This is a genomic window from Microbacterium sp. Yaish 1 (assembly GCF_002245215.1).
Classification (GTDB): Bacteria; Actinomycetota; Actinomycetes; order Actinomycetales; family Microbacteriaceae; genus Microbacterium.
In genome coordinates, this window is the sequence record NZ_NPMR01000001.1 from 446,612 (window position 1) to 503,137 (window position 56,526).

The following is a 56,526-nucleotide window of genomic DNA, read 5'->3' on the forward strand; positions in this document are numbered from 1 at the left end:
GCGCGTCCGTCCGATCTCTCCGGTCGATCGCAGCTGCGGCTCTCCGTCGAACCGGGCGGCACGCTCGTCGCCGAGCGCATCGCCGCCGCCGACCGAGCGGTGTCCGACGCGCAGGGCCGCGAAGAGCTCCCGGGCGTCCTCGTCCGTCGTGAGGACGATCCGCCCACGGGCGATCGTGCGGCGGACGAGGCGTTCGACGGACTCGGCGCGACGTTCTCGTTCTTCCTCGACGCCTACGGCCGCGATTCGATCGACGGTCGGGGTGGTGTGCTCGCCGCCACCGTCCATTACGGCGAGGCCTACGACAACGCGTTCTGGAACGGCGAGCGCATGGTTTTCGGCGACGGCGACGGCGAGGTGTTCACCGGATTCACCGGGTCGCTGACCGTCATCGCCCACGAGCTGGCTCACGGCGTCACCGAGTTCTCGGGAGGCCTGACCTACGCCGGCCAGTCCGGTGCTCTCAACGAGTCGCTGTCCGACGTCTTCGGCGCGCTCGCCGAACAGCACCATCTCGGCCAGAACGCCGAGCGGGCATCGTGGCTCATCGGTGCGGGCATCTTCACGGATGCCGTCCAGGGGCGCGCCCTCCGGTCCCTGGCCGAGCCCGGGTCGGCGTACGACGACGACGTGCTCGGCCGCGACCCGCAACCCGGACACATGCGGGACTACGTGGTGACGACCAGTGACAACGGCGGGGTCCACATCAACTCGGGCATCCCGAATCGGGCGTTCCACCTCGTCGCGACGCGGCTGGGCGGCTACGCCTGGGAACGCGCGGGACTCATCTGGTACCGCACGCTCACCTCGGGGGCACTCTCCCCCGACGCCGACTTCGCCGCCTTCGCCGCTGCCACGATCGACCAGGCCGTCGACGAGTACGGTGAGGAGACGGAGGAGGTCGCCGCCGTGCGTGCCGGATGGCAGGGCGTCGGCGTGCTGGAGGATGCCCGACACCCGTGACGACGGTTCCGCGGCCGAGCTGCGGATCGTTGTGGAGCGCAGCGGCGGTTTCGCCGGCCTGACGCGGACGTGGCGAATCGAGCCCACGCCGGCCGAACGCGAAGGCTGGCGCGAGCTGGTGCAGCGGTGTCCGTGGCAGGAGATCGACGCGTCGGCACCGGCCGGCAGAACCGGATCGAGCGGGGCCGACCGCTTCCACTGGCGGATCGTGGTCACCGACAGCGAGACGACGCGTCAGGCCGAGTTGAACGACGACCTCGTCGAACCGTGGCGTTCGCTCGTCGAGGCCGTCCGGACCGGACGCTCGGCGAAGCCGGGGGCCGTTGCCGAGGAGTGACGCCTCAGCCGGACTTCTGCGCGAAGAGTCCGCGCAGTCCCTTCTTCGGCTGCTCGAGCGACTTCTGCAGGTAGATCGTGCCCAGCCACCGGCCGAACTTGTGACCCACGCGCCCCATCCGGCCGACCTCGACGAACCCGAAACGCTCGTGCAGGGCGATCGATGCCTCCGCGCCCTTGTCGCTCACGACAGCGACGATCTCGCGGAGTCCGAGCTGCTGACAGGCCTCGATGAGGGCTTCGAGGAGCGCGCGTCCGAGGCCCTTCCCCGTCGCCGCCTGACCGAGGTAGATCGAGGTCTCGGCGGTGTAGCGGAATCCGGTCTTGCCGTTCCACGGCGATGCGAGGGCGTATCCGAGGATCTGCCCGGTCGGCGAGACCGCGACGAGGAACGGCAGCTTGAGCTTGGCGAGGTAGTCGTACTTCTCGCGCCACTGCGCGAGCGACCACTTCTTCTCGTCGAAGGTCACGACGGAGTTGGTCACGTAGTAGTTGTAGATCTCGCGGATGTCGGGGAGATCATCCGGGCGCGCCGGCCGGATCTCGTAGGAGAAGGGCCGCTCGGGTTCGGCCGGGCGACGCAGGTGCCGCGGAAGGCGTCGACGGTCGCGGTTGGAGTCCTCCTCGAGCATGCAGCAACTCTACGGGGCGCACGTTTCACGCCGATGACGACAGCCGGTCAGAGCGCCGGGATGCGCCAGTCGATCGGCTCGCCACCACGCTCGGCGAGCAGCTCGTTGGCGCGCGAGAACGGCCGCGACCCGAAGAAGCCGCGGCTCGCGGACAGCGGCGACGGATGCGGCGACGCGATGATCGCAGCATCGCCGAGGAGCGGCCGCAGGGTTGCGGCATCCTTCCCCCAGAGGATCGCGACGAGCGGACACCGGCGAGCCACGAGCGCCCGGATGGCGTGCTCGGTGACGCGCTCCCAGCCCCACCCCCGGTGCGAGGCGGGAGCGCCGGGGGCGACGGTCAGCACGCGGTTCAGCAGCAGAACGCCCTGATCGCTCCACGCGGACAGGTCGCCGTGCGGCACGGGGGCGATGCCGAGGTCCGATTCGAGCTCTCGGTAGATGTTCCCGAGGCTCCGGGGCAATGGCCGCACGTGGGCGTCGACCGCGAAGGAGAGTCCGATCGGATGTCCCGGGGTCGGGTAGGGATCCTGACCGACGATCAGGACGCGGACGTCGGCCATCGGCCGCTGGAACGCTCGCAGCACGCGGTCCCCCGCGGGCAGGTAGCCCCGGCCCGCGGCGGTCTCTGCACGCAGCCGGTCGCCGAGCGCGGCTATGTCGGCCGCGACGGGCTGCAGCGCCTCGGCCCAATCGGGTGCCACCAGTCCGTCGGCGGCCAGGTCGGTGAGGGAGCGCGGCGTCACTCTCCCAGGGTAGGCCGGTCGCGGCGGTATGCTCGCCCCGTGTCGACGACGCTGCGCACCTCCGCCTTGGGCGTCACCGCGGGTCTGATCGGGTGGTTCGTCCTGGTCGAGATCGTCAGCGGCATCCTGCAGGGCTACTACGTCCCGCTCTTCAGCGACATCGTCGCCGAGCTCGGGATCCACGACTCCGACGTGAACTGGTTCGAGGCGGCGCAGCTCCTGCTCTCAGCCCTCGTCGTGCCGGTGCTCGCGAAGCTCGGCGACATGTACGGGCACAAGCGGATCCTGCTCGTCGCGGCCGTCCTCACCGCCGCAGCGACCTGGTGGCTCGCGTTCGCGGCATCCTTCTGGACCTTCCTCATCGCGTGGGCGCTGCAGGGCTTCTACGTCGTCTGGCTCCCCCTCGAGATCGCCCTCATCTTCGAGCGCGGCAGACGGCAGAGCCGCGGGGTCTCGCTCACCCGCCGCGCGGCGGGGCTGCTGGTCGTGGGGCTCCAGGCGGGCGCCATCCTGGGGGCCCTCGCGGCCGGCCGGATCTACGCCGCCACGGCCGGCGACATGACCCTCACCCTCATCGTCCCCGCCGTGGCGGTATCGATCGTCGCCGTCGTCATCTGGCTCTGGGTGCCTGAGTCGAAGCCCGAGCCCGGCAAACGCAGCCTGGATTCGCGCGGCTTCATTCTCCTCGCCTTCGCCCTGCTGCTCGTCACCAGCGCGCTGACCTTCCTTCGCTTGAACGGCCCCTCGGCCTTCTGGGTGTGGGCGCTGCTCCTGGCGGGGATCGTCGGCTTCGTGGTGTTCGGCCGGTTCGAGCTGCGTCAGCCCGACCCCGCGGTCGATGTGCGGATGCTCGCGCGGCCGGAGATGTGGCCGGTGCAGGCCACCGCGTTCCTCGTCGGCATCAGTCTGCTCGGAGCCCAGGGCCCGCTGTCGACCTACGCGGGCACGGACCCCGCCCTCGGGTACGGTCTCGGGCTCGACGCCACCGACAGATCGAACATCATCGGGGTCTACCTGGTGTCGCTCATCGTGGGCGCCGTGCTGTTCGCGGTCACCTCGCGCCGGGCGAGTCCGCGGATCGTGCTCATCGTCGCGGCGCTGCTCGTCGGCGTCGGCTACGCGCTCTTCCTGCCGTTCCACCGAGAGCTGTGGCAGGTGCTGCTCAACCTCTGCATCGCGGGCCTGGGCTGCGGCGCGCTGGTCGGGGCCATGCCGGCGGCTGCCGCTGCCGCCGCCCCTCGCGGGCAGACCGGCGTGGCGTCGGCCATGACGAACACCACGAAGACCATCGGCGGAACGTTCTCGTCGGCGATCTTCGGCGTCGTCCTCGCCGCCGGAGCGGGCGTCGTCGCGAGCGAGACCGCTGCTTCCCTCGGCGGTTACCTCACGGTATGGGCGATCTGCGCCGCCGGCGGCTTCATCGCGGCGGTCCTGCTGTTCGTCGTGCCGCGCGTGGCGTTCGCCGACGCCGACGAAGCGCCGGCTGCGCGAGCCGGAGACGGGACGGGCGAGGCGGTCGCTCAGCCCCGCGGCTGAGCCGGGCCGGGCTCTCAGGCCTCGGTGGATCGAGGACGCAACGGTCCCCGCGCCAGCAGGTGCTGCGCGGACTGCGCGACGGGACGCATCGTCACCAGGTCGAGGTTCACGTGTCCCGGCGCGTTCAGCGCGTAGGAGACGACATCCGCCACATCTTCGGCGACGAGCGGCTGCTCGACGCCCTCGTACAGGCGGTCGGCCGCTTCCCGGTCGCCGCCGAGACGATTGAGCGTGAACTCCTCCGTGCGCACCATGCCGGGGGCGATCTCGACCACGCGGATGGGCTCGCCGTTCAGCTCGAGCCGGAGCGCGTGGACGAGCATCGACTCGCCCGCCTTCGCCGCGTTGTAGCCGGCTCCGCCCGGGTACGCCGCCTGAGCTGCGGTCGAGGTGACGTAGAGGGTGTCGGCATGGCCGGCGCCTGCTGCGACAGCGCGTCGCAGCAGCGGGAGCAGAGCCGCGGTCAGCCGCTGCGCCGACAGGACGTTCGCCTCGAACATCCACTGCCAGTCCTCGGGCGTACCGTCTTCGACGCGGTCGGTGCCGCGGGCCCCGCCCGCGACGTGCACGAGGGCGTGGACATCGCCGGAGGCGGCGAGGTGCTCGGTGAGTGCGACGACATCCGCCTCGCGGGTCAGATCCGCGGCGAATGAGGCGGAGCCGACCTCGGCGTCGAGGGCCTCGAGCCGCTCGGCCCGCCGGGCGACGCCGACGACCTCCCATCCCGATGCCCGCAGCGCGCGGACGACCGCCTCGCCGATTCCCGAACTCGCCCCGGTGACCACCGCACGTCGCGTCATCCCTCCACCGTAGCCGTCAGGTTACGCAGCGTGTCCCGCGCATTGTCGGGCACACCCGGTTTCCGTACGCTCGACCCAGGCCGGCGACCGTCGCCGCTTCCCGACCCGATGGAGCCACGCATGTCCGCATCCGAGAACTGGCGCTTCGAGACGAAGCAGATCCACACCGGAGCCGCACCGGACCCGGTCACCAAGGCACGCGCGACGCCGATCTACCAGACGACCTCGTACGTGTTCGACAACTCCGACCACGCCGCGAACCTGTTCTCGCTCGCGGAGTTCGGCAACATCTACACGCGCATCCAGAACCCCACGCAGGATGTCGTCGAGCAGCGCCTCGCCGCGCTCGAGGGCGGCACCGGCGCTCTCCTCGTCGCGTCGGGTCAGGCCGCCGAGACCTTCGCGATCCTCAACATCGCCGAAGCCGGAGACCACTTCGTCGCCTCGAGCTCGATCTACGGCGGCACCTACAACCTGTTCAAGTACACGCTCGCCAAGCTCGGCATCGAGGTCACGTTCGTCGAGAACCAGGACGACCTCGAGGAGTGGCGCCGCGCGGTGCGCCCCAACACCAAGCTGTTCTTCGCCGAGACGATCGGCAACCCGCAGATCAACGTCCTCGACATCCGCGGCGTCTCCGACGTCGCTCACGAGGCCGGCGTGCCGCTCATCGTCGACAACACGATCGCCACGCCCTACCTCATCCGTCCGTTCGAGCACGGCGCCGACATCGTCGTGCACTCCGCGACGAAGTTCCTCGGCGGCCACGGCACGGTCATCGGCGGCGTCATCGTCGACGGCGGCAGCTTCCCGTGGTCCGAGCACTCGGAGCGCTTCCCGGGGCTCACGACGCCCGACCCCTCGTACCACGGCGCCGTCTACACCCAGGCTGTCGGCGACGGCCTCGCCTACGTCATCAAGGCGCGCGTGCAGCTGCTGCGCGACCTCGGCGCGGCGATCTCGCCCCAGAGCGCATGGCTGCTCATCCAGGGCATCGAGACGCTCTCGCTGCGCATCGAGCGCCACGTGCAGAACGCGCAGGAGATCGCGGAGTGGCTCGAGAACCACGACGACATCGCGTCGGTGAACTACTCGGGGCTGCCGACCTCGCCGTGGTACGCCGCCGCCAACCGCTACGCGCCGAAGGGCGTCGGGGCGGTGCTGTCGTTCGAGCTGAAGGGCGGCGTCGCCGCGGGACGGGCGTTCGTCGACTCGTTGCAGCTGTTCAGCCACCTGGCGAACATCGGCGACGTGCGCTCGCTCGTCATCCACCCGGCGTCGACGACGCACTCGCAGCTGACTCCCGAGCAGCAGCTCACGACGGGCGTCACCCCCGGGCTCGTGCGACTGTCGGTCGGGCTGGAGAACATCGACGACCTCAAGGCCGACCTCGAGCAGGCCCTCGCGGCCGCGCGCAACGTCGCCGAAGCGGCGCGCGCCTGATCGTTCCTCCTCAGAACGACCGGATGCCCCGGCCCACCGTGAGCGGTGGGGCCGGGGCATCCGTCGTTCGCGGGGCGTCAGTCGGCGTCGGTGGCCGTCGTGATCTGCTCGCCCTGAACCTGCTCGCGGTCGTTCTTCGCCTTGTCGCCGCGCGTCTTGGCGAGGCTCGCGACGGTGGCGACCGCGACGGTGGCGGCGATGAACAGCAGCGAGAACCAGATCGGGATCTCGGGAACCCACAGCAGGGGCTCGCCGCCGTTGATGAAGGGCAGCTCATTGACGTGGAGGGCGTGGAAGACGAGCTTCACACCGATGAAGGCGAGGATGACCGCGAGGCCCTGCGCGAGGTAGACCAGACGCTCCAGCAGGCCGCCGATGAGGAAGAACAGCTGGCGCAGGCCCATCAGGGCGAAGGCGTTCGCCGTGAAGACGATGTAGGCCTCGTTGGTCAGACCGTAGATCGCGGGGATCGAGTCGACCGCGAAGACGAGGTCGATGAAGCCGATCGCGATGATCACCAGCAGCATCGGCGTGACGAAGCGCTTGCCGTCCTTCTGCACCGTGAGCTTGTCGCCGTTGTATTCGTTGCTCACCGGCAGGTGGCGGCGGACGAACGTCATGAACTTGCCGTTGGCCGGGTCGGAGTCGCCGTGCGAGAAGGCCTGACGGTAGGCGAGGAACAGCAGCAGCGCGCCGAAGATGTAGAAGATCCACGAGAAGTTGTCGATGAGGGCCGCGCCGATGGCGATGAACGCGCCGCGCATGATGAGCGCGATCACGATGCCGATCATGAGCACCTTCTGCTGGTACTTCTTGGGCACCGCGAAGCCCGTCATGATGATGAGGAAGACGAAGAGGTTGTCGATCGACAGCGCCTTCTCGGTCAGGTAGCCGGCGAAGTACTCGCCCGCGAACACCCAGCCCCAGCCCGGCACGAAGCCGATGACCACGCCGAAGATGAGCGCGAGGCCGATGTAGAACGCCGACCAGCGCGCCGATTCGGCGATCGTCGGCTCGTGCGGGGTGCGCACGTGCGCGAAGAACTCGTACACGAAGAAGGCGATGGTCACCGCGATGGTGATGATCCACACGAGCGGAGTGATGTCCACGAAGGCTCCAAGGGGTCGACAGTAGCGAACGGCCAGGTCTCCTTCATCCCCGGAGGGACCGGCGTCCCGGAATCCGACGTCGGATCCGTAATGACGAGAGCGCCGCAGGCGGAAGTACTCCCCTTGCTTCGCGGTATCTTACGCGACGATCGTGACGTTCAGCGCATCTACTCTGATCCGATGGACGCCGTCACCTCCCGCCGTTACCATGCGTTCGCCGACTGGGCCCGGGACAGTTCGCCGCTCTACGCCGAATGGGCCACCGGGATCGCCGGCGACGACGAGCTGACCGAGCTCATCGCCCGGCTCGGCGAGCGGCGGGGCCAGCCGAACCTCGTCTTCGCGGCCGCGCGCTGGGCCGGCTGCGGGCTCGAGCCGTTCGCCGACTGGCGCGAACGCCTGGTCTCGGCGTGGGACGAGGTCGCCGCCATCACCGCCGAGCGCCGCACGCAGACCAACGAGGTCGGACGCTGCGCGACCCTCCTGCCTCCCCTCTCCCGCATCGACGGCCCGATCGCCCTGCTCGAGACCGGCACAGCCGCGGGCCTCTGCCTCTACCCCGACCGGTACGCGTACGAGTACTCGTCGCCCGGCGGCGAGCCGCTGCCGGCGATCGTCCCTGAGAGGCCGGATGCCGCCCGGCGCCCGCTGCTGCGCTGCCGGATCGACGATCCCGACGCCGCGCCCGGCTCCCTCCCCGACGTCGTCTGGCGCACCGGCATCGACCTCGCGCCGATCGACGTATGGGACGCCGACGCCGTCGCCTGGCTCGAGACGCTCATCTGGCCCGGCCGCGTCCACGACGAGCGCGTCGAACGGCTGCGCACCGCCGTCGACGTGGCCCGGGCCGATCCGCCGCGCATCGTTCCCGGCGACATCCTCGACCTCCTTCCCGAGGTCGCAGCCGAGAGCCCGCCCGAGGCGACGCTCGTGGTCTTCCACAGCGCGGTGCTCCTGTACCTCGACGCCGACGAACGACGTCGCTTCGCCGACCTCGTCAGCACCCTCGGGCAACGGGTGAACCGCCGCGTCGTCTGGATCTCGAACGAGACGGCGGGCACCCTTCCCGAGATCGACGGACGGATGCCGCGTCGCGTCGACACCACCGGCCGCTTCGTGCAGACGGTCGACGGGGTGCCCGTCGCGCTCGCAGGCCAGCACGGCGCGACCTATGAGGTGTCGCCGTTCCGGCCGTGACGTAACACGCGAGCAGCGCGCGCCCGCACCCGGGAGAATGGCTGGCATGGACTGGCAGACCTCCGAGGACACGGTGCCGAGCGCGCCGATCACGGAGGCCGATGCGCGCCTGCTGCGCGGACGCCCGCCCGCCACGGGGGCCTGGCGCGACGGCGACCCCGTCGGACATCGGAGCTTCGGCGCGTTCGGTCCGCTCATCACCGAGAGCGGCGAGCAGCTGCCGAGCTTCCGCCTCGCCTACGAGACGTGGGGCGAGCTCTCACCCGAACGCGACAACGCGGTGCTCGTGCTGCACGCCCTCACCGGCGACAGCCACCTGCGCGGCGAGGCGGGCCCGGGTCATCCGACGGCCGGCTGGTGGGAGGACATCGTCGGTCCGGGTCTGGCCATCGACACCGACCGCTGGTTCGTGGTCGCCCCGAACATGCTGGGCGGGTGCCAGGGCTCGACGGGCCCCTCGTCGATCTCGTCCGACGGCTACGAATGGGCGGCTCGGTTCCCCTACCTCACGATCCGCGATCAGGTCGCCGCGCAGGTCCGGCTGGCCGACGCCCTCGGGATCGAGGTGTGGGCCGCGGTCGTCGGCGGATCGATGGGCGGCATGCACGCGCTCGAATGGGGTGTCGGGCACCCCGAGCGCTTGGAGCGACTCGCGATCCTCGCCGCCCCGCCCGTCAACACCGCCGACCAGATCGCGCTGAACTCCGTGCAGCTCGAGGCCATCCGCATCGACCCGCGGTTCCAGGACGGCGAGTACTACGACGCGGCCGACGGCGACGGCCCGCACCGCGGCCTCGCACTCGCGCGCCGCATGGCTCTGCTCAACTACCGCAGTCCGACGGAGCTGAACCTGCGCTTCCAGCGCACGTGGCAGTCGGGCAAGAGCCCGCTCGGCCTCGGCGGACGCTTCGCGGTGGAGAGCTACCTCGACTTCCACGGCAACAAGTTCACGCGACGCTTCGACGCGAACAGCTACATCACGCTCGTCGAGGCGATGAACTCGCACGACGTCGGTCGTGATCGCGGCGGGATCGAAGACGCGCTGGCACGCGTCACCGCGCGCACCCTCGTACTGGGCATCGACTCGGACCGACTGTTCCCCGTCGAGGGACAGCACCGCATCGCCCGCGGCATCCGATCGACGATCGACGAGGCAGCGGTGGTGATCTCGAGCGACTTCGGGCACGACGCATTCCTCATCGAGACACCGACCGTCGGCGCCCACCTGCGGCGACTGCTCGAGGGCTGACGCCTCAGCGCGTCGGTGCGGGCGCGTCGGAGGGCTGTGCGCGGGACGACGTCCGCCGCGCACGAGCCTCGACGGCGAAGCTCGCACACGCGACCCCGAATCCGGCGAGAGCGAGGACGACCCCCACCCACACCGGCGCGACGTACCCGAGCCCGGCGGCGATGACGGCCCCACCGAGCGCCGCGCCCAGCGCGTTGCCCATGTTGAGGGCCGAGTGGTTCAGCGCCGCCGCGATGGACTGGTTGTCGCCCGCGACGTCCATCAGGCGCGTCTGGATCGTCGGACTCAGCGCCGCGGAGAAGAACCCCACGAGGAAGACGAACAGGCCCACGGTCACGATCCAGCCGGCCGTCAGGGCGAGCAGCGTCTGGATCGCCGCGAGCGCGAGGAGACCGCCCAGAAGGCTCTGCCGCAGGTCACGGTCGGCGAGCCGGCCGCCGACGAGATTGCCGATCGTCATGCCGACTCCGGCCACGACGAGCACGATCGGCACCGCCCACTGCGGCGAGCCGGCCGCCTCGGTGACGAGGGTCGCGACGTAGCTGTACACCGCGAAGAAGCCGCCGAAGCCGATCGCACCGATGCCGAGGGCGAACCACACCTGGCCGATGCCGAAGACTCGCAGCTCGGCGCGCAGGGTGCGCGACGGCTCCCCCGCGTGACGCGGGACGGTCAGAGCGATCGCCACCGTGGCCAGCGCGAAGATCGCCGCGACCACGAGGAACGCGGCACGCCATCCGAACTGCTGGCCGAGGAAGGTACCGAGCGGAACGCCCACGACGTTGGCGATGGTCAGGCCCGTCAGCACGAACGCCACGCCCTGAGCACGCTTGCCCGGACCCAGGACGTCGGCGGCGACGAGCGCGCCGATGCCGAAGTACGCGCCGTGCGGCAGGGCCGCGAGGAACCGGGATGCCGCGACGAGCTCGAACGTCGGCAGCACGAGCGTCAGCGCGTTGCCGAGGGTGAGGGCGAGCGCGAGGAAGACCATGACCCGGTGCCGCGGGTACTTCGCCACGACTCCTGCGATGGTCGGAGCCCCCACGACGACGCCGGCGGCATAGAGCGTGATGAGCCACCCCGCCTGGGCGATCGCGGCTTCCGGATCGCTCGCGTAGACGGCGGGCAGCAGCTCGCCGGCGATCTCGGGCAGGAGTCCCATGACGACGAACTCCGTCATCCCGATGCCGAAGCTGCCGATGGCCAGCGAGAGCAGGGCCCGGCGGGCGGTCGGGCGGGAGATGGCGGACGTCGTCACTCCGGGAGCGTAGCGCCGCCCTCCCCCTCGTGTCGAATCGATTCGAGCGCGCCCTCCAGGCGCTCGATCTTGCCGTCGAGCTCGCCGCTGTAGCCCGGCCGGATATCGGCCTTGAGCACGAGCGATACGCGCGACCCGAACGGGAGCACCGCCTCGGTGGCCCGCTTGACGACATCCATCACGTCGTCCCACTCCCCCTCGACCTCGGTGAACATCGAGGTGGTGCGGTGCGGCAGGCCGGATGCCCGCACGACGGCCACGGCTGCGGCGACGGCATCGTGCACCGAGCCGTCGGGATTGCTGCCGGTGCCGCTGGGGGCGACGGAGAAAGCGATGAGCATGATGGACCTCCGGTTCAGGCGGGGACGGACGAAAGCGTTCGGACGGGAACGCGGGCGAGGCGCACCACCATCCAGACACCGAGGACGACGAGGAGGGCGTTGCGCACGGTGAGGATGCCGACGCCCAGGGGATGCGCCACGAGGACCTCGCCGTAGAACACCGGGTAGACCAGCTGCGTGAGCGCGCTGAGCACGAGCACGAGGATCGCCGGCCGCACCCAGGCGCGGCGGGAGACGACGAGCCCGAGCACGACGGGAGGGACGAGCCAGCACAGGTACTGCGGCGACCCGACCTTGTTCAGCACGATGAACACCGTGACGATCGCGAGCGCCGCCACGGGCAGAAGATCCTTCACCGCGGCGCCACGACGCACCTTGAGCGCGGCGACGACCGCCACGGCGCCGACGCCGATCATGAGGATCGGAGTCATGGCCGCGATGACCGGATCGATCTCGGTGCCGGTCACCTGGAACGTCAGGATCTCCGTCGAGTAGTAGACGAAGAAGCCCGGGATGCCGAGCATCTGCCCCCACAGGTAGAACATGCTCACGGGCGCCTCAACCTGCAGTCCGCGCCCGGTCTGGTCGCCGATGAACCCCAGGGCGTGCTCGAGGCCGCCGGCGGCGACGATGGCCGCGAGCGTCGCGACCGAGACGACGAGCCCGGCACCGACGAGCGCCCACCGCTGCCGGAGGGCGATGACCGCGGCGGCGATGATCGCCGCCGGCCACACCTTGATCCACGTCGCCACCGCCAGCAGCATGCCGGCCAGCCACGGCCGTCCGCGGAGCCACAGGCACCCCATGACGGCGAGCGCGACGGTCACGGCGTCGAGCCGGTAGAGGCCGACCGGGCCGAGGAGCAGGATGGCGGCGAGCCAGAACCACGCCGCCGTCACGCGTCCGCGCGACCGCGCGCGCCCCACGAGAAGTGCGAAAGCGAGGGCGTCCAGCGCCGTGACGAAGATCGCCCAGCCGACCGTGTAACCGGCGATCCAGGCGAACCCGTGGGCCAGGACGAGCGGGATGAGCGCGAGCTGGGGATAGACCCAGTCATCGTCGATCCCGACGATGCCCTCACCGGAGAGCGCCCGCTGCGACCAGGGTTCGTAGACGAGGTAGACATCCCCCATCGGCTGGTTCGGCAGCACGAACCCGAGCACCGAGACGACGAAGTGGACGAGCGCGAACGCGACCCACAGCGTTCCCCGTCTCGACACCGTCACATCCTACGGTGAGCCCATCGCAGCCCGCCGGCGGCGTCAGCGGGCGGCGGGGTCGCCGCCGGAGAGCAGCACGTCGATCACGGCCGGTACGGCCTCGGCGACGTCCAGCGCCGTGATGGGGCCGGGACCGGCACCGCGGCCGGCATGCCCGTGGATGTAGGCCGCCGCGGCGGCCAGCGGTGCCAGGGTCGCAGCATCCAGATCGTGCTGCGCGCCCCGGGCCGCCACGACCGCGCCCAGGATGCCGCCGAGCACATCTCCCGTGCCGGCGGTGGCGAGCCATCCGGTTCCGGCCCGGACGACGGTGCACCATCCGTCGGGAGCCGCGACGACGGTCTCGGCGCCCTTGAGCAGCACGGCGATGCCCGCCGCAGCCGCGGTCTCGCGGGCGGCCGAGATGCGGTCGGTCAGTGACGTCGGTGCCACCTCGTCGAGGCCGAGCAGTCCGCGCAGGCGCGCGTGCTCGCTCTGGTGAGGTGTGACCACGAGCGGGGCGGTCGCATCGGGGACCATGTCGAGGGCCCCGGCGTCGACGACGACGGGGAGGTCGCCCTGGAGGAGCTCGCCGAGGCGTGCGGTCTCGGCGGCGGGCCGGGTCGCGGCATCCGTCCCCGATCCGATCAGCCACGCCTGCACGCGTCCGGGCGCGGTCACGGTCTCGGGTCGGCGCTGCAGCACGAGGTCGGCGGGACGCTCGGGGCCCAGGTAGCGGACCATCCCGATGCCGGTCCGCCACGCGGCCTCGACACCGAGCACGGCGGCACCGGGATACTCCTGCGATCCGGTTCGCACACCGAGCACCCCGCGGGAATACTTGTGGTCGTCGGCAGTTGGCTTGCGCAGGAGCGCGACCGTGTCGCGCGCATCCCATTCGTGGATCTCGACCATGGCGCCACCCTATCGGCGCCCCGAAGGAGCCCGGCGTGAGCCAGCTGTTCAGCCCCCTGACCATCCGAACCGTCCAGGTGCGCAACCGCCTCTGGGTCGCCCCCATGTGCCAGTATTCGGCGCAGGACGGCATCCCGAACGACTGGCATCACGTCCACCTCGCGCAGTTCGCCTCGGGCGGCGCCGGACTCGTCATGGCCGAGGCCACCGCGGTCGTGCCCGAGGGGCGCATCACCCCGGAAGACACCGGCATCTGGAACGACGCGCAGCGCGACGCCTGGCGCCCGATCGTGACGGCGATCCACGACCGCGGCGCGGTGGCCGCGATCCAGCTCGCGCACGCGGGTCGCAAGGCGTCGACGTACTCGCCGTTCGCCGCCGAGCGCGGATCGGTGCCCGAAGCGGACGGCGGCTGGCAGACGCTCGCCCCTTCGGCTGTCGCCTTCGACGGCTACGCCCGTCCCGACGAGCTCGACCCCGCCGAGATCGACGCCCTCGTGGCCGCGTTCGCCGACGGAGCGCGCCGTTCGCTCGAGGCCGGCTTCGACATACTCGAGATCCACGCCGCGCACGGATATCTGCTGCACGAGTTCCTCTCGCCGCTGTCGAACCAGCGCACCGACGAGTACGGCGGCTCGCTCGAGAACCGCGCGCGGCTCCTGTTGCGCATCGTCGAGGCGGTCCGTGCCGCGGCACCCGAGGCTCCGCTGTTCGTGCGCTTCTCGGCGACCGACTGGGCCGAGGGCGGCTGGGATGTCGCCGACACCGCGACGGTCTCGGCCTGGGCTCACGAGCGAGGCGCCGACCTCGTCGACGTCTCGAGCGGCGGCCTCGTCGCCCACCAGCGCATCACGACGGGGCCCGGCTACCAGGTGCCGTTCGCTCGCGAGATCCGCAAGACGACCGGCCTGCCCGTCAGCGCGGTCGGCGAGATCACGACGGGGACCCAGGCCGAGGAGATCCTCTCCGCCGGAGACGCCGACGCGATCATGGCCGGCCGCGAGTGGCTGCGCGATCCGCACTTCGGGCTCCGCGCGGCCGACGAGTTGGGCGAGGACGCCGCGATCTGGCCGCCGCAGTACGTCCGCGCACGGCGCCGCTGAGTTCGCGTCATCCTTCCGGGCTCAGGCCCAGCGAGGTGCGCGGCGCGTGGCGTCGTGCACCTCGCCGATGAGCTCCTCGATGATGTCCTCGAGGAACAGCACCGCGGTCGTCCGCCCCTCGGCATCCCGAACCTGCGCGAGGTGGCGGCTCGACCGGCGCATCAGGGCCAGTGCGTCCTCGAGGTCGGTCGTCTCGGCGACGGGCACCATGAGGTGGATGCGCTTGGACTTGATCGGCCGCGACGCCGCTCCGTCGGCATCCTCCGCCTCGCGCAGCACGTCCTTCAGGTGCACGTAGCCGACGGGCTGGTCGGCGTCATCGACGATGACGTAGCGCGAGAAGCCGTGGCGCGCGACGGCACGCTCGACGTCCTCGGGGGTCGCTGTCTCGGGCAGCGTGACCAGCTCGCTGAACGGCACGGCGACATCCGCCGCCTTCTTGTCGGTGAACTCCACGACGGCTGCGACCGTTCCCGACGCATCGTCGAGCACGCCTTCGATACGGGATGTCGCGACGATGGTGGCGACTTCGTCGAGCGTGTAGGTCGAGGTCGCCTCGTCCTTCGGCTCGACCCGGAACAGGCGCACCGCGTGGTTCGCGATCCAGTTCAAGGCGACGATGATCGGGTAGAAGAGCCGTGAGACCCACCGCAGCGGCGTCGCGAGCAGCAGCACGGCACGGTCGGGCAGCGAGAACGCCAGGTTCTTCGGAACCATCTCGCCGAACACGACGTGCAGGTACGACACGACGATGAGGGCCACGGCGAAGGCGACGACGTCGACGACGGCCTCGCCCCACCCGGTGAGCCCGAGCGGCACGGCCAGCAGGTGATGGATCGCCGGCTCGGAGACATTGAGGATCACCAGCGAACAGATCGTGATGCCCAGCTGACACGTCGCGAGCATGAGGGTCGCGTGCTCCATCGCCCACAGCGCCGTCTTCGCCGAGCGCGACCCCTTGTCGGCGAGCGGCTCGATCTGCGAGCGGCGCGCCGAGATGACGGCGAACTCGCTTGCGACGAAGAACGCGTTGAAGGCCAGCAGCACGACGAGCCAGGCCAGTCCCGCCCAGTCGTTCATCGACGATCACCGTCCTCGCGGCGCGGGGCCGGTCGCATCGGCTCGACCGCGGACTCGGTCGGCGCTTCCTCGGGCACCGGGGTGGGCTCGAAACGCACGCGGTCGACCCGCCTGCCGTCCATCCGCTGCACGGTGAGCGTGCCGTCTTCGATCTCGACGGTGTCGCCGACGACCGGGATCCGCTCGAGCACGCTCATGACGAAACCGCCGACGGTGTCGTAGACGTCACCCTCGGGAACCCGGATGCCGGTGCGGTCGAGTACTTCGTCGGGACGCAGCTCCGCGGGGAAGACGATGCCGCCGGCGACTCTGAGCACCCCGGCGCGGTTGCGATCATGCTCGTCGAGCACCTCGCCGACGATCTCCTCCACGAGATCCTCGAGCGTCACGACACCGGCCGTTCCGCCGTACTCATCCACGACGATCGCCATCTGGTAGCCCCGGGCGCGCAGTTCGCCGAGCACGGCGTCGAGGTGCACGGCCTCGGGCACCCGCAGCGGCTCCTCCGCGATGGCCGCGGCGGGGACGTCCGCGCGGCGCTCGCGCGGGACGCTGACCGCCTGCTTGACGTGGACGATGCCGGTGATGTCGTCCATCGAGTCGCCGAACACCGGGAACCGGCTGTGGCCCGTACGCCGCGCGAGCTGGATGACGTCCTCGACGCTGTCGCCCGCCGCAACCGCATGCAGGCTCGGGCGCGGCGTCATCACGTCGGCGGTCGTCAGCCGGGCGAAGGTGAGCGAACGGTCCAGCAGCGAGGCGGTGTCCTTCTCGAGGACGCCCGCACTCGCCGACCGGCGCACGAGGCTCGACAGCTCCTCCGCCGAACGGGCACCCGACAACTCCTCCTTGGGCTCGACGCCCATCGAGCGGAGCACGCCGTTCGCGCTGCCGTTGAGCACCGTGACCGCCGGCCGGAACACGGTCGTGAAAAGGGTCTGGAAGGGGATGACGAGCTTCGCCGTCTGCCGCGGGATCGCCAGGGCGAAGTTCTTCGGGACGAGCTCGCCGAGGATCATCGAGAAGATCGTCGCGATCGAGACACCGACGACCGCGGCGACGGGGCGCGACACGGTCTCGGGCCAGCCCCACGCCTCGAAGACCGGTGACAGCAGGTTCGAGATCGCCGGTTCCATCGTGTAACCGGTGAGCAGCGTCGTCAGGGTGATGCCCAGCTGCGCGCTCGACAGGTGCGTCGAGGTGATCCGCAGCGCCGCGATCGTCATCGACAGGCGCGATTCACCTGCCGCCTGGCGCGCCTCGAGATCAGCTCGATCGAGGTTGACGAGCGCGAACTCGCTCGCGACGAACAGACCGGTGCCGACGGTCAGCAGGAGCCCCACGCCCAGCATGACGAAATCCATCAGGCGTCACCCCCGATCGGTCGGGGTCGGCGGGGCGAGGGTCGGCAACTGGGAGGGTCGTCCATCGTGCGCCCGATCTTACGCCTGTCGGTTGTGCCCCGGGGCGGCATCCGCTTCGCTCTCCCTCAGCTCGCGTGGGTCGCACTTCCGAGCATCGGGCGTGGTTTGAGCCGCGCATGATCCCGCGAAGTGCGCGAGACATCGGCTCCTCCCCCGGACCTGAAGGGATGCCGGAGTGCACAGACACGGATGCGGGCGCGCGGCGCCTCCGAGCCCGGGGCAGGCTCCCCGCATGAGCTGGATGATTCGACCACCGTTGGATGTCGTCGTCCGGCGACGCGAGGCTGATGAGGCCACGGCTCGGCTGCTCGATCGGGCACGCCGAACCGGCGCCGCGACTCCCATCGCACGTGGGGCGTACGCCGCGTCCGAGGCCTGGGCAAGGCTGAACCCGCGGGATGCCCACGCGCAACGTGTGTGGGAGGCTGCGGCTCGCCTGCGACCCGGCGCGGTCTTCTCGCATTACGCGGCCGCTGCTGTGCTCGGCATCGATCTGATCGGCTCGTGGCCGCGGTCGATCGACGTGACCACGGGTACCTCTGCGGGCTCGTCCGGCGTCATCCGCCGCCACCATCGCGCCCTGGAGGCCGACGAGGTGATGCCGTGGGGCGATCATTTCCTCACGACACCCGCGCGCACGGTCGTCGATCTCGCCTCGATCCTGCCCTTCGTCGGCGGTGTGGTCGCCGCTGACCAGGCCCTTTGGCAGCGGCGGCCGAGCGGTGCGCTGTGCTCCCGACACGAGCTCGAGGCCGCAGCATCCCGATACGGAGGTCGCACCCACGCTCGGGTCGCGGCCGTGGCTGCGTTCGCCACCGACCTCTCCGACAGCGTTCGCGAATCGGAGAGCCGCGTTCTCATCGAGCGGCTGGGCTTTCCCGTACCGACCCTGCAGCAACGTTTCGTCCTGCCCGACGGACGCCATGCGTTCGCCGACTTCTGGTGGCCCGACCACGACCACATCGGCGAGTTCGACGGCACCGGAAAGTACCTCGATCCGCGGATACGGCGGGGCCGCACGCCCGAGCAGGCGCTGATCGCCGAGAAGGATCGGGGCGACGCACTCCGACGCCAGGTGCGAGCGCTCTCACGATGGCGGACCCCGCACCTCCGGAGCCCGCGGCTGCTCTACGACATCCTGCGCGCCGACGGCCTTCCCGCGACCCGCCCTCGCCCCGGGCGCTGACCCGCGCCGCAGCCCACCCCGCCTCACCCATCGGGCGCACTTTCTGTCTTCGCCCGCAGGAGAAACTGCGAGTTATCCGGCGAACTGCGCCTTAAGCACAGCAGTCGCCGGCGGCGGCGAGCCCTACCAGCTGACGGGGAGCGCCTTGCCCTCTTCGTAGCCGGCGGCCGACTGAAGACCGACCGTCGCGCGCTCGTGGAACTCCGCGACCGTCGCGGCTCCCGCGTAGGTGAACGACGAGCGCACGCCCGAGGTGATCATGTCGAGCAGATCCTCGACGCCCGGGCGCAGCGGGTCGAGGTAGATGCGCGACGACGAGATGCCCTCGGCGAACAGCTCCTTGCGGGCTCGCTCGTAGGCGTCGAGGCGTCCGAACCGGCCGACGACGGCTTTCGTGGAGGCCATGCCCCACGATTCCTTGAACGCGCGCCCCTCCTCGTCGAGCTGCACCTCGCCGGGCGACTCGATCGTGCCGGCGAACCACGAGCCGATCATGACGGATGCTGCTCCCGCGGCGAGCGCCAGCGCCACGTCTCGGGGATAGCGGACTCCCCCGTCGGCCCAGACGTGGGCCCCGCGCTCCGCCGCAGCCTGCGCGGTCTCGAGGACGGCGGAGAACTGCGGCCGCCCGACAGCCGTCATCATGCGCGTCGTGCACATCGCCCCGGGCCCGACGCCGACCTTGAGGATCGTGGCTCCCGCCTCGACGAGGTCGGCGACGCCGTCGGCCGTGACGATGTTGCCCGCGACGATCGGCAGGCCGAGGTCGAGCGCCGCGACCTCGCGCAGTGCGCGCAGCATCCCCTCCTGGTGCCCGTGGGCAGTGTCGACCACGAGCACGTCCACGCCCGCGGCGGCGAGCGCCTCTGCCTTGGCCGCCGCGTTGCCGTTGATCCCGATCGCCGCCGCGACGATGAGACGCCCGTCGCCGTCGACGGCGGGGCGGTAGATCGCGGTGCGCAGTGCGCTGCGGCGCGACAGCGTGCCCACGAGTGCTCCCTGGTGGAGCATCGCGACGACGGGGACGTCGGCCGCGTCGATGAGGTCGAAGGCGGCGCGAGGATCGGAGACGTCGTCGGCATCGATCGCGGTGGCGCGCCCGCGAACGAGGTCGCCCAGGCGGGCGTCCGGCAGCGCGGTGGCGAGGCGGGCGGCGGGGACGATCCCGGTGATGTCGTCGATGCGCAGCGTCGGAGCCGACGGGTCCGCGACGACGATCCCGTGCCCGTCCAGCGCGGGAAGGATGCGGGATGCCTCGGCGACCGTGGCATCCGGTGAGAGCACGATCGGAGTGTCCCAGGCGACCGGCTGGTCCTTGACCCAGCGGATGGCGGCGTCGAGGTCCTGCAGCGGCATGTCCTGCGGCAGGACGCCGAGTCCGCCCCGGCGCGCGAGCGTGGCGGCCAGGCGGGGACCGGTGACGGAGTTCATGTTCGCCGACACGATCGGCAGCGTGGCGGTGGTGCCGTCGCCGGGAGCGAGGTCGACGTCGAGCCGACTCGTGATCGCCGATCGGCGGGGCACGAGGAAGACGTCGGAGTACGTCAGGTCGACCGTGGGCTCAGCACCGGAGAAACGCATGCTCCATACGCTACGCCGCCGACCCGACAGACAGCCGGGCGTGGGCCGGGGCGGCCGAGGCCGATCGTCCCGGGGCTCGATCACGATGCGATACCACGGGCGCCGTCGCGGCATCCGGTCCGTTGATCTGGGCTACCCTAGGAGACTGTGCGCGGCGGCGGACCACCGCCGTGAGAACTGATCTTCACCGATGAAAGCAGGCGATCTGCCGTGTCCAGCCAGGCGACCGGAATCGGAACCTCGAACGACGGAGAGTTCGGGGCGAACGAATGGCTCGTCGCGGAACTGTACGAACAGTTCCGCGAAGACAAGAACTCGGTGGACAAGGAGTGGTGGCCGACGCTCGAGGCCTACGCGGCTCACGTGAACGGCGGCGCCTCCCGACCCGCCGGGTCCGCACCGGCGCAGCCCACCGGTGCCGCTCCCGCACAATCCGCCCCCGCGCAGCCCGCCGCGGCCTCGCACCCCGTGACGGCGCCCGTGCCGACGGTGGGATCGCAGCCGGTCGCCCGCACGACGGCCCGTCCTGCCGCCGCCCAGCCGGTGCCCGCGCAGGCTCCCACGACTCCCGCCGCCGAGGTCGAGCAGCGCGAGGATGTCGTCACCCCGCTGCGCGGCATGCCGAAGACGCTCGCGGCCAACATGGACGACTCGCTCACGGTCCCCACCGCGACGAGTGTGCGCACGATCCCCGCGAAGCTGATGATCGACAACCGCATCGTCATCAACAACCACATGGCGCGCACCCGCGGCGGGAAGATCAGCTTCACCCACCTCATCGGCTGGGCGCTGATCCAGGCGCTCAAGGCTTTCCCGAGCCAGAACGTCTCCTACGCCGAGGTCGACGGCAAGCCGTCCGTCATCGCGCACGCGCACGTCGGTCTCGGCATCGCGATCGACCTCCCCAAGCCCGACGGCACCCGCGCGCTCATGGTGCCGAGCATCAAGCGCGCCGAGTCGCTCAGCTTCGGCGAGTACCTGGCCGCCTACGAAGACCTCGTCAGCCGTGCTCGCAAGAACAAGCTGACCGCGGCCGACTTCCAGGGCACCACGATCTCGCTGACCAACCCCGGCGGCATCGGGACGGTGCACTCGGTTCCGCGGCTCATGCGCGGCCAGGGCAGCATCATCGGCGCGGGCGCCCTCGACTACCCCGCCGAGTTCCAGGGCTCGAGCGAGAAGACGCTCGTCAACCTCGGCATCGGCAAGACGATCACGCTGACCAGCACGTACGACCACCGCGTCATCCAGGGTGCCGGCTCGGGTGAGTTCCTCAAGACCGTCCACGAGCTGCTGATCGGCAAGAACGGCTTCTACGACGAGATCTTCGCCGCGCTGCGCATCCCCTACGCGCCCATCCAGTGGTCGACCGACATCAACGTCGACCTCGCCGAGCGCGTCGACAAGACCGCTCGCGTGCAGGAGCTCATCAACTCCTACCGCGTGCGGGGCCACCTCATGGCCGACATCGACCCGCTCGAGTACCGCCAGCGCACGCACCCCGACCTCGAGATCGAGCAGCATGGGCTGACCTTCTGGGACCTCGACCGCGAGTTCGTCACCGGCGGGTTCGGCAGCAAGCGCGTCATGAAGCTCCGTGAGATCCTGGGCGTCCTGCGCGACTCGTACTGCCGCACGATCGGCATCGAATACATGCACATCCAGGACCCCGAGCAGCGCAAGTGGTTCCAGGACAACGTCGAGGTCAAGTACCAGAAGCCCGGTCACGACGAGCAGCTGCGCATCCTCGGCAAGCTCAACCAGGCCGAAGCGTTCGAGACGTTCCTGCAGACCAAGTACGTCGGTCAGAAGCGCTTCAGCCTCGAAGGCGGCGAGTCGCTCATCCCGCTGCTCGACGAGATCCTCCAGGGCGCGGCGCGCACCGGGCTCGAAGGAGCCGCGATCGGCATGGCCCACCGCGGCCGCCTCAACGTCCTGACGAACATCGCCGGCAAGACGTACGGACAGGTCTTCCGCGAGTTCGAGGGCTCCGTCGCGATCGGGTCGAAGAGCGGCTCGGGCGACGTCAAGTACCACCTCGGCACCGAGGGCACCTTCGTCGGCGACGAGGGCGACGAGCTGCCGGTGTATCTCGCCGCGAACCCGTCGCACCTCGAGACCGTCGACGGCGTCCTCGAGGGCATCGTCCGCGCCAAGCAGGACCGCGGGCCGATCGGGTCGTTCTCGTGGCTCCCGATCCTCGTGCACGGCGACGCGGCGTTCGCCGGCCAGGGCGTCGTCGTCGAGACCCTGCAGATGTCGCAGCTGCGGGGCTACCGCACCGGCGGCACCGTCCACGTCGTGGTCAACAACCAGGTCGGCTTCACGACGCTCCCTCTCGACGCCCGCAGCTCGGTGTACGCGACCGACGTGGCGAAGACCATCCAGGCGCCGATCTTCCATGTCAACGGCGACGACCCCGAGGCCGTCGTCCACGTCGCCCAGCTGGCGTTCCGCTACCGCCAGGAGTTCAAGCGCGACGTCGTGATCGACCTCGTCTGCTACCGCCGCCGCGGTCACAACGAGGGCGACGACCCCTCGATGACCCAGCCCCTCATGACGAACCTCATCGAGGCGAAGCGATCCGTCCGCCGGCTCTACACCGAGTCGCTCGTCGGACGCGGCGACATCACCGAGGAGGAGTACGAGCAGGCCAAGCGCGACTTCCAGGATCGCCTCGAGGTCGCCTTCGCCGAGACGCACGCCGCCGAGACCGGCGCCTCCGGCCCGGTGGGACTGTCGGGCCCGATCGACCAGGCCGTCGGCGCCCCCGAGACGACGGGTGTCGGCGAAGACGTCATCCGGCAGATCGGCGACGCGTTCGTCAACGCCCCCGAGAACTTCACCGTTCACGGCAAGCTCAAGCAGCTGCTCGACAAGCGCCACGACATGAGCCGCAACGGCAACATCGACTGGGCGATGGGTGAGCTCTTCGCGTTCGGATCGCTGCTGATGGAGGGCACCAACGTCCGCCTCGCCGGACAGGATGCGCGTCGCGGCACATTCGTGCAGCGCCACGCTGTCCTGCACGACCGTGCGAACGGCCAGGAGTGGCTCCCGCTCGCGAACCTGTCCGAGAACCAAGGCCGCTTCTACGTCTACGACTCGCTCCTGAGCGAGTACGCGGCTATGGCGTTCGAGTACGGCTACTCGGTCGAGCGCGCGGATTCGCTCGTGCTGTGGGAGGCGCAGTTCGGCGACTTCGCCAACGGCGCGCAGTCGGTCATCGACGAGTTCATCTCCTCGGCCGAGCAGAAGTGGGCACAGCAGTCGGGCGTCGTCCTGCTGCTCCCCCACGGCTACGAGGGCCAGGGACCGGACCACTCGTCCGCTCGCATCGAGCGCTACCTGCAGATGTGCGCGCAGGACAACATGACGGTCGCTCGCCCCTCGACGCCGGCGTCGTACTTCCACCTCCTGCGCCGGCAGGCGTACGCACGTCCGCGCCGGCCGCTCGTCGTCTTCACCCCGAAGGCGATGCTGCGCCTGCGCGGCGCCACGAGCCCCGTCGAGGACTTCCAGAAGGGCAAGTTCGAGCCCGTGATCGACGACACCGCGATCTCCGACAAGAGCGCGGTGAAGCGTGTGCTGCTGCACTCGGGCAAGATCCACTGGGACCTGAAGTCCGAGCTCGACAAGAAGCCGAACCCCGCCATCGCCCTGGTGCGTCTCGAGCAGTTCTACCCCGCGCCGATCGACGAGCTGAAGGCGGTCCTCGCGGGCTACCCGAACGCCGAGGTCGTGTGGGTTCAGGACGAGCCCGAGAACCAGGGAGCGTGGCCCTTCATCGCACTCGAGGCCGCCGCGAAGCTCGACGGCCGCGCGGTGCGCGGCATCACCCGGCCCGCAGCGGCATCGACGGCGACCGGTTCGCCCAAGGTGCACGCGGTCGAGCAGGCCAAGCTCATCGAGCAGGCGCTCACCCTCTGACTCAGGGGTTGACGAAAGGGGCGGACGTGCGAAACGTCCGCCCCTTTCGCGTTGCCCGTGGCGGCGTCATCCGCCGATCGGGCCGCGTCAGCGCCGCTCAGGCGTGCGCGGCCTCCTGAGCCTGCCGGAGGCGTGCCAGCACCTGGTCGCGGAGCTCCTCGGGGGCCGATTCCCGGCAGGCGCGGGCAACGACCTCGGTGAGCGTGCGCGAGACCAGGGCCTCGTCACGACATGCCGGGCACGACTCGAGGTGCTCACGGATGTCGGCATGCTCGGTCTTGCAGACCTCGTTGCGCAGGTACTCTTCCAGGTCGCGTCGCGCCTTCTCGCAGCCGCAGTCACTCATTTCTTGCTCCTCGTGGGGGGCGTCGCGATGCCCCGCTCCTTCGCGTAGTCGGCCAGCAGGTCACGCAGGAGGCGTCTGCCACGGTGCAGACGGCTCATGACCGTGCCGATCGGTGTTTTCATGATGTCGGCGATCTCCTGGTAGGCGAAGCCCTCGACGTCGGCGAGGTACACCGCCAGCCGGAAATCCTCGGGGATCGACTGCAGGGCATCCTTCACCGCGGATGCGGGCATGTGGTCGATCGCTTCGGCCTCGGCGGAGCGACTGCTGGATGCGGTGGTCGATTCCGCACCGCCCAGCTGCCAGTCCTCGAGGTCGTCGATGGTGCCCTGGTAGGGCTCCCGCTGCTTCTTGCGGTAGGTGTTGATATAGGTGTTCGTCAGGATCCGGTACAGCCACGCCTTGAGGTTCGTTCCCTGCGTGAAGGACGACCACGAGGCGAAGGCCTTCACGAACGTCTCCTGGACGAGGTCTGCCGCGTCAGCCGGATTGCGGGTCATCCGCATGGCCGCCGCATACAGCTGGTCCATGAACGGGAGCGCCTGCTCCTCGAATTGGGCGCTCGGATCCGTGACCGCTTGCTCTTCCATCAGCGGCCAGTCTACGTGGGCGTCCCACGGCACGACTGTGGGATCGGCGAGTGCGATCATGGACTCCCTTCCTCCGTGTTTCGAACATCCTCGACAGGACGAACGGGTTCGATACTGTGGAAACCCATGACCCCCGCCGCGTATTCCCCCCGCCCCGCCGACATCGGCGCGCCGTGGCGCGCTCCCGTCGCCGATGCCCCCGTCCGAGCCGAGGTCGCCGTCCCCGGGTCCAAGTCGATCACCAACCGCGAGCTGGTGCTCTCCGCCCTCGCCGAGACGCCCTCCCGCCTGATCGCGCCGCTGCACTCCGATGACTCCGCACGCATGATCGACGCCCTGCGGGCTCTCGGAGCCCATATCGAGGCCGTGCCCGGCGAGGGCCGGTTCGGCCCGGACCTCGTCGTGACGCCGTTCGGCACGGAGGTCACCGACGCCGTCGTCGACTGCGGCCAGGCCGGCACCGTCATGCGCTTCGTCACTCCCCTGGCGGGCCTCGCCCGCGGTGAGGTCACCGTCACCGCGCACGAGAGCGCGCTGCACCGTCCGATGGCCGAGATGATCCGCAGCCTTCGCGAGCTCGGCGTCGACATCGACGACGGCGGCCGGTGGACGCTGCCCTTCCTGGTCCACGGTCACGGTCACGTCCGCGGCGGCGAGGTCACGATCGACGCGAGCGGGTCGAGCCAGTTCGTCTCGGGCCTCCTGCTGGCCGCACCCCGCTTCGACGTCGGCCTGCGCCTCGTGCACGACGGCCACCGTCTGCCGAGCCTTCCCCACATCGACATGACGGTCGAAGCACTCGGCCATCGCGGGGTCGTCGTCGAGCGTCCGAGCGAGCGGGAGTGGCTCGTCCCGGCCGGTCCGCTGCGCGGCAAAGAGCTCACGATCGAGCCCGACCTGTCCAATGCGGCTCCGTTCCTGGCCGCGGCCGTCCTCACCGGCGGACGTGTCACCGTGCCGCACTGGCCCGTGCACTCGACCCAGCCGGGTGCCCTCCTGGCCGACATCCTCACCGAGATGGGGGCGCGCGTCACGCGGCGCAGCGGCGTGCTCGCCGTCACCGGAACCGGCGAGATCCGAGGGGTCGATCTCGACCTGTCCGCCGCGAGCGAGCTGACCCCGTCGCTGTTCGCCTTGGCCGCGTTCGCGGATTCGCCGAGCACACTGCACGGCATCGGCCACATCCGCGGCCACGAGACGGACCGCATCGCTGCCCTTGTCGGCAATCTGCGTGCGCTCGGCGGTTCGGCGGAGGAGCTCGAGGACGGCATCCGGATCACTCCGGCGCCCCTGCGCGGCGGACTCTGGCGGGCTCACCACGACCACCGGATGGCGACCGCCGGCGCCATCATCGGGCTGCGCGTGCCGGGGGTCGAGGTCGACGACATCGGCACGACCGCCAAGACGATGCCAGAGTTCCCCGAGCTGTGGGCCGAGATGCTCGCGGACGACGTGCGGGTCGACGGGTGAGCTGGCTCGGCGGCGACGACGACCTCGACGAGGAGTACGACGAGTCCGACATCCGGATGCGTCCGAATCCGAAAGCGAACCGCCCCCGCACGAAGCGGCGCCCTGCTCACAGCGACGCGCAGGTGGCCCGCGTCGTGGGCGTCGATCGCGGCCGCTACACCGTGCTCATCGACGAAGACGGCGACGACGAGCACACCGCCCTCGCGGTGCGCGCGCGTGAGCTGCGCAAGCAGCCGATCGTCAGCGGCGACCGGGCCCGAGTCGTCGGCGACGTCTCGGGAGACGAAGGCACCCTGGGCCGCATCGTCGGCATCGAACCACGCACGACGCTGCTGCGGCGCAGCGCCGACGACACCGACCAGGTCGAGCGGATCGTCGTGGCCAACGCCGACCAGATGGTCATCGTCGTGGCCGCGGCCGACCCCGAGCCGCGCCCGCGACTGGTCGACCGCTACCTCATCGCCGCGCTCGATGCCGGCATCCACCCCCTGCTCGTGGTGACGAAGACCGACCTCGCCGACCCCTCGACGTTCCTCGCGCACTTCGAGGGCGTCGACGACCTCGAGGTCCTCACGAGCGGACGGGATCGGATGCCGGTGGCCGAGCTCGGCGCCAAGCTCGTGGGCCACGCCACGGTGTTCGTCGGTCACTCGGGCGTCGGCAAGTCCACGCTCGTCAATGCGCTGGTGCCGACCGCGGCTCGGGCGACCGGGCACGTCAACGAGGTCACCGGGCGCGGCCGGCACACGTCGAGTTCGACGGTGTCGCTGCGCTACCGCGGGCCGGAAGGACGCGGGTGGGTCATCGACACACCGGGCGTGCGCTCGTTCGGCCTCGGACACGTCGATCCGGCCAACATCCTCGCCGCCTTCACCGACCTCGCCGCCGTCGCCGAGGAGTGTCCCCGCGGATGCACCCACCTTCCCGACGCACCCGACTGCGCGATCATCGAGGCGGTCGCGGCGGGTCGGCTCGGGGAACGCGGAGCCGCCCGCCTCGATTCGCTGCAGCGTCTGCTCGGCACCTTCTCGGCCGGCGTCGATCCGGCCGTACGTCGTTCTAGGCTGGAATCATGACGCGTCTGGAACCGGGCGACCTCGCCCCCGAATTCACCCTCGACGACCAGGACGGCTCGGCGCTGTCGCTGTCGGACCTGCGCGGACGGCGCACGGTCGTCTTCTTCTACCCCGCGGCCATGACCCCCGGCTGCACGCGCGAGGCGTGCGACTTCCGCGACAGCGTCGAATCACTGCGAGCCGCGGGTATCGAGGTCATCGGGATCTCGCGCGACGACGAGGCGAAGCTGCGCCGCTTCCGCGAGCAGGAGCAGCTGACCTACCCGCTGCTGAGCGACCCCGACCACGCCGTCCACGAGGCGTACGGCGCGTGGGGCGAGAAGATGAACTACGGCAAGACCGTCGAAGGCGTGATCCGTTCGACCTTCGTCATCGACGCCGAGGGCCGCATCGAGCACGCGCTCTACAACGTCAAGGCGACGGGCCACGTCGCCCGCGTCCGGACCCTGCTCGGCCTGGGCTGACGGAGGCGGGCCGGCTTCAGGCTTCGCCGCGGTCCCGCGCCGCGCGCCGCGTGGCGGCCACGAGCAGCACGAAACCGGCGACGCCCGGTACCGCGATGAGCACAGCGGTGCCGGCGTCGGCGTACTGGCCCGTGGCAGCTCCGAGGGCGACGGCCAGGATGAGCAGCTGCGCCACGATGCCTCCCGAGCGACCCCACGAGACCCGGCGCCAGACCGAGACGGCGAAGGCAGCGAGGGCGACCGCACCGATCGCCGTCAGGACGATGAGCGCCACCGAGCTCGGGACGTCGATCGTGTCGCCGCCGACGAGAGCGACGATCTCCCATCCGACGACCGCCAGCAGCGCGACGGCTTCGGCGGCGAGCACAGCTCCCGCGATGCGTTCGACAGCAGAAGGAGCCATGGCATCCGACCTTCGGTCCGGGCCGCACGAAACCGATATTCACGGCCCGGCGGCGAGCAAATACGCAGTTCACCCTTGATTCATCTGTCCGGGCTATGGGACGATAGACCAAGCCGTGTGCTCCCACAGCGAAGTGGGGCGAGCATCCGCTCGCACACTTAACCAGGGTACCGGACTACCCGAGTCCGGCCTGACAGAATCACCACCCCAAGGAGCACCACATGGATTGGCGCGATAAGTCTGCCTGCCTGACCGTCGACCCCGAACTCTTCTTCCCCGTGGGCAACACGGGCCCCGCCGTCGACCAGATCGAGAAGGCGAAGGCCGTCTGCGCCCGTTGCACCGTCACGGAGATCTGCCTGCAGTACGCCCTCGAGACCGGCCAGGACTCGGGCGTCTGGGGAGGCCTCTCCGAGGACGAGCGCCGCGCACTGAAGCGCCGCGCCGCACGCGCACGCCGCGCCTCCTGAGGCACTCTCCGCGCTCGGCGTCGCTGATGCGGCGCCGAAGCACCGCGGCCGGCCAGACCGACCGCCGCGCTCAGCTCGCGTCGCGTTCGATGTAACGCAGCGGGATGTCGATGGTCACCTCGGTGCCGCTCCCGACGAGCGTATGCCAGTCGATCGTCCCGCTGAGCTCACCCTGGATCAGCGTTCGAACGATCTGCGTTCCGAGGCCCCGCCCGACCTGACCCTCCGGCAGCCCGCTCCCCGAGTCGCGCACCTTGACCTCGAGGCGCTCCGCCGAACGTTCCGCGACGATCTCGACGTCGCCCTCGGTGCCGGCGAGCCCGTGCTCGACGGCGTTCGTCACGAGCTCGGTGAGCGCAAGAGCGAGAGGCGTGGCGTACTCGCTGGGCAGGGTCCCGAAGCGGCCGGTCGACCGGGTCCGGGCGCGGGTGTTGGGGGCTGCGGCCACTTCGGCCACGAGCTTGAGCACCCGTGCGAAGACCTCGTCGAAATCGACGTTCTGCGCGAGCCCCTCCGAGAGGGTGTCGTGCACGACGGCGATGGCCGAGACGCGACGCATGGCCTGTGTCAGCGCGTCGCGCGCCTCCTCCGAATGCGTCCGGCGGGCCTGGATGCGCAGCAACGACGCGACGGTCTGCAGGTTGTTCTTCACCCGGTGGTGGATCTCGCGGATCGTCGCGTCCTTGGTGATGAGCTCCTGCTCCTGGTGGCGGATCTCGCTGACGTCACGGCACAGGACGATCGCACCGATGCGGGTCCCGTGATCGCGCAGCGGGATGGTCCGCAGCGAGACGGTCACTCCGCGCGCCTCGATGTCCGCGCGCCACGGTGCACGGCCGGCCATCACGATCGGCAGCGACTCGTCGAACTCGCGCTTGCTGGGGAGGATGGCCGTCGCGACCTCGATGAGGGGCTCCCCCTCGAGCTCGTCCTCGAAGCCCAGCCGATTGAAGGCCGACAGCGCGTTCGGGCTCGCGAAGGTCGTCATGCCGTCGACGTCGAGGCGGATGAGTCCGTCGGACGCGCGCGGGGCACCGCGACGCGGGGCGGTGGGAGCGTTGAGGTCGGGGAAATCGGACGAGGCGACCATGCCGAACAGGTCGTCGGCGCAGTCGTTGAACGTGATCTGCTGACGCGACGGCGTCCGCGCCTCACCGAGGTTCGTATGCCGCGTGAGCACGCCGACGACGTGCGCGGGGCGGCCCTCGGCCGCCCGTTCCCGGACGATGGGCACCGCTCGCACGCGCGTGGGGGTCTCTTCGAACCAGTCAGGCGAGGCGGAGTCGACGATGCGCGCCTGGGTGAAGGCGTCCTTCACCTGCGTGCGCCACTGCGGCCGCACCCGATCGCCGACGATGTCACGGTAGAACAGCGTCGCCGCTCCCCCCGGCCGGGTGTGCGCGACCGCGATGAACGAGTCGTCTGCCGTGGGCACCCAGATGACGATGTCCGCGAACGCGAGATCGGCCAACAGCTGACCGTCACCGGCGAGGCGGTGGAGCCACTCGACATCGGCGTCGGTGGACAGTCCTTGAGCATGGACGAGATCGCTGAGGGTCGACACCATCCCAGACTAGGGGGCCGACCCTGCCGCCGCGGCGCGTGCCGTCACACGCCGCCGTCGACGGGCCTCCGCGGCCGGGCGCACGGGTGGTGAGATCACCTCGCCGACGAAGCGGCGAACGGCAGCCGGGATCGATCCCCGCCCGTTGCCTTCGCCGACGGGCCGGGCCGCGAGGAGCGCGGCGTCGGTGGCGCGCGGATCCCAGGGGACGAACCAGCATCGCTCGATCCCCGCGTAGCGCTCGAAGCTGCGACGGATCTGACTTCGCGGGTCGATCCCGAGCGGGCCCCCGCGGAGCTTGTTGACCACGACGTGCACGGGCACCGCGCCCACGATCGACCGCAGATCCGGATACACCCGCAGGAAGCGCGAGAGCCCCACCGGGTCGGCGGCAGCGACGGCAACGACCGCGTCGGCCGCTTCGAACGCGGCGAGCGTGGCCCCGTTACGGCGAGGTCCGTCGAGATCGCTCACGATCTCCTCGTCGCGCTCGAGCGAAGCGGAGACATCGACGAAGACGTCATCGACCCAGTCACGGCACGTCTCGAGCACCCGGGCCACCCGGTCGAGCCCGAGTTCCGGCCACCGTGTCGGGCGGTTGATCCCGGCGAGCACCTCGACGGCGCCGGCAGGCTCGGCGATGCGCGTCAACTCGCCGGGCGTCAGCTCTCCCCGCGACGCCCGACGGCACGCGGCCGCGAGGCCGGGTCCCTCGTCGGGTATGCCGAGCGCGATGGCGATCGCGGGCGCGTGCGTGTCGGCATCGGCGAGCGCGACGCGGCGACCGTCGCGTGCCGTCTCGCGAGCGAGCTCGATCGCCAGCGTCGTCCGCCCCGGGGCGCCGGACGCACCCCACACCACGATCACGCGACCGCGCGACGGGCCGGCCTGCCCCGCGGCAGGGACCGCGGTCACGGCATCCAGAGCATCCGTCCCCGCATCGACGACCGCGATCCCGAGGATCTCCGCGGCGCGGCGCTCGGCGGGACCTCGCGCCCAGGCGACGATCCGGGTCGTCGTTCGGTCGCACAGCTCCACGACCTCTCGCGTGAGCCACGAGCGGGATGCGGCGAGGATCAGCACGTCGGCACCAGCCACGGTGTCCGCCGCGCCCGGTCGATGGTCCGTCCCGCTGACCGCCCCGGCGCCCGAGAGGTCGCGCGCCGCGGAGGCCACGTCGTCGGCGGCCAGCACCGCCACGTCCGTGAGGCCGCCCGCGCGCAGTCGCTCGACGAACGGCGCGTGGTCCGGGATCGCCACCACGACGCGCATCAGCGTCCGCCGCCTGTGGCGGGGATCACGGAGACGGCATCCCCCGCGCCGATCGCGGCGAGCAGGGCGGCGACGTCATCATGCGGGACCACCAGCTCGACCGCAGCGGAGCGCTGCTGCGCGACGAGCCCTTCGCTGCTCTGCAGCGCTCGCACCGTCGCGTCCGGGACGAGGATGCGGGGGTCGGCGAACACGCCGCGTTCGCGCTGAGGGGCGCTCCAGACCTCGACGCGGGTACCCGCCGTCACCGAACCGGGCACGGCATTCGTCGTCTGCACGACGACCGTCGTGGCGTCCACCTCCGCGGGAGGCGCCACCGCGTCCCGCGGCACCAGCTCACCGGCGGGTATCGTCCGCGACGCGACGCCGCCCGGCTCGAGCGTCCCCGGCGCCGCGTAGAGATCGTCTGCCGGCCCCAGCACCACCTCGACGACCCGCAGATCCGCGGCGTCGACCGGTTCGCCGACGACGATCGTCCGGGCCGCGCTGAGAACGGTCGACGTCTGCCGCGCCGCTGACACGACGGACCAGACGCCTGCGATGGAGACCAGCACGAGAACGATGCCGATGATGACGCGTGCGTCGGCCCGACGGATGCGGCTGCGGAGGGAGGTGCGTGCTACGGCCATTCCCCCATCGTGGGCGAGCGGACGGGACGACGTCTGCCGTTGTCCACAGGGGTGTCAAGGGCGGGGCAGGGGAACGAGCGCCCGCGGATAATGGAGGCATGCCCGCCACCCCCGACAGCGCGCGCTTCCTGACCCCGTCCCAGGTCGCCGAGATGCTGCAGATCGAGGTCGATGAGGTGATCGCGCTCGTCCACGAAGGCCGCCTCGTCGGGGCGAAGGTGGGAACGCCTTCCCGCTGGCGCATCGAATCGGCGAGCGTCGAAGATTACCTCGACGCTCAGGTCGAGGATGCTCGTCGCGCCGCGCTGTGGCAGCAATCGCAGGTCGCCAGCTTCCCGGAGCTCTGGGGGCGGCAGCGACGGTCGGAGTGATCCCTCACCCCACCGAACCGTCGAGGTGCACGGTCCGCAGGGCCCGATAGCCGATCATCCGATGCCCCGTGACGGCGCTCGCGCGCCGGGGCTCCCCCGCGTCGTGGAGCGCGAGATCGACGTGGTCCGCGCCCGCACGGTCGATCGTGCCCGTCCAGCTCGTGCCCCCGGCCACCACGATGCGGACGCCGACGCGACGACGCGCGAGATCGCGGAGCACGAAACCGAGGGTCATGCGTTCGGCGAGCGCCGGCCGGCTCCGGGTGGGGCGAGCGCTGCGGAGCAGGTCGGGTTCTGCAGCGGCGATCGAGGCCGCGGCGTCGAGGGGAACCACCGCGGCGCGGGGGCCGGCGGTGCTCTCGAGGCCGATCCAGTCCGAACCGACGCCGGTCAGGCGCCCCCGAACGGCATCCGCGGCGATCACGTCGATCGCGATCTCGGCGCCGACCAGCTCCACGAGGCGCTCGCGGAGCGTGAGCCGCGAGAGGCGCAAGCGCTCGGCCTCGGTGTCGAGCGCGGCACGCTCGGCCTCCCACTCGGAGTCGAGCTGGTGTTCGAGATCTTCGAAGAACCGCTGCCATCGCACCCCGCGAGGTTATCGACCGTGCCCCTGCCCCGGGCGCCCTGTCCACAGGTTGGAGGATTCTCATCCGGCCGGATTCGGCAGTGTGCTGTACTCATCGGCGTTGACAGAGCCGATGGAAGGAGGTGCGCGCGATGACGTCGATGAGCGCTGGTGAACCCCGCCGCTACCCCCGCATCGGGTCCTCGCTCGACATCGCAGAGTACTTCGCCGCGCAACCGACGTCGACGGCCGACCTCCCGGATCCCGAGCCGTTGGTGCGCAACCTGACCCGCGGTGTCCTCGAGGTTCTCGCCGGAGTCCGCGAGGTCGAGCAGCTCGCCCGGTGGCTGAGCGAGGATGCCTTCCGGGTGCTGGTGACGCGCGCGAACCTCGCGGCGCGCGCACGCAGCGCCCGGCAGATCGCCCCGGCACGACCGGTCTACTCGATCGTCAGGGTCCGGATGTGCGAACCGGCCGACGGTGTCGTCGAAGGAACGGTGGTCGTCACCACCCCGCACCGGACGCGCGCGGTGGCGCTCCGGCTCGAGGGCCTCGACGGCCGATGGCGGGCGACCTCGCTCGCCCTGCTGTGACCGGCCCCTACTGCTTGTACGACGACAGGAAGTTGCCCAGCCGCTCGATCGCCTCGGTCAGCACGCGGGCCTCGGGCAGCGTGACGATGCGCAGGTGATCCGGATCCGGCCAGTTGAAGCCGGTTCCCTGCACCAGCAGCACGTGCTCGGCGACGAGGAAGTCGTAGACGAGCTTGCCGTCGTCGTGGATGTCGTAGACCTCGGGGTCGAGGCGCGGGAAGGCGTACAGCGCACCCTCGGGCTTGTGGCACGTCACGCCCGGGATGCTCTCGAGCCCCTGCCACGCGGCATCCCGCTGTTCGTGCAGCCGCCCCGTCGGCGCGATCAGCGCTTCGATCGACTGCACGCCCGACAGCGCTGCCTGCACCGCGAACTGCGCTGGCACGTTCGGGCACAGGCGCGTCGAGGCGAGCAGCTGGATGCCCTCGAGGAAGCCCCTCGCATGCGCCTTCGGCCCCGTGATGACGAGCCAGCCCGAGCGGTACCCCGCGACGCGGTACGTCTTGGAGAGCCCGTTGAACGTCAGGCAGAGGAGGTCGGGCGCGAGGGTCGCCAGCGGGATGTGGGTCGCCTCGTCGTAGAGGATCCGGTCGTAGATCTCGTCCGAGAGCAGGAGGAGCGAGTTCTCGCGGGCGATCTGCACGATGCCCTCGAGAACCTCGCGGCTGTACACCGCGCCCGTGGGATTGTTCGGGTTGATGACGACGATGGCCTTCGTCTGCGGCGTCACCTTCGAGCGGACGTCTTCGAGGTCGGGCTCCCAGCCCTGCGTCGCATCGCACAGGTAGTGAACGGGCTTGCCGCCGCCGAGGCTCGTCATCGCCGTCCACAGCGGATAGTCGGGCGCGGGGATCAGCACCTCGTCGCCCTCGTCGAGGAGGGCCTGCATCGTCATCGTGATCAGCTCGGAGACGCCGTTTCCGAGGTAGACGTCGTCGGGGTCGACGTGCGGGAACCCCGGAACCTCCTCGTAACGCGACACGACGGCGCGCCGTGCGGAGAGGATGCCGCGGCTGTCGCTGTAGCCGTGCGCGTTCGGCACCGATTCGATCATGTCGCGCACGATCTGGAAGGGCGCCTCGAACCCGAAGATCGCGGGGTTGCCGGTGTTGAGCTTGAGCACCCGATGTCCGTCGGCCTCGAGTCGGTCGGCCTCGGCCAAGGCGCTGCCGCGAATCTCGTACAGGACGTCCTTGAGCTTCGATGACTGATCGAGGGTTCGACGGTTCATCCGATCAGGATATCCACGCCTCCTGCGTGCCAATCATCCTCCGGTGGCCCGCAGCGTCGAGCCGTTCAGCAAGGCGGCCAACTGCCGGCCCACGCTCACGGTGGCCGGCTCCCGGGAACTCCGCCCGAACCGCAGTTCCGGATCGTACGGGAGGGCGAGCGTACGGGGATCGGACGCCGCCTGCTGCAGGCGGATGCGAGCACGTCGTTGCTCGCCGCGAGAGCGCGCCGTGATGACGAGCGCCGCGAAGACCCGCCCTCCGCCGCCCTGGCCCTCCGCGGACATCAGCGCCCGGGCACGTTCGATCGCTCCCGTGTTGGCCGCGCAGACGAGGATCGCCACATCACCGGGCCGCCCCGTGCCGTCCGCGCCGTGCGGGCCGGCATCGACGACGAGGTGCGAACCGGCCACACCGCCCTCCGTCGGCGCGGGCCCGGGATCGTCCGGACGCGTGAGGACACCGCCGGCCCGTCCGCTCGCGAACGCTGCGTGAGCCGCGACGCGCGCCACGGTGGAGGCCCCGTCACCGCCCGCGGCCCCGACCACGACGAGCCGGCGCACTGCGCCGGTCACGCGAGAGTCCCATCGGCACGCACGCAGACACCGTCGCATCGCTCGGCGATCGCCAGCGCCACGGCGCCCGCCGTCGCCCCGTCGCGGTCGAGGCGCGCCCACGCTTCCGTCCAGTACACCGGGCCGGGCAGCGCTTCCGCGGCCGAGGGCGAGAGGCGCCGTACCTCGGCTGCGACCGCGATCAGCCGGGTGTAGCCGAGGGTGAGGACGGGCCGACCCTCGGCGTCGCGGATGATCTCCATCGCACCGTCGCGCGCGCACACGACCGTGGCGGCGGCGATCCCCGCGGCAGCAGCTGCCGCGCGCAGGTCGGCGACGGCCGGCGCTCTCCGACTGATGATCGTCAGCTCACGAGGCATCCCGGGCTCCTTCCTCGTCGTATGCCGGCGTGTAGGCGAGATGGACGAGGGTCGGTGCACCGCCGCGCCGGATGATGCGTCCCCGCCCGGGGATCATCTGCTCCGCGTACAGGCGCGGGAAGATCGGCCCCTCGGCACGCTCCCCCGACAGCACCAGGCCGGTGCCGCCCGTCTCGCGCAACGACTGCAGACCGAGATCGAACGAGGCCCGGGCCGCACCGGCGACGGGCCGTGTCAGAAAGACATGCAGTCGCAGGTCCCGCGCCGACGGGAGGAACGGGATGAGCGGCGCCAGCGGATCGTCTCCGCCGGAACCCAGGATGTGATGGTCATCGACCATCACCACGATTCTCGGACCGGGCTTGACCGCAGCCGCCTCCGGGTCGCTGCGCCGTTCGAGCTCGTGGGCGACGGATGCCGCGAGCGCCTGAGCCTTGCGCGTGTTCGGAGCGTGCCCTCCGAGGTACTCCTCGGGGATGACGGGAGCGACCGTGCCGCGCACGTCCATCACCGCGAACACGATCTCGTCCGCCGTGTAGCGGTCGAGGAAGGCCGCGGCCACGCCCCGCAGGAGGGACGACTTTCCGCTCCCCGAGTCGCCGAAGACGAGCAGATGCTGCTCGCGGCGGGGGTCGAAGAACTCGGGGGCGAGGTCGTCCTGGCGCACGCCGATGGGCAGGCGGTCGGGTTCGTCGAGCACGTCGGGAAGCTCGGCGGCGGTCAGCATCTCGGGCAGGAGACGGATCGGTGCCGCAGCCGGCCCGCTCCAGCTGGCGGCGAACCGTTCCGCCAGGTCCTGCAGCTCCGGACCGATCTCCTCGTCGTCGACGACCGTGAGCACCGGAAGGGCGATCTGCCCGAACAATCCGTCGTCGGTGACGCCGCGCCCCGGACCGGCGGACTTGAGGGTCTCGGCGACCTTGCGTCCCACTTGCGACTCCATCGCGTCGTTCAGGCGCAGCTCGATCCGCTGGCCGACATGCGACTGGTGGCGGATCGGCAGGTCGTTCCACCGGTTCATCGTGAGCACGACGTGAAGGCCGAACGAGCCGCCCCGGGCGAGGATCTCGACGAGCCGTGATTCGAACTCCTCGAACTCGCCCCGCAGCTGCGAGAAGCCGTCGACCAGGAGCACGACATCGGGCGCGACCAGCTCGGGGATCTCGCCGCGGGCGTGACGGGCACGCAGAACTGAGAGCGCATCGATCCCCCGGTCGCGGAAGACCGTCTCGCGCGACCGCAGCATCGCGAGCAGCTCGTCGAGCAGACGACCGATGCGCTCACGGTCGGAACGGCCCGCGACGCCGCCCACGTGCGGGAACGGCTCGATGCGGGCGAGCCCGCCTCCCGAGAGGTCGAGACCGTAGATCGATACCTCATCCGGAGTGTGGGTGAGCGCGAGGCTCAACCCGAGGGTGCGCAGGAAGGTCGAGCGCCCGGTCTGCGGCGCACCGTAGAGCGCCACGTGTCCACCGCCGCGAGTCAGGTCCAACAGCCAGGCGTCCTGCCGCTGGCGGCTGGGGTCGTCGAGCAGCCCGATGGGGACGGTCAGGGGCGCCGGCCGTGCTGCCGTGCGCACGCGTTCGAACGCGAACTTCGTCGGCAACGGCGAGAGCCACACCGGCGCGACGGGGCGCCGCGCGTCGCGCATCACCTCGACCGCGGTGTCGAGCAGTGACCGTGAGGCGTGCGCCGGAGCGGCGATGCGCGCCTCGGCGTCGGCATCCGAGAAGCCGCCGGCATCCGATTCGATCGTGTTGTAGTGCGGAAGCACCATCGGCACGGCTCGCTCCTCAGGCGCCGGCTCGCGCGGTTCGGGAAGCGGTCCGGACACATATCCCGCACGGAATCGCGTGTACACGGTGGTATCGACCTTGAGGTAGCCGTGACCGGGAATGGCGGGCAGGTGGTACGCGTCGTTCGTGTCGAGGATGACCTGGCTCTCCGACTCCGAGAAGGTCCGCAGACCGATCCGGTACGACAGGTACGTGTCGAGACCGCGGAGCTTGCCCTGCTCGATGCGCTGGCTCGACAGCAGCAGGTGCACCCCGATCGAGCGACCGATGCGACCGATCGTCAGCAGCAGGTCGACGAAATCGGGTTCGGCGGTGAGCAGCTCGCCGAACTCGTCGATGACGAGGAGCAGGTGGGGCATGGGGGCCATGTCGGGATGCTGTTCACGCATGGCCCGGTACGCCGAGATCGACGCCACCGATCCGGCGTCGCGCAGCAGCTCCTGCCGTCGCCGCACCTCCCCCGCGATGCTCGTCTGGGCTCGACGCGTCAGCTGCGCGTCGTCGGCGAGGTTGTCCATGACGCCCGCCACATGCGGCAGCGGTTCGAGCGGGGCGAACGCCGCGCCGCCCTTGTAGTCGACGAGGACCATCGCGATGTCGTCGGGCGGGTGCGTCAGCGCCAGGCCCAGCACCAGGGTGCGGAGCAGCTCGCTCTTGCCCGATCCGGTCGCACCGATCGCGATGCCGTGCGGTCCCATGCCCAGCTGCGCCGACTCCTTGAGGTCGAGGTCGACGGCGCGACCCGCGTCATCGACGCCGATCGGGACGCGGAGGAAGGTGGCGGCCGGTCGCGGGCTCGCCCACGCGGCGGCGAGCGCGGCCGGCGTCAGCTCGTCGTAGCCGAACGATTCGAGGACGCCGACGGCATCCGCCGCGTCGGACTCGCGCGCGTCCGCGCGGCTCAGCCGAAGTGGCGCGAGGGCGCGCACCAGCGCCGAGACCGTGACGGCCGACGGGGCATCGGGCCGGATGCCGGAGATCGCCGAGTTCTCGCGCACATCGTCGACGACCGCGCCGTCGGCCGTCACCGTGAGGCGCACCGACACCTCCGACGGCTCTTTCAGTCGGTCGTCGACGAGGTGGATGACGGTCACTCCGAGCTCGCGCAGCGTCGCCTCGCGCTCGGCAGCCGCCGTCGAACGCGCCGTGCCGGTGCCGTGATCGGCGAACACCACCAGGCGCGACATCCGCTCGGACGCTCCGCGCCGCCCGGTCCGTCGCTCGGCGGCGACCGCGTCGGCCCGCTGCACGAGCCACGGGTTGAGCAGCGCCCAGAGCCGATCGAGATCGGGAGCGACTCGGCGTGCGGGCAACGGGCCGTCGAAGACGTCGGCGCTCTGGACGTGCCCGACCAGGTCGAGGCCATCCCAGTCCGCCGCGAGCTCGGGCGCATGCACCAGGCCGACAGCGACGTCATCGGGCGCGTGGAACGCCACGAGCTGCGCGAACAGAGCACGCGCGATCGGCAGGGTGTGCTCCCGAGCCCCGACGAGCGAGACGTCGCCGACCCGATCGATCGAGACGGATATCGGCATGTCGCGGACGACGGAGTAGTGGGTCAGCAGTTGCGCGAGTTCCCCTCGGAGCAGCTCGTCGTAGGGCTCGACGGGGTTCGTGTCTTCGGGCAGGGTCAGGGCGTGCCAGTCCGCCGCGCCGAGCCCGACGCGCAGACGCAGGAAGTCGGGGTCGCGCCGACGGCGCTCCCACAGCCGGGCGGGATCGCGGACGATGTCGGCGAGCGCGTCCGGCGCGGGGGCGGCCAGCACGGCACGCTGCCGGGCGACCTCACCGTCGCGGCGCAGCTGCGTGCGGCGTTCCTCGAGATAGGTGAGGAAGTTCTCACGCTGAGCTCGGCGACGCCGCGCCGCCTGCCCGCGCTGCGTCAGCGCCATACCGAGGCCGCCGACCACCGCGACGATGAAGATCATCGCTGCGACGAGGACCATGATCGGGTTCGTCCGCAGCACGGTGATCATCACGACCGACGACATCGCGCCGATCACGGGCAGCAGCACCTGCAGCGGGAAGCCGCGCGCGTCGTCGGGCGCACGTGGCGGTGCCGCCACATCGCGCGGTTCGAGCGGTTCCGGCGGATGGACGATGCGGGCGGGGCGGTGGACGATGCGGACGGTCATGCGTCCCCCTCGTCGGCATCGCCGCGTCCGCCGACGAGCACGGAGCCGAGTTCCAGGAGCGACCGCCGGGTTCGTCGCCGCGGTGCAGAGCCCTCGGCCAGCCACGCATCGAAGCGGATGCGGCTGACCGGTGTGTCGAGACCGTGGAGCTTCACACGCGTGGCAGCTGCACCTTCACGGGCCCGGTCGACGAGGACGATCTCCGTGTCCGGGCGCGCGTCGTCGCGACTGATCGCGGCGGCGAGCGACGCCGCGTTCTCCACACCGTCGCGATCCGCCGGCGCGACGAGACACACCGCGTGCGACGACCGGGCGATCTCCGCGATGACCCGCAGGTCGCGCCGCCTGCCCCAGTCGGTGACGACGACGGGGAAGAACCGCGCGATGGGCGCCACGGCATCTCGCCACTCCGACGGGTCGGACGGCCAGGAATCGGATGCCGGGTGCCCGAGCCCCAGGTACGAGAGGGTGCCGTCGCGAGGCAGGTCGCGCGTCGCGTCGGCGAACGATGCCGGGGGCTCCCCCGCCGTATCGAGCGCGGTGACCCGCTCCGACTCGGGGCGTCCGAGCCGAGCGGCGAGGCCGTGGCGCGACCCCGCGGCATCCACGGCGAGCACCGGACCGCCGCGCCGGCGTGCGGCCAGCGTGGCGACACCGGCCGCGATCGTGGATGCGCCTGCCCCGCCGACGAGCGAGAGCACCGCGATGCGGCGGGTCGTCGGTATCGGTCGACGGATGCGGCGGTCGGCGTTCACGAAGAAGCTCTGCCGCTCTCCCCAGCCCCAGGTGCCGGCGGCGCGCGGGAAGCGGGCGTCCGTGGGCGGGCCCAGCCGCGTACCGGTGGGGATGATCACGAGAACACCCGTAGCAGGTCGGGGTACACCCGCAGCGTGCCGAGCAGCAGGGGCACCGTCGCCACGACCGCGAGCAGTTCGAGGGCGTTGCCCCACCGGCGGAGCCTGACGCGGACGTGCGCCGGCGGTCGGATGCCCGCCAGCAGAACCGCGCCGACCGCGATCGCGGCGAGCAGACCCGCCCCCGCGAGCGGCGGCACGAGGGGGGATGCCGCCACGGCGAGCAGCACCGCGAGCGCTGCCGCCCACAGCGGCACGATGTGCACGATGAGCGGGAACTGGCGGGTACGCAGCGCCAGGACGAGGCTGATCGCGATCGCCAGAAGCAGCGCGTACAGATCCCCCGACGCCGCCAGTGCCGCGCCCGCGGCCCCGGCCGTCACCGCGAGGGCGACGCCAGCCCATGCGAGTGCGGCGTACGCGTCCTCGAGCGATGCGGCCACGGCTCGGCGAGAGGGAAGAGTCCCGCCGATCGCCGCGTCGTCGAGGGCCGACAGCCCGGAGGCGCCGAGCGCGAAGGTCGGCAGCAGTCCGATGCCCACGATCGCTGCGAGCCCGATCAGGGCGGGAACGGATGCCGCCGGCAGCGGCGTCAGCAGCAGCACGATCCACGCCACGGCGGCCCCCGCACCGATGAGGCCTCCCCACGCCGGCGGCGCTGAGCGGGCGGCGAGGCCGAGTCCGACGGCGATGCCGATCCAGACGAGTGCGGCGACGGCGAGGAGGACCGGTACCGTCCCGCCGGTCGCGCGCTGCACGAGCTCGGCCAGCGGCGCGCTCAGGCCCACCGCCACCGCTGTGGTCCACATCCGGGCCCACGGGTGCCGCAGCAGCCCGACGACGACAGCAGCGGCGAGCGCGAGCAGCCACCCTCCGACGAGCACGAGCGGGGCGAGCATGAGCGGCGCAGCGTCATCCAGGGCACGACCCAAGGCGAGGCCGAGAACGCCGGTGACGATCGCGATAGCGGCGGCCGCCGTCCAGCGGCGGGCGGTCTCACCCCAACGATCGACGCGACGCTGCAGCGACTCGGCCACGACATCGGTGACATCGGCGACCTCGGGCGGCGGCGGTGCGTCCTCGGCGCGCACCACCCGGAGCACCTCACCGTTCGGCAGCCGCGCCTCGGCGGGTGTGGCGGCCAGCTCGATCTGCTCACCGGTGCGTCGGATCAGCCGCACCGAAGCGCCTTCGTACTCGGTCGACTCCTCGAGCAGGTCGAGGACATCGGGCAGCAGCAGCGCGAACGGCTCGTCGTCCGGGACGACGAGATCGGCGCGACGGCTCGACCCGATGACGGTGAGTCGGGTGTAGGTCATGCGTGGTCCCCCTCGGTACCGGACCCGAGCAGCGGATCGATGACGACGAGCGACGACGTCTGCCGTTCGGCATCCCGTTGCTGCTGCGCGAGGATGCTGGTCACGAACGAGACCGCGACGCACACGGCGCACACGATCGCGGCGACGACGACACTGCCGATGAAGCGCTTGATATTGTCGCCGACGGACCGGCGAGCCTCGGGCGGCCCGAATACCAGAGCCGACGACAGTCGCGACCGGTGCACGCGCACCGATTCGAGCAGCAGGCTGTCGCGATCGGTCATCGGGCGCCCCCGCCGAACAGCATGCGGCCGAGCGCGGGCGAGGCGCCCGTCATCCGCTCCTCGCCGACGGCGTCGGCGAAGGCGCGCAGGCGCGACCACGACGTCACCGGGTCGAGGGTCGCGAAATCGAGCAGCAGCGACGGGATGCGGCGCTTGCCCAGCAAGCGGCCACCGTGCGCGGCGGCCAGCTCAGCGGCATCCAACTCGAATGCGCGCATCGCCGGGGCTCCGATCAGGATCGCGACCGGCCACGACGGCCGGGGCAACCGCGCCGCTCGGAACAGATCGGCACGTCCGGGCTCGGCGAACGCCGCAGCGAACAGCGGCACCCCGGCCGCCACGTTCTCGAGGCTCCGCGCCGCAGCCTCCAGGCGTGCTGAGGTCTGCGGAGCGTCCTCGTCTCCCACCGATACGACGAGATCGGAGAGCTCCTCGACGCCCTTGCGGGTGGGGTGCACCGCGATCTGGCCGATGAGCGGCGCGTCGGCGCTCGCCCCGGCGACGACGTAGCGGGCGGTGCCGCCGCTCTCGCGCGCGTGGGCCGTGAGCGCCGTCTTGTCCCACGGGATGCCGGCGGGCTCGTGCATCCCCCATCCGGCGGGCGCCTCGCCCGTGAGGTCGGCGCTCAGCGCCTCGATGTCGCCGCCGATGACCGTCTCGAGCGCGTCACGCTGGCGCCGTGCGACCGAGATCCGCAGCCGCAGCGACTGCGGGGCGGGATCAGGCTCGAGGAATCGGGGATGCAGGTCTTCCGGCCCGACGGGAGACCGACGGGACGCCGCTTCGGCGAGCGACAGCCGCCGCCCGGTCAGACCGTCCCACGTCTCGCCGGTGGCGTCTTCGACGCCCCAGGCGCCGCCCGTCTCCCGGAGGAGACGCAGCAGGGGCTCGCTCACGGCGGCATCCGCGCCCGTGACGAGGATCGGACGACGCTGCGTGCGTCGGGCGGAGACGAGGAAGTCGGCTCGACCCGGTGCGAGCGCGACGCGCGTGGACTCGGAACGGGTGATGACCACACCCTCGCCTCGAGCGTCGAGAAGAGGATGCGGGTACACCGCGCGGTCGCTCATGCGGTCCTTCCGGTCGAGCCGTCGTCGATGCGCAGGGGCACCCCGGCAATGCGCAGCTGCGCGCCGACGGGAACCTCGACGCGCTCGTCGGGCGCCAGCTCGCGGATGCCGGACGCCGTCACCATCTCCGTGCCGTTGGTCGAGCCCAGGTCACGGGCGAACACGCGGCCGTTCTCGACGTCGAGCCGGAGGTGCGACTTCGAGATCGAGCGCGACATGTCGGGCAGCGCCACGACGGCGGTGCCGTCCGCGGCCGGCGACGGGTTGCGCCCGAGGATGACGCTGCGCGTCACGGGGATCCGAAGCTGTCCGTCGAACGTCAGCACGACCGAGCGTGTCAGCCGCTCCCGCAGCACCGCGGCGGGCACGCGCGGTGGCAGGCTGCCGACCCCGCGGATCGACAGGGCTCCGGGATCGGCACCGGGACTCACCCGCATCGTCACCGTCTGCGTCATCCGGCCGATCGGTCCCTGACGCGGGTCGCGGACAGCGTGCGGATCCCGACGCTCCGGCAGACGCAACCCCAGGGGCGTGCCGTCGGCCGCGCGCACGGTCCGCGTCGAGGTGAGGATGTTGCCGAGAGCTCGTCCGGAGCGCAGCCACCCGACGGCTTGCGCCGCCCCAACGAGGAGGGCGGCGGCCACGCCGAGGGCGAGCGCGGCGCCGACGCCCAGCGGCAGGGCAAGGCCAGCGACGACCGCTCCGGCCACAGCGACAGCGAGGAGCGAGATCGCGAGGGCGCTGCCTCGCCGGACGGCGGTAGCCGCGGGTGCGCCGGCCGCGAAGGCGTCGACGTGGACCAGCGGCAGCACCGCGCGCGCGACGGTTCCGTTGCATACCGGGCACGCATCGTTTGCGCCGGTGACGGGCTCGCCGCAACGCCCGCAGACCGCGAGCGCGAACGCTGTCGACATGACGATCCCCCTTCGCCCCGCGAGCATATCGAAGCCGGCGCCGTCGGCGCGGGGAATCCCGGCCGGTCAGCGAATGTCGGCGCCCGGGTCGCGGTCGTCCGAGATGCCGTGGCGCTCTTCTGCGCGTTCGATGTCGGCGTAGCGCTTCTGCAGCACGATCAGCTGCACGACGCGGTTGAGCTTCGCGACGGCGACGCGCCCGCCGTTGTCGAGGTCCCACGTGTAGCGCGCATCCTTCCCGCCCCTCTCGCGGACCGGGGCGCCCAACACCGCCGCGAGGTCGTCTCGCAGCCGACGGGCGATCTCGGCGAAGGCTTTCGTCTGCGCCGCGTCGGCGTTTCGAATGCGGTCGGTGAGGTCGACGTTCACCTGAGCGACGACGCCGTCGGCGATGAGCGCCTCGGCGCGCGGCGAGCTGATCTCGTACCCGGTGCCGAAGTCGACGCCGCGCGCCGCATCCGCGTCGACCGTCCAGCCGAGCTGAGCCGCCAACGGAGCGAGGATGCCGCGGTCGGCGGGCCATTCCACCGCCTGGAACGCCTCGACGATGTCGCGGACACGGGCGGGCGAGACGCTGTTCACATCGCTCATGCCCCCAACTTAACCGAACGCTCCACCGCGCTGCCTCGGACGCTGTTCCGCGCACTCGATATCCGCATACCGCTTCTGGACGATGGTGACGATGCTCGTCACAACCGGCATCAGTCCTCGGACAGCAACGCGCGCAGCATCCGCGCACTATCGAGCGCTTCGTCGACCGCGGCTGCCGCCGACTCGAGTTTCCGACGAGACGAATCCACGACCGCCGCACGCTCATCGGTGAAGCCAGCGCGACAGCCGCTCTCGACGAGCTACCGCCAGTGCTTCATCGATCGAAGTCATCAGAATGCCTCGCGTGCTTCACCGAGTTTCGAACCAGTCCAGGAACTCGTCGGGGATTCGCAGACGCACCCGCTCGTCCAGCACGTCCACGAGAGTGGGCAGGTCATCGAGCGCGCGCCGTCAACTCGTCGGACCCCAGTATCCCGACGCCGACGCCGCCCTGATCGATGCCCAACCCGAACAATCCGCGGTCGTAAGTGAACTGAACCACCCCATAGTCGTACAGGACGAAACGAACCGCCGACCAGGGACGGTCACCCTCGATCATCTCCTGGACCCGGAACTCGGACCCCGCTCCCCCGAAGCGGTCCCGCAGCGCGTCGCGAAGCGCGCGCATCAGCTTCTCTATGCGAACGGTCACCGATCCCGGGCCTATCTGCAGATGATCAACGAGCTCGATCAGTCGCGGCTATCATTCTCCACGTCTTTCATCTGCTTCAACAGCACAGCGGCCGAATTCGGCTGCTACCTCTCGACGAACGGCGTGAATAGCGGGGCCCCGTCGGGTGTTTCCAGCGATCGCCGCAGGTCCCCGAGGTCCGCGTCGGCGTAGTACGAGTACTGCACCGCGGAGTAGGTGTCAGCAAAGCGCACGTCGACAGTGTCGCCGCTTTCGCGACGCAGACCTTTCCGACCGTCGCGGAATGTTCCCACCGCGAAGCCCGGGGCTGCATCCTGGGCAGCGAACGGGATGCGGATGCGAGGCATCTGAGCCTGATCCCGTAGCTCTCGTCCGATCTGGACCGTGAGGTATCGCTCGATGGCGTCCAGAGAGTCCGTGTCGAGCGTGAACTCTTCTTCCTCAGCTCGTTCGGCATGCGTCAGGACGAAACGCTGATTCGCCCTTCCGACGAAGTCGCGGATCTCGCCGCCGTCGTTCGCCACGACGAGCCGGTCGCCACTTACCAGCACCGAGTACGCGGCGGAGACCCAACCGATGAAGCTCGGGGTGAACTGAAACGGAAACGGTTCGGTCACTCGATCACCCCGATGTCCACCAACTGCTCAACGGGCACGCCCGCTCCCCTCTCGTTCCTCACGAGAACCTGCAGGCTCCCCCCGTTCCGACCGAAGTACGGAGCGACCTCATTGATCTCCACGATCCAGCCCTCCGGGAGGAAACCCGCGAGTTCGTACACATGCAATCGGTCCTTCAGTGACGTGACCGGAAGACTGCGAGACTCAAAATTGGGCGAAATTCCGTCCGGGCGAAGCGTCAGGTAGTGACCGCGCGGACTACCGATCCGATCAAGATGCCGGCCGTAGTCCCGCATGAACGCTTCGATACTCGTGTACTGCACACGCGACCCAGGCACAGCGCCGAGGTTCGGCGGGTACCTGTTCCAATTCAGCCGGGGATCATACGACATTGCGAATCCTCACCGTACTGTTGAAGCCATGGACGTAATGGAATGGGCGCGCACCAGCGGCCCACGATCGCTCAGGCGCTTGCTTCATGAAGTGCAAATAGTCACATTCCTGATCAGCTGATTGCAGCGGTGTACGATCCATGAGCGAACCTGCCTGCCTCTCAGGTCTGCTGCCGGACGCGGCATCGACGACGCTGATCTCGGTTGTATTCATCACCATACCCGATCTGCTACGACACATACCTCGTGAATAGGGGCGCACCGTCGGGCGCTTCCAGCGACCGCCGCAGGTCGGCGAGATCAGCGTCGGCGTAGTACGAATACTGAACAGCGGGATGGACGAAGCGATCCGCGAATCGCACGCCGCGCACCTCCCCCGTCGATCGAGTCAGCCCCGCGAGACCATCGGCAAGGGTCACCGTCTCGTATCCGGGCGCAACGCTCTCCTCATCGAAGGGCAACTTGACCGGGGAGAGCCCCGCGGCGGCGCGAGCATCAACGCTCAGAGCCCGGGTGAGATACCTCTCGACGTCCACGAACGCGCGAGCGCTCAGGACGAAACGCTCTGCCTCAGAACGGTCGGCGCGGGTGACCACGTAATCCCCGCTCTGCGCACCAACGTAATACCGAATCTCGCCGCCCACGTCAAAGATCACGATGCGGTTCTCCTCGAGGGCTACGGAGTAGCCAGCGCGACGCGCCCATTCACGAAATTCAGAAGAAAAGGCGAACTCACGATCGCTCGTCGCGCTCACAGTAGCACTCCTGCTGCTTCCAGCTCTGACACGGGAACATGCTCGCCAGCTGCATTCTTCACGAGCACCTGCATCGCCCCACCCTGACGGCCAAACGCAGGCGCAATACGGCTCACCTCGATGGACCACCCGTCAGGAAGAGAGCCGGAAAGCTGATAATTGGAAAGGGGCTTACCCAGCGAAGAGATGGGAAGAGAGCGATCCTCGAACGTCGCAGGCACGCCGTCCGGCATCAGCCCCAGGTAGGGTCCGTTGGGTTTGCCAACACGGTCGAGCTGCAAACCGTAGTCGCGGATGAACGCCTGGATGCTCGAGTACTCCACCCGCGTCCCACGCACTGCGCCGGCGTTGGGTGGATAGTTGTCCCAATTGTAGGGGGCAGTTGTGTACCGTGCATCGTACTCGGCCGCACTCAGCGGCGTTCCGTCAGGATGACGACCATAGGGGGCGCCTGTGTCTCCGACGATATCGAAACCCGACCGTCCGGCGGCCGGCTTCTCGGGCATCGTGGCGTGTCCGTGCTGCGCCATCGGCTCTCCGTAATGCAGATCCTTCGGCGTGATGGGATCGTCGGCGACACGCCGCCATTCGCTCGGAACGCCGTCCAAACCGTTGTGCACCGGGTCGACACCGGCCGCGATCGCGTCGGCCACGGGCGTGCTCGACCCGTACCGCGGGTACCCGCTCGGGTCATGTCCACTGCGCCCACCATCGTCCGCGCCGCGGGAATCCGTGCCGAACAGGTCATGAGGAGAGCCCGAGCCGTCGCCGACGACGGTCGCGGTTCCCCCGCTGTGCCCGTCGCCCACCACGGTCGCCGACCCGTTGTCGGGCGTGTCGATGCCCGACGCATCCTGCACGATCGCGTCGACCACAGTCGGCGCACCGGCATCGGCGCGCACACCGCCGGCCGCGACGAATTCGGGCTGGCGCGCCGGCATCCCCTCGCCCCGCAGGTCGAGAGACCGCGAGTCGAGCGCCAGGTCCTCGATACGCACGACGCCGTTCCCGTCGGTGCGGACCAGCTGATAGCGAATGTCAATGTCACCCTCCAGCAGGCCACGCGCGATCGCGGGGTTGTCCGCGAGCCACTGCTGCAGCGTCGGATCGAGGCGGAACACCTCGTTGAAATACGCCGTCGACCCCTGCGGAGCCCGCGAGCCATCCGGAAGCAGGCGACCCGACGAGCTCAGGTCGGCCGCGCCGCCCTTCGCTTCCGCCACGATCAGCGTCGTCCCATCGCGCGTCAGACCGACCTGATCGAACTGACCCGCCGACGCTCCCCGACCATCGACCACGACGTCCGCGCCCTGCGAACGGATCGCATCCCGAGCACCCGCGTCGCCCATCACCTCCGACGCATTGACCTGCCCCACGAACGACTCGCGCTCGTTCCAGGCTGTCTCGCGCAACTCGCGGAGCGCCTCGACACGCTCCGCGACCTCGTCGGGTGTGAGCGAGCGGTTCTCTCGCACGTCGTCGATCAAGTCATCGATCGTCGTGTCGATCTTGCTCTTGGTCAGATCGCCCGGGTCGACCTCCACACCGAGATCGTTGAGCGCAGCGATCGCGGCGTTGCGGTCGGCCACAGCCTCGCGGCGGTCGATCACGGCCTGCTGACGCGCATCGACGGCGCTGTCGAACTCGGGAGACGCCTGGAAGTCGACATCGGTGTTAGGCGTGCGGTTGGCCACGAACGGGTCCACCGGAGCGCCCGATTCGACGCCATCGGGCACCGTCTGCGGTCCATCGCCACCCGGCCGGTCACCCGGCGTATCGCCGCCGGCCGACGGCGAGCCATCACTCGCACCACCAGGCACACCGCCCGGGCTGCCGATGTTACCCTCGGGACCGCTCGACGAACCGTGCGGGCCTCCGCCCTCGGGAGCATTCGAGGGTCCGTCGGGTCCACCCGTGGCATCGCTGATCGCCGTGGCCGGAACGTCGGGGCGGCCGTTCGGCACGTCGGGACGCCCGTCGGGCAGATCGAGATCGAGGTCGAGATCTCCGAAGTCGAGGTCGATGTCGGTGTCGAAACGGACGACGGGAACGTCGAAGTCAGCCGCATCCAGATCGACGTCCACGTCGGCATCCACTCGTCCGGCGCGCCCCGCCTTGCCCACCTTGCCGATCTTCGACACCAGCCCGACGACACCGATCGACGAGACCACGTTCAGCACGACATCCGTTGCCGCACCCTCCGGGTTCTCACCCCACCGGTCGTAGGCGATGAAGTCCTGCCCCACGCCCAGCCAGGTATCACCGGCGTGACCCCAGTCGAACCACTGCCCCGACTCGGGGTTGTACGTGATGAGCGACGCCATCCCGGTCCAGGTCTCGGCGAAGTTGTCCCACGTCCACGAGAAGTTGCCGTCCTCGTCCCACCGCATGCCGACGAGTCCGACGAGGTCCTGTCCGGCGCCGACAACCCAGCTACCGGCTGCCTCCGCGCAGTTCTCGTCATCGGGATTCGCGGTGCCCCACGGAGTCGCCGCATCATGCGGGATGCTGTCGACGCCGTACTGCCCGTTCTCGTATCCACCGTCGCCGGCGGTGAGCGCGGTGAGACCGTGCAGCCCGCGAAGCTCGGACGCGCACTGCCGCTCGGCTTCGTGCATCCGCTCGACCGCGTCGTTGAGCGCCTTGATGATGCGCTCGTTCTCCGCCACCAGCGCACTGTCATCACGCCAATCGGTGCTCACCGCAGCGGCGCCGTACGCGTTCCACGACCCGTTGTATGAGCCGGTGGTCGTCGTCGTGCCGTAGATGCCCGTATTCGTCGTGCCCGTCGTGGCGGGCTGCGGCGGCTCGTAATTGTTGACGTTGTACGTGTGGATGGCGAGATCGGACTTCAGCGTCGCCATCGTCGCTTTGATCTCGTCGGCGGTGTCTTTGAAGGTCCGCAAGCTCCGCGCAGCCGATGCCGTGCGGTCCTTCACCGAGGTCGCCATGCTCCCCACGGGCACCATGACGGCGATGAGCTCGGCGTCACCCGGCCCCTTGTAGGCCGACGAGATCGGCGCCCACGCCGAGACCGCCTGAGTGCCGTTCTCGCCCACACCCGCTCCGAGCGCCTCGATGGCGGCGGCGGCTGTCTCGATCGCCTCGGTGTTCATGTTGTTCAGCGGGTGAGCGCTGATGTCGGGCAGTTCGTGCTGTGCCATCGTCTTCCCCGCGTTCAGGCGTCAGCGAAGTACGAGAAGTCGCCGGACTCCGCGGCGTCGACAGCGTGCCCCTGAATGGTCTGGAGCATCTCGTCGTCGGCGGTGCCGTAGGCCTGCGCGACCGTGGCGACACCGGCGAGGCTCGCCATGATGCGGTTGCCGATGCTCTCGATGACCGGCGCCTCGTTGCCGAGGAACTCGCCGAGGGCGCTCGCCACCCCTGGGGCGGGGACACCCGCCACATCCATGACCTGGCCTTCGAGAGCCTCGGTGTCGATGCCCTGCATCAGCTCGGCGGCTTCGGCCTGAACCGCATTCACCACGGCCTGCACCCCAGCCGGGTCGATCTCATACGACGACATGATTTCCCCCTGTCATGCGCTGCGAGCGCCGCCGACACAGAGCCGGCGGCGCTCGCAACCGTCACGCGATGGCGTCGACCGCCGCCTTGGCCTTGCTCAGTGCGTTCTGCGCGGTGGCGTCGTTCTGGGTCATCGCCTGCTTGAGCGCCTGGACGATGTTCTTCGTGTTGTCGGAGATCGCGTTCCAGCGCTGCTCCTTCGCGAGGTAGGTCGCGTCGGCGCCGTCGATGCGGGCATCGGCCATCGCGGTCTTGACTTCTTTGTCGCGCTCGGCGATGAGCTGTTCGAGGCGCGTCGCCACGGCGAGGAAGTTCTGCTGGGCGGACTCGGAGTCGCTGATGTTGAATGCGAGGCGGTCAGACATGTCGTGTCGCTTCCGTTCGTATCGATGGGGATGCCGCGGCTCAGGCGCGACCCGAGAAACCGGTGTAATCCTGCGCGCCGTCGACGCTGCGGGTCTGATCGGCCTGCTCCTGCACGCCCTGCTGCACAGAGGTGTCCATCCCGACCGACCCCTGCAGGATGGCGCCGAGCGCGCGATTGATCTCGTTGGCGAGGCCCTGCGCGTTGGCCTGGAACAGGTCGAACACCTGGCGCGCCGGCCCCTGGAACGACTTCTCCACCGGCTCGGACGCCTGGGCGAGCTGCATGATGAGCGCTCCCAGGTTGTCCGACTGTGTCGAGGTCTGCTTGTTCAGGATGCTGAGCGTATCGGCGCCCATGTCGAACTTCGTGGCCATGACGGCTCCCCTCATCAGTCGTGGCGGATGTCGCCCGGTCACCGGACGACATCGTTACGGCAACGATGCTAGAGGGAGTGGCAGCTCACGGCGACCCCGATGAGGGAACCTTCACGTAAATCACCCGATCGGATGAAATCCCCGCGACGACTACTTCTTCTTGCCCGCGGCCCGCCGTGCCGCGCGGTTGCCCGCGTCTCCGGCATCCTCGTTCGCGCCCATCTTCTGCCCGAACGCGCCCCGCGGTGCGTCGGCGGGGGCCTCCTGCTCGGCCGCTTGCTGACGCGCCTTCGCGGTCGCGGTCTTCTGCACCTGACCGCGATCGTTGCGCACCTCGACCTCGCCCGACCCGGTGTCGCTCGGGGCGGAGTACTCGAGCTTCTGCGTCTCGACCGGCGTCGGGGTGAGCCCCTTCGCGTCGACGTCGCCGCTCTCGGCGGAGCGGACCTCGACCTCGAGGTTGTAGAGGAAGCCGACCGACTCCTCCTTGATCTGGCTCATCATCGACTGGAACATCTCATACCCCTCGCGCTGGTACTCGATGAGCGGGTCGCGCTGCGCCATCGCACGCAGGCCGATGCCGTCCTTGAGGTAGTCCATCTCGTAGAGGTGGTCGCGCCAGCGGCGGTCGAGCACCTGCAGCACGACACGACGCTCGAGCTCGCGCATGGCCGGCTCGCCGAGCGACTCCTCTCGCTTCTGATAGGCGATCTTCGCGTCGGAGAGCAGCTCGCGCTTGAGCACGTCCGCGGTGATGCGTCCCTTGTTCCCGGCCTCGGCCACGACCTCGTCGATCGTGACGCCCACGGGGTAGAGCGTCTTCAGCTCGGTCCAGAGGGCGTCGAAGTCCCAGCTCTCGGTGTGACCCGACGACGTGTGGTCGTCGATGACGGCGCTGATGGCATCTTCGATGAAGTGCTGCACGCGCTCCGAGAGGTCGTCGCCGTGGAGCACCTGGCGGCGGTCGGCGTAGATCGCCTCGCGCTGGCGGTTGAGGACGTCGTCGTACTTGAGGACGTTCTTGCGGATCTCGGCGTTGCGCGCCTCGACCTGCGCCTGCGCGCTCTTGATCGCCCGCGAGACCATCGACGACTCGATCGCGACGTCTTCGGGGAAGTTCGTCCGCGCGAGGATCGCCTCGGCCGCGCCCGACTGGAAGAGGCGCATGAGGTCATCAGTCAGCGACAGGTAGAACCGGCTCTCACCGGGGTCGCCCTGACGGCCCGAACGTCCGCGGAGCTGGTTGTCGATGCGGCGCGACTCGTGACGCTCGGTACCGAGCACGTAGAGACCACCGGCCGCGACGACCTTCTCGGCCTCTTCGGCGACGGTCTCGCGGACCGACGCGAAGACCTCGTCCCACGCGGCCTCGTACTCCTCCGGCGTCTCGACGGGGTCGAGCCCGCGCGACTTCATCTCCTGGACGGCAAGGAACTCGGCGTTGCCGCCGAGCATGACGTCGGTACCACGGCCGGCCATGTTGGTCGCGACCGTCACGGCGCCCAGGCGACCGGCACGGGCGACGACCTCGGCCTCACGGGCGTGGTTCTTGGCGTTGAGGACCTCGTGCTTGACGCCCTTCTTCGCGAGCAGACGCGAAAGGTACTCGCTCTTCTCGACGCTCGTCGTGCCCACGAGCACCGGCTGACCCGTTGCGTGGCGCTCGACGATGTCCTCGACGACCTGCGCGAACTTCGCGGTCTCGTTCTTGTAGACGAGGTCGGGCTGGTCCTTGCGGATCATCGGCTTGTTCGTCGGGATCGGGACGACGCCGAGCTTGTAGGTCGACATGAACTCGGCAGCCTCGGTCTCGGCGGTACCGGTCATGCCCGAGAGCTTCTCGTAGAGGCGGAAGTAGTTCTGCAGCGTGACGGTGGCCAGGGTCTGGTTCTCGGCCTTGACCGGAACGCCTTCCTTCGCCTCGATGGCCTGGTGGATGCCTTCGTTGTAACGACGGCCGACGAGGATGCGGCCCGTGTGCTCGTCGACGATCATGACCTCGTCGTTCATGACGACGTAGTCGGTGTCGCGCTTGAACAGAGCACGCGCCTTGATCGAGTTGTTCAGGAACGAGATGAGCGGGGTGTTCGCCGACTCGTAGAGGTTGTCGATGCCGAGGTAGTCCTCGACCTTCTCGATACCGGGCTCGAGCACGCCGACGGTGCGCTTCTTCTCGTCGACCTCGTAGTCGACACCCGGTTCAAGGGTGAGGGCGACGCGGGCGAACTCCACGAACCAGCGGTTCGCCTCACCCGACGACGGCCCCGAGATGATGAGCGGGGTCCGGGCCTCGTCGATGAGGATGGAGTCGACCTCGTCGACGACCGCGAAGAAGTGGCCGCGCTGCACGAGGTCTTCGCGCCGCCAGGCCATGTTGTCGCGCAGGTAGTCGAAGCCGAACTCGTTGTTCGTGCCGTACGTGATGTCGGCGGCGTACTGCTCACGGCGGACCTCGGGGGTCTGACCCGAGACGATCGTTCCGGTGGTCATGCCGAGCGCGCGATAGACGCGGCCCATGAGCTCGGACTGGTACGAGGCGAGGAAGTCGTTGACGGTGATGACGTGGACGCCCTTGCCCGCGATGGCGTTGAGGTAGGCCGCGAACGTGGCCGTCAGCGTCTTTCCTTCACCGGTCTTCATCTCGGCGATGTTCCCGAGGTGAAGGGCAGCGCCGCCCATGACCTGCACGTCGTAGGGGCGCTGGCCGAGCGTGCGCTTGGCGGCCTCTCGGACCGCTGCGAAGGCCTCCGGCATCAGGCGGTCGAGCGTCTCGCCTGCCTCGTGACGCGTGCGCAGCTCGGCGGTCTCGTTCCGCAGCTCGTCGTCGGTGAGGCGGGCGTAGTCCTCTTCGAGCGCGCCCACGGCCTTGACGATCTGCTGCAGACGGCGCAGCACTCGGCCCTCACCGGCGCGGAGCAGTTTCTCGAGAGGGTTGGCCACAGCGGATCTCCATCTGTCGGGTGCGCCGACGCCACGTCGGCCGCGCCCGCGCGTGCGCACGGGCATATGGAGCCCATGTTATCGGCCCGTGACCTTGGCGTCGCCTGCGAGAGACGACGATCTCCCGTCCGGCGACGACCGCGAGACCTAGGATCGGAACATGGCTGGATTCTGGGGCAGACGCAAGCGGGAACAGCAGGATGTCGCGGACGCGGACGCGAACCTCGCACGCGAGGCCGACATCGCGCTCGTCGGAGCCGACGAGCGCCTGCGTGTCACGAGTGACGAGATGGTGTTCGCCGAGGCGGAGCTCGGCGAGGAGGCCACCGCGCCCCTGCGCGAGGCGATCGCCGCCGTGCGTCACCACCTCGGCGAGGCATTCCACCTCAAGCAGCTCAACCACGACGAGATCCCCGACACCCCCGAAGAGGTGCGCACGCGCAACGCGCGCATCGTCCAGCTGTGCGAATGGGCGCAGGACCTGCTCGACGACCGCGTCTCGGCTCTGTCCGAGGCGATCGAGCGCGCGCGGCGGGCGCCCGAGATCCTCGCCGGCATCCGGGCCGACGTCGCGACTCTGCGCGAGCGCATCGCCCCCGCCCGCGCCGTCATCGAGCGGGTCTCGAGCCGCTATCACCCCGACGCGCTCAACCGGGTCAGCGGGAACGCCGACGAGGCGGCCGGACTCCTCGAGTTCGCCGAGCATGGGGCGGATGTCGCCGAGCGCCGGCGCGCTGCCGGCGAGCGCGGTCCCGCGAACATCGCGCTCGAGACCGCGACCGAAGCGGTACGCCGCGCGCGCACCCTGCTCGACGCGGTCGACGACTTCGAGGTCGAGGCGCTTAGGGCGCAGTCGACCCTCGCCGACGTCGTCGCCGACTCGCGTGACGACCTCGTCGCGGCGCGCACCGCTCCGCAGACCCCGGCGGTCACCACGGCGATGGCGGAGCTCCAGCAGGCGCTGACGCGCGTCAGCCCCGCCGGGACCCCGGGCGATCCGTTCGCCGAGCTTTCGATGCTCCGCGAGAAGAACGCCGCGCTCGACGTCGCCGTCGACACTGCCCGCGAGCGCGCTGCGCGCCCGATCCCGCCCGAGAGCCACGTCCGGCACGCGATCGACGACGCCGATCGGCAGCTGTCCGTTGCGCGGAGCGTCATCGCCGGTCACCGCGGGTGGATCGGCGCCGACGCGCGCACGCGGCTCGCCGAGGCCGAGAGCCTGCGCCTCGGGCTCGCTCCCGTCGGCCCGATCCCCGAGGACGACCGAGAGAAGGCGCTGGCCGATGCGCGGCGGTGCGCCGCTCTCGCGGGCGAGGCCCTGCAGCTCGCTCAGCGTGACATCGACGGCTCTCGTCCGAACGACGGCTGGGGCGGGCCCGGCGGGTACGGCGGCGGCTGGGGTGGCCGCGGCAACGGCGGCAACATGGTGGGCGGCATCCTGGGCGGTCTCGTGATCGGCAGCATGCTCGACGGCATGTTCGACTGAGAGCGCCGGCTTCGGCCGGAACACGACGGGGGCGGATGCCGTGATGGCACCCGCCCCCGTCGTCGTCCTCAGGTCAGGACGCCAGCTCGGCCTCCGGCGGAGCGGCCGCGGTCAGCGAGATGACGCCGTAGTCCCAGCCCTTGCGGCGGTACACGACGCTCGGGTGGTCGGTGCGGGCGTTGATGAACAGGAAGAAGTCGTGTCCGACGAGCTCCATCCGGTCGACGGCTTCCTCGACGGTCATCCACTCGGCGCCGAACTCCTTGGTGCGGATGACGACGGGCGTGTAGTCGTCCTCGTCGGCCGAGTCGCCGATGACGGGCACTTCACCCGTCGCGACGGCACGCAGGACCTCGACCGATGCGGGTTCGACGTCGATACCCTCGAGAGCGCCGGTTCCCTTGTCGAGCTTGGCTCCTCGAGGGTGGTTCCGCGCATCGACGCGCTTGTC

The 56,526-nt window shown here is 70.2% G+C and carries 54 protein-coding genes (2 of these 54 only partly in view); 16 read left to right on the forward strand and 38 right to left on the reverse strand.

All coding sequences use genetic code 11. The features are described from left to right. A protein-coding gene (locus CI089_RS02280; RefSeq protein ID WP_094260076.1) for a M4 family metallopeptidase crosses the window boundary here: on the forward strand, positions 1 to 963 show its 3' portion. The gene continues 99 nt to the left of window position 1, outside the view; only the last 963 of its 1,062 coding nucleotides appear in the window; its start codon lies beyond the left edge, outside the window; the stop codon is at positions 961 to 963. Continuing rightward, positions 947 to 1,300, forward strand: a complete 354-nt coding sequence (locus CI089_RS02285; protein WP_094260077.1) for a protealysin inhibitor emfourin — start codon at positions 947 to 949, stop codon at positions 1,298 to 1,300. The genes CI089_RS02280 and CI089_RS02285 overlap by 17 nt, the downstream gene beginning before the upstream one ends. 4 nt (positions 1,301 to 1,304) lie before the next feature. Here the strand turns inward: CI089_RS02285 and CI089_RS02290 are convergent, their stop codons facing one another. Together CI089_RS02290 and CI089_RS02295 are read right to left on the reverse strand one after the other, a co-directional pair. Beyond that, on the reverse strand, positions 1,305 to 1,931 hold the full coding sequence (locus CI089_RS02290) for a GNAT family N-acetyltransferase (RefSeq protein WP_094260078.1): 627 nt from the start codon (positions 1,929 to 1,931) through the stop codon (positions 1,305 to 1,307). 47 nt (positions 1,932 to 1,978) lie between these two features. Continuing rightward, positions 1,979 to 2,677 carry a uracil-DNA glycosylase gene (locus CI089_RS02295; RefSeq protein WP_094260079.1) on the reverse strand — a complete coding sequence of 233 codons (699 nt, stop codon included), beginning with the start codon at positions 2,675 to 2,677 and terminating at the stop codon, positions 1,979 to 1,981. Between the two features lie 39 nt (positions 2,678 to 2,716). Between CI089_RS02295 and CI089_RS02300 the strand changes: the two genes are divergently transcribed. After that, positions 2,717 to 4,213, forward strand: a complete 1,497-nt coding sequence (locus tag CI089_RS02300; RefSeq protein WP_256977386.1) for an MFS transporter — start codon at positions 2,717 to 2,719, stop codon at positions 4,211 to 4,213. Positions 4,214 to 4,227: 14 nt separating this feature from the next. Here CI089_RS02300 and CI089_RS02305 read toward each other — a convergent pair whose 3' ends face one another. After that, entirely contained in the window at positions 4,228 to 5,013 is a 786-nt protein-coding gene (locus CI089_RS02305; RefSeq protein ID WP_179223206.1) for an SDR family oxidoreductase, read from the reverse strand. A 120-nt stretch (positions 5,014 to 5,133) separates the two neighbouring features. Here CI089_RS02305 and CI089_RS02310 point away from each other — a divergent pair, with 120 nt between their 5' ends. Next, positions 5,134 to 6,456 (forward strand): bifunctional o-acetylhomoserine/o-acetylserine sulfhydrylase, encoded by a 1,323-nt coding sequence (locus CI089_RS02310; protein ID WP_094260080.1) that lies wholly within the window; start codon positions 5,134 to 5,136, stop codon positions 6,454 to 6,456. Positions 6,457 to 6,533: 77 nt separating this feature from the next. Here CI089_RS02310 and CI089_RS02315 read toward each other — a convergent pair whose 3' ends face one another. Further along, positions 6,534 to 7,565 (reverse strand): TerC family protein, encoded by a 1,032-nt coding sequence (locus CI089_RS02315; RefSeq protein ID WP_094260081.1) that lies wholly within the window; start codon positions 7,563 to 7,565, stop codon positions 6,534 to 6,536. Between the two features lie 180 nt (positions 7,566 to 7,745). On the opposite strand from CI089_RS02315, the gene CI089_RS02320 reads away from it, so the two are divergent. Together CI089_RS02320 and metX are read left to right on the forward strand one after the other, a co-directional pair. Then, positions 7,746 to 8,762 carry a DUF2332 domain-containing protein gene (locus CI089_RS02320; RefSeq protein WP_094260082.1) on the forward strand — a complete coding sequence of 339 codons (1,017 nt, stop codon included), beginning with the start codon at positions 7,746 to 7,748 and terminating at the stop codon, positions 8,760 to 8,762. Positions 8,763 to 8,808: 46 nt separating this feature from the next. Then, positions 8,809 to 10,011, forward strand: a complete 1,203-nt coding sequence (metX, locus tag CI089_RS02325) for a homoserine O-acetyltransferase MetX (protein ID WP_094260083.1) — start codon at positions 8,809 to 8,811, stop codon at positions 10,009 to 10,011. A 4-nt stretch (positions 10,012 to 10,015) separates the two neighbouring features. On the opposite strand, the gene CI089_RS02330 is transcribed toward metX, so the two are convergent. The 4 genes from CI089_RS02330 to CI089_RS02345 are packed head-to-tail and all read right to left on the reverse strand — an operon-like array spanning position 10,016 to position 13,724. Then, positions 10,016 to 11,269 (reverse strand): MFS transporter, encoded by a 1,254-nt coding sequence (locus CI089_RS02330; RefSeq protein ID WP_256977387.1) that lies wholly within the window; start codon positions 11,267 to 11,269, stop codon positions 10,016 to 10,018. After that, positions 11,266 to 11,610, reverse strand: a complete 345-nt coding sequence (locus CI089_RS02335) for a thiamine-binding protein (RefSeq protein WP_094260084.1) — start codon at positions 11,608 to 11,610, stop codon at positions 11,266 to 11,268. Before CI089_RS02335 ends, CI089_RS02330 begins: the two co-directional genes overlap by 4 nt. 14 nt (positions 11,611 to 11,624) lie before the next feature. Continuing rightward, a complete protein-coding gene (locus tag CI089_RS02340) occupies positions 11,625 to 12,830 on the reverse strand; it encodes a glycosyltransferase family 87 protein (RefSeq protein WP_256977388.1) in 1,206 nt (401 codons plus the stop codon). A gap of 42 nt (positions 12,831 to 12,872) precedes the next feature. Further along, positions 12,873 to 13,724: an ADP-dependent NAD(P)H-hydrate dehydratase gene (locus tag CI089_RS02345; protein ID WP_094260085.1), complete on the reverse strand. Its 852-nt coding sequence runs from the start codon at positions 13,722 to 13,724 to the stop codon at positions 12,873 to 12,875. A 35-nt stretch (positions 13,725 to 13,759) separates the two neighbouring features. Between CI089_RS02345 and CI089_RS02350 the strand changes: the two genes are divergently transcribed. After that, entirely contained in the window at positions 13,760 to 14,827 is a 1,068-nt protein-coding gene (locus tag CI089_RS02350) for an NADH:flavin oxidoreductase/NADH oxidase (protein WP_094260086.1), read from the forward strand. Between the two features lie 21 nt (positions 14,828 to 14,848). Here CI089_RS02350 and CI089_RS02355 read toward each other — a convergent pair whose 3' ends face one another. Both CI089_RS02355 and CI089_RS02360 read right to left on the reverse strand, forming a co-directional pair. Next, positions 14,849 to 15,907 carry a hemolysin family protein gene (locus tag CI089_RS02355; RefSeq protein WP_094260087.1) on the reverse strand — a complete coding sequence of 353 codons (1,059 nt, stop codon included), beginning with the start codon at positions 15,905 to 15,907 and terminating at the stop codon, positions 14,849 to 14,851. Continuing rightward, on the reverse strand, positions 15,904 to 17,271 hold the full coding sequence (locus CI089_RS02360; RefSeq protein ID WP_094260088.1) for a hemolysin family protein: 1,368 nt from the start codon (positions 17,269 to 17,271) through the stop codon (positions 15,904 to 15,906). Before CI089_RS02360 ends, CI089_RS02355 begins: the two co-directional genes overlap by 4 nt. Positions 17,272 to 17,563: 292 nt before the next feature. Between CI089_RS02360 and CI089_RS16535 the strand changes: the two genes are divergently transcribed. Then, the gene (locus CI089_RS16535) at positions 17,564 to 18,517 is read left to right on the forward strand and encodes a hypothetical protein (RefSeq protein WP_256977389.1); all 954 of its coding nucleotides are present in this window, start codon (positions 17,564 to 17,566) and stop codon (positions 18,515 to 18,517) included. A 123-nt stretch (positions 18,518 to 18,640) separates the two neighbouring features. Here CI089_RS16535 and CI089_RS02370 read toward each other — a convergent pair whose 3' ends face one another. Beyond that, positions 18,641 to 20,098, reverse strand: coding sequence for a GuaB1 family IMP dehydrogenase-related protein (locus CI089_RS02370; RefSeq protein WP_094260089.1), 1,458 nt, complete (start codon positions 20,096 to 20,098; stop codon positions 18,641 to 18,643). 210 nt (positions 20,099 to 20,308) lie between these two features. On the opposite strand from CI089_RS02370, the gene CI089_RS02375 reads away from it, so the two are divergent. Then, positions 20,309 to 24,028, forward strand: coding sequence for a multifunctional oxoglutarate decarboxylase/oxoglutarate dehydrogenase thiamine pyrophosphate-binding subunit/dihydrolipoyllysine-residue succinyltransferase subunit (locus tag CI089_RS02375; protein ID WP_179223207.1), 3,720 nt, complete (start codon positions 20,309 to 20,311; stop codon positions 24,026 to 24,028). Between the two features lie 97 nt (positions 24,029 to 24,125). Here CI089_RS02375 and CI089_RS02380 read toward each other — a convergent pair whose 3' ends face one another. Next, positions 24,126 to 24,374: a zf-HC2 domain-containing protein gene (locus CI089_RS02380; protein ID WP_094260090.1), complete on the reverse strand. Its 249-nt coding sequence runs from the start codon at positions 24,372 to 24,374 to the stop codon at positions 24,126 to 24,128. Next, a complete protein-coding gene (locus CI089_RS02385; RefSeq protein ID WP_197690566.1) occupies positions 24,371 to 24,964 on the reverse strand; it encodes a sigma-70 family RNA polymerase sigma factor in 594 nt (197 codons plus the stop codon). The genes CI089_RS02380 and CI089_RS02385 overlap by 4 nt, the downstream gene beginning before the upstream one ends. A 126-nt stretch (positions 24,965 to 25,090) precedes the next feature. Between CI089_RS02385 and aroA the strand changes: the two genes are divergently transcribed. Genes aroA through bcp form a run of 3 tightly spaced genes read left to right on the forward strand, consistent with a single transcriptional unit; the run spans position 25,091 to position 27,974 of the window. Continuing rightward, positions 25,091 to 26,434, forward strand: coding sequence for a 3-phosphoshikimate 1-carboxyvinyltransferase (aroA, locus tag CI089_RS02390; RefSeq protein ID WP_094260091.1), 1,344 nt, complete (start codon positions 25,091 to 25,093; stop codon positions 26,432 to 26,434). Next, on the forward strand, positions 26,431 to 27,510 hold the full coding sequence (rsgA, locus tag CI089_RS02395; protein WP_094260092.1) for a ribosome small subunit-dependent GTPase A: 1,080 nt from the start codon (positions 26,431 to 26,433) through the stop codon (positions 27,508 to 27,510). Before aroA ends, rsgA begins: the two co-directional genes overlap by 4 nt. Continuing rightward, a complete protein-coding gene (gene bcp / locus CI089_RS02400) occupies positions 27,507 to 27,974 on the forward strand; it encodes a thioredoxin-dependent thiol peroxidase (RefSeq protein WP_094260093.1) in 468 nt (155 codons plus the stop codon). The genes rsgA and bcp overlap by 4 nt, the downstream gene beginning before the upstream one ends. 16 nt (positions 27,975 to 27,990) lie before the next feature. Here bcp and CI089_RS02405 read toward each other — a convergent pair whose 3' ends face one another. After that, positions 27,991 to 28,377 (reverse strand): histidine kinase, encoded by a 387-nt coding sequence (locus CI089_RS02405; protein WP_094260094.1) that lies wholly within the window; start codon positions 28,375 to 28,377, stop codon positions 27,991 to 27,993. A gap of 221 nt (positions 28,378 to 28,598) precedes the next feature. Here CI089_RS02405 and CI089_RS02410 point away from each other — a divergent pair, with 221 nt between their 5' ends. Continuing rightward, positions 28,599 to 28,847, forward strand: coding sequence for a WhiB family transcriptional regulator (locus CI089_RS02410; protein WP_023955350.1), 249 nt, complete (start codon positions 28,599 to 28,601; stop codon positions 28,845 to 28,847). 70 nt (positions 28,848 to 28,917) lie between these two features. On the opposite strand, the gene CI089_RS02415 is transcribed toward CI089_RS02410, so the two are convergent. From CI089_RS02415 to CI089_RS02425, 3 genes are read right to left on the reverse strand one after another with little or no spacing between them, the layout of a single operon-like run. After that, positions 28,918 to 30,411, reverse strand: a complete 1,494-nt coding sequence (locus CI089_RS02415; RefSeq protein WP_036305931.1) for a sensor histidine kinase — start codon at positions 30,409 to 30,411, stop codon at positions 28,918 to 28,920. Positions 30,412 to 30,420: 9 nt separating this feature from the next. Further along, positions 30,421 to 31,683, reverse strand: a complete 1,263-nt coding sequence (locus CI089_RS02420; protein WP_094260095.1) for a nucleotide-binding protein — start codon at positions 31,681 to 31,683, stop codon at positions 30,421 to 30,423. Continuing rightward, complete coding sequence (locus CI089_RS02425; RefSeq protein ID WP_094260096.1) at positions 31,683 to 32,312, reverse strand: SAF domain-containing protein; 630 nt, start codon at positions 32,310 to 32,312, stop codon at positions 31,683 to 31,685. Before CI089_RS02425 ends, CI089_RS02420 begins: the two co-directional genes overlap by 1 nt. Positions 32,313 to 32,410: 98 nt before the next feature. On the opposite strand from CI089_RS02425, the gene CI089_RS02430 reads away from it, so the two are divergent. Next, the gene (locus tag CI089_RS02430) at positions 32,411 to 32,683 is read left to right on the forward strand and encodes a helix-turn-helix domain-containing protein (protein WP_094260097.1); all 273 of its coding nucleotides are present in this window, start codon (positions 32,411 to 32,413) and stop codon (positions 32,681 to 32,683) included. A 4-nt stretch (positions 32,684 to 32,687) separates the two neighbouring features. On the opposite strand, the gene CI089_RS02435 is transcribed toward CI089_RS02430, so the two are convergent. Continuing rightward, entirely contained in the window at positions 32,688 to 33,269 is a 582-nt protein-coding gene (locus tag CI089_RS02435) for a hypothetical protein (protein ID WP_094260098.1), read from the reverse strand. A 140-nt stretch (positions 33,270 to 33,409) separates the two neighbouring features. Here CI089_RS02435 and CI089_RS02440 point away from each other — a divergent pair, with 140 nt between their 5' ends. Next, positions 33,410 to 33,841, forward strand: coding sequence for an Rv3235 family protein (locus tag CI089_RS02440; protein ID WP_370877343.1), 432 nt, complete (start codon positions 33,410 to 33,412; stop codon positions 33,839 to 33,841). A gap of 7 nt (positions 33,842 to 33,848) precedes the next feature. On the opposite strand, the gene CI089_RS02445 is transcribed toward CI089_RS02440, so the two are convergent. The 19 genes from CI089_RS02445 to secA form a co-directional block, all read right to left on the reverse strand. After that, positions 33,849 to 35,072, reverse strand: a complete 1,224-nt coding sequence (locus CI089_RS02445) for a pyridoxal phosphate-dependent aminotransferase (RefSeq protein ID WP_094260100.1) — start codon at positions 35,070 to 35,072, stop codon at positions 33,849 to 33,851. 33 nt (positions 35,073 to 35,105) lie between these two features. Continuing rightward, the gene (locus CI089_RS02450; RefSeq protein WP_094260101.1) at positions 35,106 to 35,645 is read right to left on the reverse strand and encodes a hypothetical protein; all 540 of its coding nucleotides are present in this window, start codon (positions 35,643 to 35,645) and stop codon (positions 35,106 to 35,108) included. After that, complete coding sequence (locus tag CI089_RS16345) at positions 35,642 to 36,004, reverse strand: hypothetical protein (protein ID WP_094260102.1); 363 nt, start codon at positions 36,002 to 36,004, stop codon at positions 35,642 to 35,644. Before CI089_RS16345 ends, CI089_RS02450 begins: the two co-directional genes overlap by 4 nt. After that, entirely contained in the window at positions 35,994 to 39,935 is a 3,942-nt protein-coding gene (gene eccCa, locus CI089_RS02460) for a type VII secretion protein EccCa (protein WP_094260103.1), read from the reverse strand. Before eccCa ends, CI089_RS16345 begins: the two co-directional genes overlap by 11 nt. Beyond that, complete coding sequence (locus tag CI089_RS02465; protein ID WP_094260104.1) at positions 39,932 to 40,789, reverse strand: hypothetical protein; 858 nt, start codon at positions 40,787 to 40,789, stop codon at positions 39,932 to 39,934. Before CI089_RS02465 ends, eccCa begins: the two co-directional genes overlap by 4 nt. Next, positions 40,786 to 42,108, reverse strand: coding sequence for an EsaB/YukD family protein (locus CI089_RS02470; RefSeq protein ID WP_094260105.1), 1,323 nt, complete (start codon positions 42,106 to 42,108; stop codon positions 40,786 to 40,788). Before CI089_RS02470 ends, CI089_RS02465 begins: the two co-directional genes overlap by 4 nt. Beyond that, positions 42,105 to 42,392, reverse strand: coding sequence for a hypothetical protein (locus tag CI089_RS02475; protein ID WP_094260106.1), 288 nt, complete (start codon positions 42,390 to 42,392; stop codon positions 42,105 to 42,107). Before CI089_RS02475 ends, CI089_RS02470 begins: the two co-directional genes overlap by 4 nt. Further along, complete coding sequence (locus CI089_RS02480) at positions 42,389 to 43,462, reverse strand: DUF6177 family protein (RefSeq protein WP_094260107.1); 1,074 nt, start codon at positions 43,460 to 43,462, stop codon at positions 42,389 to 42,391. The genes CI089_RS02475 and CI089_RS02480 overlap by 4 nt, the downstream gene beginning before the upstream one ends. Continuing rightward, a complete protein-coding gene (locus CI089_RS02485) occupies positions 43,459 to 44,376 on the reverse strand; it encodes an FHA domain-containing protein (RefSeq protein ID WP_094260108.1) in 918 nt (305 codons plus the stop codon). The genes CI089_RS02480 and CI089_RS02485 overlap by 4 nt, the downstream gene beginning before the upstream one ends. 66 nt (positions 44,377 to 44,442) lie before the next feature. Then, on the reverse strand, positions 44,443 to 44,967 hold the full coding sequence (locus tag CI089_RS02490) for a DUF6301 family protein (protein ID WP_094260109.1): 525 nt from the start codon (positions 44,965 to 44,967) through the stop codon (positions 44,443 to 44,445). 394 nt (positions 44,968 to 45,361) lie between these two features. Further along, positions 45,362 to 45,619 carry a hypothetical protein gene (locus tag CI089_RS02495; protein ID WP_094260110.1) on the reverse strand — a complete coding sequence of 86 codons (258 nt, stop codon included), beginning with the start codon at positions 45,617 to 45,619 and terminating at the stop codon, positions 45,362 to 45,364. Between the two features lie 104 nt (positions 45,620 to 45,723). Continuing rightward, positions 45,724 to 46,236, reverse strand: a complete 513-nt coding sequence (locus tag CI089_RS02500; RefSeq protein ID WP_094260111.1) for an Imm61 family immunity protein — start codon at positions 46,234 to 46,236, stop codon at positions 45,724 to 45,726. Beyond that, positions 46,233 to 46,628, reverse strand: coding sequence for a TNT domain-containing protein (locus tag CI089_RS02505; protein WP_094260112.1), 396 nt, complete (start codon positions 46,626 to 46,628; stop codon positions 46,233 to 46,235). The genes CI089_RS02500 and CI089_RS02505 overlap by 4 nt, the downstream gene beginning before the upstream one ends. Positions 46,629 to 46,858: 230 nt before the next feature. Further along, positions 46,859 to 47,383 (reverse strand): Imm61 family immunity protein, encoded by a 525-nt coding sequence (locus CI089_RS02510; RefSeq protein WP_094260113.1) that lies wholly within the window; start codon positions 47,381 to 47,383, stop codon positions 46,859 to 46,861. Next, positions 47,380 to 50,547 carry a glycohydrolase toxin TNT-related protein gene (locus tag CI089_RS02515; RefSeq protein WP_094260114.1) on the reverse strand — a complete coding sequence of 1,056 codons (3,168 nt, stop codon included), beginning with the start codon at positions 50,545 to 50,547 and terminating at the stop codon, positions 47,380 to 47,382. Before CI089_RS02515 ends, CI089_RS02510 begins: the two co-directional genes overlap by 4 nt. A 14-nt stretch (positions 50,548 to 50,561) precedes the next feature. Further along, on the reverse strand, positions 50,562 to 50,909 hold the full coding sequence (locus CI089_RS02520; protein WP_094260115.1) for a DUF6507 family protein: 348 nt from the start codon (positions 50,907 to 50,909) through the stop codon (positions 50,562 to 50,564). Positions 50,910 to 50,970: 61 nt separating this feature from the next. Continuing rightward, positions 50,971 to 51,273 (reverse strand): hypothetical protein, encoded by a 303-nt coding sequence (locus CI089_RS02525; RefSeq protein WP_094260116.1) that lies wholly within the window; start codon positions 51,271 to 51,273, stop codon positions 50,971 to 50,973. A 40-nt stretch (positions 51,274 to 51,313) separates the two neighbouring features. Next, the gene (locus CI089_RS02530) at positions 51,314 to 51,649 is read right to left on the reverse strand and encodes a hypothetical protein (protein ID WP_094260117.1); all 336 of its coding nucleotides are present in this window, start codon (positions 51,647 to 51,649) and stop codon (positions 51,314 to 51,316) included. A gap of 150 nt (positions 51,650 to 51,799) precedes the next feature. After that, a complete protein-coding gene (secA, locus tag CI089_RS02535) occupies positions 51,800 to 54,589 on the reverse strand; it encodes a preprotein translocase subunit SecA (protein WP_094260118.1) in 2,790 nt (929 codons plus the stop codon). Between the two features lie 160 nt (positions 54,590 to 54,749). Between secA and CI089_RS02540 the strand changes: the two genes are divergently transcribed. Then, on the forward strand, positions 54,750 to 56,075 hold the full coding sequence (locus CI089_RS02540) for a hypothetical protein (RefSeq protein ID WP_094260119.1): 1,326 nt from the start codon (positions 54,750 to 54,752) through the stop codon (positions 56,073 to 56,075). A gap of 73 nt (positions 56,076 to 56,148) precedes the next feature. On the opposite strand, the gene hpf is transcribed toward CI089_RS02540, so the two are convergent. Next, positions 56,149 to 56,526: the 3' portion of a ribosome hibernation-promoting factor, HPF/YfiA family gene (gene hpf, locus CI089_RS02545; protein WP_094260120.1), read on the reverse strand. It continues 285 nt past the right edge of the window; 378 of the gene's 663 nt are visible here — the last part of the coding sequence; its start codon lies beyond the right edge, outside the window — the gene reads right to left on this strand; the stop codon is at positions 56,149 to 56,151.

Bases quoted from the DNA above. Each gene is read 5' to 3' on its own strand.
- CI089_RS16345 (WP_094260102.1), bottom strand. From the start codon at position 36,004: ATGCCTCGTGAGCTGACGATCATCAGTCGGAGAGCGCCGGCCGTCGCC.
- CI089_RS02520 (WP_094260115.1), bottom strand. From the start codon at position 50,909: ATGTCGTCGTATGAGATCGACCCGGCTGGGGTGCAGGCCGTGGTGAAT.
- eccCa (WP_094260103.1), bottom strand. From the start codon at position 39,935: ATGACCGTCCGCATCGTCCACCGCCCCGCCCGCATCGTCCATCCGCCG.
- CI089_RS02425 (WP_094260096.1), bottom strand. From the start codon at position 32,312: ATGGCCGTAGCACGCACCTCCCTCCGCAGCCGCATCCGTCGGGCCGAC.
- CI089_RS02355 (WP_094260087.1), bottom strand. From the start codon at position 15,907: ATGAACGACTGGGCGGGACTGGCCTGGCTCGTCGTGCTGCTGGCCTTC.
- metX (WP_094260083.1), top strand. From the start codon at position 8,809: ATGGACTGGCAGACCTCCGAGGACACGGTGCCGAGCGCGCCGATCACG.
- CI089_RS02360 (WP_094260088.1), bottom strand. From the start codon at position 17,271: ATGGATTTCGTCATGCTGGGCGTGGGGCTCCTGCTGACCGTCGGCACC.
- bcp (WP_094260093.1), top strand. From the start codon at position 27,507: ATGACGCGTCTGGAACCGGGCGACCTCGCCCCCGAATTCACCCTCGAC.
- CI089_RS02485 (WP_094260108.1), bottom strand. From the start codon at position 44,376: ATGTCGACAGCGTTCGCGCTCGCGGTCTGCGGGCGTTGCGGCGAGCCC.
- CI089_RS02530 (WP_094260117.1), bottom strand. From the start codon at position 51,649: ATGGCCACGAAGTTCGACATGGGCGCCGATACGCTCAGCATCCTGAAC.
- CI089_RS02285 (WP_094260077.1), top strand. From the start codon at position 947: ATGCCCGACACCCGTGACGACGGTTCCGCGGCCGAGCTGCGGATCGTT.
- CI089_RS02345 (WP_094260085.1), bottom strand. From the start codon at position 13,724: ATGGTCGAGATCCACGAATGGGATGCGCGCGACACGGTCGCGCTCCTG.
- CI089_RS02430 (WP_094260097.1), top strand. From the start codon at position 32,411: ATGCCCGCCACCCCCGACAGCGCGCGCTTCCTGACCCCGTCCCAGGTC.
- CI089_RS02335 (WP_094260084.1), bottom strand. From the start codon at position 11,610: ATGCTCATCGCTTTCTCCGTCGCCCCCAGCGGCACCGGCAGCAATCCC.
- CI089_RS02525 (WP_094260116.1), bottom strand. From the start codon at position 51,273: ATGTCTGACCGCCTCGCATTCAACATCAGCGACTCCGAGTCCGCCCAG.
- CI089_RS02490 (WP_094260109.1), bottom strand. From the start codon at position 44,967: ATGAGCGATGTGAACAGCGTCTCGCCCGCCCGTGTCCGCGACATCGTC.
- CI089_RS02420 (WP_094260095.1), bottom strand. From the start codon at position 31,683: ATGCGCGTCGTGGTGGCGATCCCGGACCACGCGCCGTTCGTCGAGCGA.
- CI089_RS02385 (WP_197690566.1), bottom strand. From the start codon at position 24,964: ATGGAAGAGCAAGCGGTCACGGATCCGAGCGCCCAATTCGAGGAGCAG.
- CI089_RS02440 (WP_370877343.1), top strand. From the start codon at position 33,410: ATGAGCGCTGGTGAACCCCGCCGCTACCCCCGCATCGGGTCCTCGCTC.
- CI089_RS02480 (WP_094260107.1), bottom strand. From the start codon at position 43,462: ATGAGCGACCGCGCGGTGTACCCGCATCCTCTTCTCGACGCTCGAGGC.
- CI089_RS02310 (WP_094260080.1), top strand. From the start codon at position 5,134: ATGTCCGCATCCGAGAACTGGCGCTTCGAGACGAAGCAGATCCACACC.
- CI089_RS02475 (WP_094260106.1), bottom strand. From the start codon at position 42,392: ATGACCGATCGCGACAGCCTGCTGCTCGAATCGGTGCGCGTGCACCGG.
- CI089_RS02370 (WP_094260089.1), bottom strand. From the start codon at position 20,098: ATGCGTTTCTCCGGTGCTGAGCCCACGGTCGACCTGACGTACTCCGAC.
- CI089_RS02505 (WP_094260112.1), bottom strand. From the start codon at position 46,628: ATGTCGTATGATCCCCGGCTGAATTGGAACAGGTACCCGCCGAACCTC.
- CI089_RS02380 (WP_094260090.1), bottom strand. From the start codon at position 24,374: ATGAGTGACTGCGGCTGCGAGAAGGCGCGACGCGACCTGGAAGAGTAC.
- CI089_RS02445 (WP_094260100.1), bottom strand. From the start codon at position 35,072: ATGAACCGTCGAACCCTCGATCAGTCATCGAAGCTCAAGGACGTCCTG.
- CI089_RS02470 (WP_094260105.1), bottom strand. From the start codon at position 42,108: ATGACCTACACCCGACTCACCGTCATCGGGTCGAGCCGTCGCGCCGAT.
- CI089_RS16535 (WP_256977389.1), top strand. From the start codon at position 17,564: ATGAGCTGGATGATTCGACCACCGTTGGATGTCGTCGTCCGGCGACGC.
- CI089_RS02515 (WP_094260114.1), bottom strand. From the start codon at position 50,547: ATGGCACAGCACGAACTGCCCGACATCAGCGCTCACCCGCTGAACAAC.
- CI089_RS02320 (WP_094260082.1), top strand. From the start codon at position 7,746: ATGGACGCCGTCACCTCCCGCCGTTACCATGCGTTCGCCGACTGGGCC.
- aroA (WP_094260091.1), top strand. From the start codon at position 25,091: ATGACCCCCGCCGCGTATTCCCCCCGCCCCGCCGACATCGGCGCGCCG.
- CI089_RS02305 (WP_179223206.1), bottom strand. From the start codon at position 5,013: ATGACGCGACGTGCGGTGGTCACCGGGGCGAGTTCGGGAATCGGCGAG.
- CI089_RS02540 (WP_094260119.1), top strand. From the start codon at position 54,750: ATGGCTGGATTCTGGGGCAGACGCAAGCGGGAACAGCAGGATGTCGCG.
- CI089_RS02405 (WP_094260094.1), bottom strand. From the start codon at position 28,377: ATGGCTCCTTCTGCTGTCGAACGCATCGCGGGAGCTGTGCTCGCCGCC.
- CI089_RS02410 (WP_023955350.1), top strand. From the start codon at position 28,599: ATGGATTGGCGCGATAAGTCTGCCTGCCTGACCGTCGACCCCGAACTC.
- CI089_RS02290 (WP_094260078.1), bottom strand. From the start codon at position 1,931: ATGCTCGAGGAGGACTCCAACCGCGACCGTCGACGCCTTCCGCGGCAC.